The organism is Agrobacterium sp. 22-226-1 (assembly GCF_053522345.1).
The window spans coordinates 1-55,681 of the sequence record NZ_JBNWCP010000021.1 but is presented as its reverse complement, the minus strand read 5'-3'; the positions used below and the strand labels follow the sequence as shown (position 1 = coordinate 55,681).

The 55,681-nt window shown below is 62.8% G+C and carries 53 protein-coding genes and 1 pseudogene (1 of these 54 cut by a window edge); 16 read left to right on the top strand and 38 right to left on the bottom strand.

From position 1 onward, the window contains the following. Positions 1-438, top strand: the 3' portion of a protein-coding gene (locus tag ACQZ5K_RS24510; RefSeq protein ID WP_448741726.1) for an SDR family oxidoreductase. 351 nt of this gene lie to the left of the window's left edge; only the last 438 of its 789 coding nucleotides appear in the window; its start codon lies off the left edge, out of view; it ends in the stop codon at positions 436-438. Between the two features lie 22 nt (positions 439-460). On the opposite strand, the gene ACQZ5K_RS24505 is transcribed toward ACQZ5K_RS24510, so the two are convergent. Next, positions 461-1,438 carry a diguanylate cyclase domain-containing protein gene (locus ACQZ5K_RS24505; protein ID WP_448741725.1) on the bottom strand — a complete coding sequence of 326 codons (978 nt, stop codon included), beginning with the start codon at positions 1,436-1,438 and terminating at the stop codon, positions 461-463. Positions 1,439-1,741: 303 nt separating this feature from the next. Between ACQZ5K_RS24505 and ACQZ5K_RS24500 the strand changes: the two genes are divergently transcribed. From ACQZ5K_RS24500 to ACQZ5K_RS24490, 3 genes are all read left to right on the top strand, one after another. After that, entirely contained in the window at positions 1,742-3,040 is a 1,299-nt protein-coding gene (locus tag ACQZ5K_RS24500) for an Hsp70 family protein (RefSeq protein WP_448741724.1), read from the top strand. A gap of 43 nt (positions 3,041-3,083) precedes the next feature. Beyond that, a complete protein-coding gene (locus ACQZ5K_RS24495) occupies positions 3,084-3,983 on the top strand; it encodes a uracil-DNA glycosylase (protein ID WP_448741723.1) in 900 nt (299 codons plus the stop codon). Between the two features lie 151 nt (positions 3,984-4,134). Further along, a complete protein-coding gene (locus ACQZ5K_RS24490; RefSeq protein ID WP_003509784.1) occupies positions 4,135-4,326 on the top strand; it encodes a hypothetical protein in 192 nt (63 codons plus the stop codon). 296 nt (positions 4,327-4,622) lie between these two features. Here the strand turns inward: ACQZ5K_RS24490 and ACQZ5K_RS24485 are convergent, their stop codons facing one another. After that, on the bottom strand, positions 4,623-5,558 hold the full coding sequence (locus tag ACQZ5K_RS24485) for a DMT family transporter (protein ID WP_080817349.1): 936 nt from the start codon (positions 5,556-5,558) through the stop codon (positions 4,623-4,625). Between the two features lie 440 nt (positions 5,559-5,998). Here ACQZ5K_RS24485 and pepN point away from each other — a divergent pair, with 440 nt between their 5' ends. From pepN to ACQZ5K_RS24470, 3 genes are all read left to right on the top strand, one after another. Beyond that, positions 5,999-8,647: an aminopeptidase N gene (gene pepN / locus ACQZ5K_RS24480; RefSeq protein ID WP_448741722.1), complete on the top strand. Its 2,649-nt coding sequence runs from the start codon at positions 5,999-6,001 to the stop codon at positions 8,645-8,647. Positions 8,648-8,779: 132 nt separating this feature from the next. Beyond that, the gene (locus ACQZ5K_RS24475; RefSeq protein WP_448741721.1) at positions 8,780-9,100 is read left to right on the top strand and encodes a carboxymuconolactone decarboxylase family protein; all 321 of its coding nucleotides are present in this window, start codon (positions 8,780-8,782) and stop codon (positions 9,098-9,100) included. A 237-nt stretch (positions 9,101-9,337) separates the two neighbouring features. Then, positions 9,338-11,674 (top strand): PAS domain-containing sensor histidine kinase, encoded by a 2,337-nt coding sequence (locus tag ACQZ5K_RS24470; RefSeq protein ID WP_142778930.1) that lies wholly within the window; start codon positions 9,338-9,340, stop codon positions 11,672-11,674. 215 nt (positions 11,675-11,889) lie between these two features. Here ACQZ5K_RS24470 and ACQZ5K_RS24465 read toward each other — a convergent pair whose 3' ends face one another. After that, a complete protein-coding gene (locus ACQZ5K_RS24465) occupies positions 11,890-14,859 on the bottom strand; it encodes a bifunctional [glutamine synthetase] adenylyltransferase/[glutamine synthetase]-adenylyl-L-tyrosine phosphorylase (RefSeq protein WP_448741720.1) in 2,970 nt (989 codons plus the stop codon). Positions 14,860-15,146: 287 nt separating this feature from the next. On the opposite strand from ACQZ5K_RS24465, the gene ACQZ5K_RS24460 reads away from it, so the two are divergent. Beyond that, positions 15,147-16,010 (top strand): MipA/OmpV family protein, encoded by an 864-nt coding sequence (locus ACQZ5K_RS24460; RefSeq protein ID WP_448741719.1) that lies wholly within the window; start codon positions 15,147-15,149, stop codon positions 16,008-16,010. 130 nt (positions 16,011-16,140) lie between these two features. On the opposite strand, the gene ACQZ5K_RS24455 is transcribed toward ACQZ5K_RS24460, so the two are convergent. The 18 genes and pseudogenes from ACQZ5K_RS24455 to ACQZ5K_RS24370 all read right to left on the bottom strand — a co-directional run bounded on the left by ACQZ5K_RS24455 (position 16,141) and on the right by ACQZ5K_RS24370 (position 35,044). Further along, on the bottom strand, positions 16,141-16,566 hold the full coding sequence (locus tag ACQZ5K_RS24455) for a thiol-disulfide oxidoreductase DCC family protein (RefSeq protein ID WP_448741718.1): 426 nt from the start codon (positions 16,564-16,566) through the stop codon (positions 16,141-16,143). 169 nt (positions 16,567-16,735) lie between these two features. Then, positions 16,736-18,145 carry a sensor histidine kinase gene (locus ACQZ5K_RS24450; RefSeq protein WP_448741735.1) on the bottom strand — a complete coding sequence of 470 codons (1,410 nt, stop codon included), beginning with the start codon at positions 18,143-18,145 and terminating at the stop codon, positions 16,736-16,738. Positions 18,146-18,154: 9 nt separating this feature from the next. Beyond that, complete coding sequence (locus tag ACQZ5K_RS24445; RefSeq protein ID WP_031233368.1) at positions 18,155-18,913, bottom strand: response regulator transcription factor; 759 nt, start codon at positions 18,911-18,913, stop codon at positions 18,155-18,157. A gap of 310 nt (positions 18,914-19,223) precedes the next feature. Then, complete coding sequence (locus tag ACQZ5K_RS24440) at positions 19,224-20,792, bottom strand: Do family serine endopeptidase (RefSeq protein WP_448741717.1); 1,569 nt, start codon at positions 20,790-20,792, stop codon at positions 19,224-19,226. A gap of 153 nt (positions 20,793-20,945) precedes the next feature. Further along, positions 20,946-21,410 carry a cytochrome c-type biogenesis protein gene (locus ACQZ5K_RS24435; RefSeq protein WP_448741716.1) on the bottom strand — a complete coding sequence of 155 codons (465 nt, stop codon included), beginning with the start codon at positions 21,408-21,410 and terminating at the stop codon, positions 20,946-20,948. 125 nt (positions 21,411-21,535) lie between these two features. Next, the gene (locus ACQZ5K_RS24430) at positions 21,536-23,527 is read right to left on the bottom strand and encodes a heme lyase CcmF/NrfE family subunit (protein WP_020808641.1); all 1,992 of its coding nucleotides are present in this window, start codon (positions 23,525-23,527) and stop codon (positions 21,536-21,538) included. After that, positions 23,524-24,036, bottom strand: coding sequence for a cytochrome c maturation protein CcmE (gene ccmE / locus ACQZ5K_RS24425; protein WP_003521234.1), 513 nt, complete (start codon positions 24,034-24,036; stop codon positions 23,524-23,526). Before ccmE ends, ACQZ5K_RS24430 begins: the two co-directional genes overlap by 4 nt. After that, positions 24,033-25,196 carry a c-type cytochrome biogenesis protein CcmI gene (ccmI, locus tag ACQZ5K_RS24420; protein WP_448741715.1) on the bottom strand — a complete coding sequence of 388 codons (1,164 nt, stop codon included), beginning with the start codon at positions 25,194-25,196 and terminating at the stop codon, positions 24,033-24,035. The genes ccmE and ccmI overlap by 4 nt, the downstream gene beginning before the upstream one ends. Before the next feature lie 161 nt (positions 25,197-25,357). Continuing rightward, positions 25,358-25,786: a hypothetical protein gene (locus ACQZ5K_RS24415; RefSeq protein ID WP_080818775.1), complete on the bottom strand. Its 429-nt coding sequence runs from the start codon at positions 25,784-25,786 to the stop codon at positions 25,358-25,360. A gap of 105 nt (positions 25,787-25,891) precedes the next feature. Then, complete coding sequence (locus ACQZ5K_RS24410; RefSeq protein WP_003521230.1) at positions 25,892-27,292, bottom strand: sensor histidine kinase; 1,401 nt, start codon at positions 27,290-27,292, stop codon at positions 25,892-25,894. Beyond that, positions 27,282-27,953: a response regulator transcription factor gene (locus ACQZ5K_RS24405; RefSeq protein WP_003509815.1), complete on the bottom strand. Its 672-nt coding sequence runs from the start codon at positions 27,951-27,953 to the stop codon at positions 27,282-27,284. The genes ACQZ5K_RS24410 and ACQZ5K_RS24405 overlap by 11 nt, the downstream gene beginning before the upstream one ends. Before the next feature lie 94 nt (positions 27,954-28,047). Further along, the gene (locus ACQZ5K_RS24400; RefSeq protein WP_003497070.1) at positions 28,048-28,302 is read right to left on the bottom strand and encodes a hypothetical protein; all 255 of its coding nucleotides are present in this window, start codon (positions 28,300-28,302) and stop codon (positions 28,048-28,050) included. A gap of 137 nt (positions 28,303-28,439) precedes the next feature. After that, positions 28,440-28,646 carry a hypothetical protein gene (locus ACQZ5K_RS24395; RefSeq protein WP_035262738.1) on the bottom strand — a complete coding sequence of 69 codons (207 nt, stop codon included), beginning with the start codon at positions 28,644-28,646 and terminating at the stop codon, positions 28,440-28,442. A gap of 34 nt (positions 28,647-28,680) precedes the next feature. After that, positions 28,681-32,440, bottom strand: a pseudogene (locus tag ACQZ5K_RS24390) (baseplate multidomain protein megatron). 15 nt (positions 32,441-32,455) lie between these two features. Beyond that, a complete protein-coding gene (locus tag ACQZ5K_RS24385) occupies positions 32,456-32,890 on the bottom strand; it encodes a C40 family peptidase (protein ID WP_448741714.1) in 435 nt (144 codons plus the stop codon). Next, the gene (locus tag ACQZ5K_RS24380; protein WP_448741713.1) at positions 32,887-33,771 is read right to left on the bottom strand and encodes a DUF2163 domain-containing protein; all 885 of its coding nucleotides are present in this window, start codon (positions 33,769-33,771) and stop codon (positions 32,887-32,889) included. Before ACQZ5K_RS24380 ends, ACQZ5K_RS24385 begins: the two co-directional genes overlap by 4 nt. Further along, entirely contained in the window at positions 33,768-34,406 is a 639-nt protein-coding gene (locus tag ACQZ5K_RS24375; RefSeq protein ID WP_448741712.1) for a phage distal tail protein, Rcc01695 family, read from the bottom strand. The genes ACQZ5K_RS24380 and ACQZ5K_RS24375 overlap by 4 nt, the downstream gene beginning before the upstream one ends. 56 nt (positions 34,407-34,462) lie before the next feature. Then, positions 34,463-35,044, bottom strand: coding sequence for a phage tail tape measure protein (locus ACQZ5K_RS24370; RefSeq protein ID WP_448741711.1), 582 nt, complete (start codon positions 35,042-35,044; stop codon positions 34,463-34,465). A 111-nt stretch (positions 35,045-35,155) separates the two neighbouring features. Here ACQZ5K_RS24370 and ACQZ5K_RS24365 point away from each other — a divergent pair, with 111 nt between their 5' ends. Both ACQZ5K_RS24365 and ACQZ5K_RS24360 read left to right on the top strand, forming a co-directional pair. Next, a complete protein-coding gene (locus ACQZ5K_RS24365; protein WP_031233366.1) occupies positions 35,156-35,383 on the top strand; it encodes a DUF4160 domain-containing protein in 228 nt (75 codons plus the stop codon). Continuing rightward, a complete protein-coding gene (locus tag ACQZ5K_RS24360; protein WP_020808630.1) occupies positions 35,376-35,780 on the top strand; it encodes a DUF2442 domain-containing protein in 405 nt (134 codons plus the stop codon). The genes ACQZ5K_RS24365 and ACQZ5K_RS24360 overlap by 8 nt, the downstream gene beginning before the upstream one ends. 5 nt (positions 35,781-35,785) lie before the next feature. On the opposite strand, the gene ACQZ5K_RS24355 is transcribed toward ACQZ5K_RS24360, so the two are convergent. From ACQZ5K_RS24355 to ACQZ5K_RS24345, 3 genes are read right to left on the bottom strand one after another with little or no spacing between them, the layout of a single operon-like run. Further along, complete coding sequence (locus tag ACQZ5K_RS24355; protein WP_448741710.1) at positions 35,786-35,995, bottom strand: rcc01693 family protein; 210 nt, start codon at positions 35,993-35,995, stop codon at positions 35,786-35,788. Continuing rightward, positions 35,992-36,351 (bottom strand): gene transfer agent family protein, encoded by a 360-nt coding sequence (locus tag ACQZ5K_RS24350; RefSeq protein ID WP_137003136.1) that lies wholly within the window; start codon positions 36,349-36,351, stop codon positions 35,992-35,994. Before ACQZ5K_RS24350 ends, ACQZ5K_RS24355 begins: the two co-directional genes overlap by 4 nt. After that, positions 36,351-36,758, bottom strand: a complete 408-nt coding sequence (locus ACQZ5K_RS24345; protein WP_269830680.1) for a phage major tail protein, TP901-1 family — start codon at positions 36,756-36,758, stop codon at positions 36,351-36,353. The genes ACQZ5K_RS24350 and ACQZ5K_RS24345 overlap by 1 nt, the downstream gene beginning before the upstream one ends. A 90-nt stretch (positions 36,759-36,848) precedes the next feature. Between ACQZ5K_RS24345 and ACQZ5K_RS24340 the strand changes: the two genes are divergently transcribed. Continuing rightward, complete coding sequence (locus ACQZ5K_RS24340) at positions 36,849-38,048, top strand: MFS transporter (protein WP_448741709.1); 1,200 nt, start codon at positions 36,849-36,851, stop codon at positions 38,046-38,048. A gap of 7 nt (positions 38,049-38,055) precedes the next feature. Here ACQZ5K_RS24340 and ACQZ5K_RS24335 read toward each other — a convergent pair whose 3' ends face one another. The 11 genes from ACQZ5K_RS24335 to ACQZ5K_RS24285 all read right to left on the bottom strand — a co-directional run bounded on the left by ACQZ5K_RS24335 (position 38,056) and on the right by ACQZ5K_RS24285 (position 46,622). Beyond that, entirely contained in the window at positions 38,056-38,451 is a 396-nt protein-coding gene (locus ACQZ5K_RS24335) for a DUF3168 domain-containing protein (RefSeq protein ID WP_338810175.1), read from the bottom strand. Continuing rightward, positions 38,448-38,783 (bottom strand): phage head closure protein, encoded by a 336-nt coding sequence (locus ACQZ5K_RS24330; protein ID WP_448741708.1) that lies wholly within the window; start codon positions 38,781-38,783, stop codon positions 38,448-38,450. The genes ACQZ5K_RS24335 and ACQZ5K_RS24330 overlap by 4 nt, the downstream gene beginning before the upstream one ends. A gap of 3 nt (positions 38,784-38,786) precedes the next feature. After that, positions 38,787-39,356 (bottom strand): head-tail connector protein, encoded by a 570-nt coding sequence (locus ACQZ5K_RS24325; protein WP_448741707.1) that lies wholly within the window; start codon positions 39,354-39,356, stop codon positions 38,787-38,789. A 189-nt stretch (positions 39,357-39,545) separates the two neighbouring features. Further along, on the bottom strand, positions 39,546-40,814 hold the full coding sequence (locus ACQZ5K_RS24320) for a phage major capsid protein (protein WP_448741706.1): 1,269 nt from the start codon (positions 40,812-40,814) through the stop codon (positions 39,546-39,548). A gap of 30 nt (positions 40,815-40,844) precedes the next feature. Then, positions 40,845-41,417 (bottom strand): HK97 family phage prohead protease, encoded by a 573-nt coding sequence (locus ACQZ5K_RS24315; protein ID WP_080852454.1) that lies wholly within the window; start codon positions 41,415-41,417, stop codon positions 40,845-40,847. A gap of 28 nt (positions 41,418-41,445) precedes the next feature. Beyond that, positions 41,446-41,766 (bottom strand): DUF6107 family protein, encoded by a 321-nt coding sequence (locus tag ACQZ5K_RS24310; protein WP_020808622.1) that lies wholly within the window; start codon positions 41,764-41,766, stop codon positions 41,446-41,448. Between the two features lie 195 nt (positions 41,767-41,961). After that, positions 41,962-43,128: a phage portal protein gene (locus ACQZ5K_RS24305; protein WP_078054266.1), complete on the bottom strand. Its 1,167-nt coding sequence runs from the start codon at positions 43,126-43,128 to the stop codon at positions 41,962-41,964. A 255-nt stretch (positions 43,129-43,383) separates the two neighbouring features. Continuing rightward, a complete protein-coding gene (locus ACQZ5K_RS24300) occupies positions 43,384-43,692 on the bottom strand; it encodes a Dabb family protein (protein ID WP_003522330.1) in 309 nt (102 codons plus the stop codon). A 58-nt stretch (positions 43,693-43,750) separates the two neighbouring features. Further along, positions 43,751-44,389: a hypothetical protein gene (locus ACQZ5K_RS24295; protein ID WP_448741705.1), complete on the bottom strand. Its 639-nt coding sequence runs from the start codon at positions 44,387-44,389 to the stop codon at positions 43,751-43,753. 449 nt (positions 44,390-44,838) lie between these two features. Further along, on the bottom strand, positions 44,839-46,098 hold the full coding sequence (locus ACQZ5K_RS24290) for a DNA-packaging protein (RefSeq protein ID WP_448741704.1): 1,260 nt from the start codon (positions 46,096-46,098) through the stop codon (positions 44,839-44,841). After that, entirely contained in the window at positions 46,095-46,622 is a 528-nt protein-coding gene (locus ACQZ5K_RS24285) for a hypothetical protein (protein ID WP_448741703.1), read from the bottom strand. The genes ACQZ5K_RS24290 and ACQZ5K_RS24285 overlap by 4 nt, the downstream gene beginning before the upstream one ends. A 252-nt stretch (positions 46,623-46,874) precedes the next feature. On the opposite strand from ACQZ5K_RS24285, the gene ACQZ5K_RS24280 reads away from it, so the two are divergent. After that, positions 46,875-48,515 (top strand): alpha/beta hydrolase, encoded by a 1,641-nt coding sequence (locus ACQZ5K_RS24280; RefSeq protein WP_448741734.1) that lies wholly within the window; start codon positions 46,875-46,877, stop codon positions 48,513-48,515. A gap of 23 nt (positions 48,516-48,538) precedes the next feature. On the opposite strand, the gene ACQZ5K_RS24275 is transcribed toward ACQZ5K_RS24280, so the two are convergent. Further along, a complete protein-coding gene (locus ACQZ5K_RS24275) occupies positions 48,539-49,378 on the bottom strand; it encodes an SDR family oxidoreductase (RefSeq protein ID WP_448741702.1) in 840 nt (279 codons plus the stop codon). 142 nt (positions 49,379-49,520) lie between these two features. On the opposite strand from ACQZ5K_RS24275, the gene ACQZ5K_RS24270 reads away from it, so the two are divergent. Beyond that, the gene (locus ACQZ5K_RS24270) at positions 49,521-49,889 is read left to right on the top strand and encodes a winged helix-turn-helix transcriptional regulator (protein WP_003509204.1); all 369 of its coding nucleotides are present in this window, start codon (positions 49,521-49,523) and stop codon (positions 49,887-49,889) included. Between the two features lie 203 nt (positions 49,890-50,092). Here the strand turns inward: ACQZ5K_RS24270 and ACQZ5K_RS24265 are convergent, their stop codons facing one another. Continuing rightward, positions 50,093-50,524 carry an Lrp/AsnC family transcriptional regulator gene (locus ACQZ5K_RS24265; RefSeq protein WP_003522324.1) on the bottom strand — a complete coding sequence of 144 codons (432 nt, stop codon included), beginning with the start codon at positions 50,522-50,524 and terminating at the stop codon, positions 50,093-50,095. A 144-nt stretch (positions 50,525-50,668) separates the two neighbouring features. Between ACQZ5K_RS24265 and ACQZ5K_RS24260 the strand changes: the two genes are divergently transcribed. Continuing rightward, positions 50,669-51,769 (top strand): saccharopine dehydrogenase family protein, encoded by a 1,101-nt coding sequence (locus tag ACQZ5K_RS24260; RefSeq protein ID WP_425647641.1) that lies wholly within the window; start codon positions 50,669-50,671, stop codon positions 51,767-51,769. Between the two features lie 155 nt (positions 51,770-51,924). Here the strand turns inward: ACQZ5K_RS24260 and ACQZ5K_RS24255 are convergent, their stop codons facing one another. Next, positions 51,925-53,385 carry a protein adenylyltransferase SelO gene (locus tag ACQZ5K_RS24255; protein WP_448741733.1) on the bottom strand — a complete coding sequence of 487 codons (1,461 nt, stop codon included), beginning with the start codon at positions 53,383-53,385 and terminating at the stop codon, positions 51,925-51,927. 167 nt (positions 53,386-53,552) lie between these two features. Here ACQZ5K_RS24255 and ACQZ5K_RS24250 point away from each other — a divergent pair, with 167 nt between their 5' ends. Together ACQZ5K_RS24250 and ACQZ5K_RS24245 are read left to right on the top strand one after the other, a co-directional pair. Further along, positions 53,553-55,268 carry a glycoside hydrolase family 32 protein gene (locus ACQZ5K_RS24250; RefSeq protein WP_448741701.1) on the top strand — a complete coding sequence of 572 codons (1,716 nt, stop codon included), beginning with the start codon at positions 53,553-53,555 and terminating at the stop codon, positions 55,266-55,268. A 68-nt stretch (positions 55,269-55,336) separates the two neighbouring features. Continuing rightward, positions 55,337-55,510, top strand: a complete 174-nt coding sequence (locus ACQZ5K_RS24245; protein ID WP_080707308.1) for a hypothetical protein — start codon at positions 55,337-55,339, stop codon at positions 55,508-55,510. Positions 55,511-55,681: the final 171 nt, after the last annotated feature.

Genomic DNA, 55,681 nt, shown 5'->3' with positions numbered 1-55,681 from the left:
ATGCGCGTCATCACGCTTACCAACGCACTGCTGCCGCAGATGAAGGAACAGGGTTTCGGCCGCATCCTGACTGTCGCTTCCTCCGGCGTGTTCGAGCCGATCGCCAATCTGGCGCTGTCCAATACGCTGCGCGGCGCACTGGTCGGCTGGAGCAAGACGCTGTCCTCCGAAGTGGCCTCCTTCGGCATCACATCCAACCTGCTGCTGCCCGGCCGTATCCATACCGACCGCATCGATGAACTCGATGGCGCCAACGCCAAGCGTCTGGGCAAAAGCGTCGAGGAAATTCGCGAGGCTTCCGTCAAGAGCATTCCGGCCGGTCGTCTCGGTACGGTGGAGGAATTCGCCGCCGCCGGCGCTTTCCTCTGCTCGGTGCCGGCAAGCTACATCACCGGCACGATGCTGCGGGTGGATGGCGGCGCGGCGAAATCCAACTAAGGCCACAGAGCTACGAATCCCGTCAGGAAGCCGCTCCGTAAATCACGTAGCGGTTCCGGCCGGTATTCTTGGCTTCGTAGAGGGCGGTGTCGGCGCGGCGCAGGACATCGCTCGCGCTCTCGCCCGGATTTGCAAAGGCAATTCCCGCCGAGCAGCTATATCGGAAACCGGGCATGTCTGCGAGCGGTGACGCCTGCGCCAGTGATGACAGCAATTTCTGCATGATGCTTTCCGCGCTCAAAACGCGCGAACCGCCGAGCATCAGCAGGAACTCCTCGCCGCCGATCCGCCCGACGAGATCGTCGCGGGCGACTGCTGCGGAGAGCCGGGCGGCGAAGTCTTTCAGGACCAGATCGCCGCTGGCATGGCCAAAGCGGTCGTTCACCGACTTGAAGTGGTCGATATCGATGATGATGACGGCGAGCGCCTCGGCCTTGTTGGGGCCAAGCCGGTGATTGAGAATATCCATGACATAGCGGCGGTTGCCGAGACCGGTCAGCTCGTCGCTCAGGGCGGATTTCAGCGCCCTGTCCCGCTCCTGGCGAAGATCGCGCAGTTCAACGCCGAGTTCGGAAATATCGGTGACGACGCACAGCATCCAGCCACCCGGCAGCGTCGTCTCGGTCGTCAGCATCCAGCGCCCGTCATTGAGGCCGGTCTCGATGGTGCGGAAGGGCAGCTTGCCGCGCCTCGTTCTCGCGGAGCGCAGCCATAGTTCGAAATCGGAGGTCTCGATGGCCGTGCCGGCGGAGTTGCGGTAACCGCTGCGCATGAGCTCGACCCATGTTGGAAATTCATCCGGGCCGAGGCCGAGCGCCGCGCGGAATGCTGTATTGGCGAAACGCAGTTCATCGCCGCCGTCGAAAAGCGCATAACCCTGCTGAGACGCCTCCATCAGGTCCATGAGATGGCGGTTGAAGCTGTCCGCATCGCCGCGAACGCGGGCGTTTCGCGCCGGCGACACGTCTTCGAGGGTGGAACGGGCCGGCTTTCGGGACATCGGGGCTCCGTCTGCAAACGCGACAAATACAAAAATAAATCTGCTCTTTAACGCTATAGCTCAGCCTTATACTCGCTTTATGCGAAAAAATATTTAATGCGGGCGGCAAGGCTGCCTTCCACCCACGGCGATTACTTCATCCGAATTTCACAATAAACCCGGGTGCGGGTGCTTGCCATTCCGTCAGCCCTGTGCAATCAACCGCCCTCCTCTGACATCGGGGTGCCAAAGGCATCCCTTATTTTTACGCCGGGCCGCCTTTCAGGCCGGGCGGGTGTTTCTATCGGCGACAAGGATATGGCGATGACGCAAAAGCGGGCTCTCGGCCTCGATTTCGGCACGACCAACACGGTCATGGCTCTTTCCGACACGGGCGGCGCCAGCCGTTCCATGCGCTTCACCAGCAGCGCGGGCACGGATGACAGCATGCGCACGGCGCTCTCCTTCATTAAGGATGCCGGCCTTGGTGCGGCCGCCCTGCATGTGGAAGCCGGCCATGCCGCCATCCGGCAATTCATCGACAATGCCGGCGACTGCCGTTTCCTGCAATCGATCAAGACATTCGCGGCCTCGCCGCTGTTTCAGGGCACGCTGATCTTCGCCAAGCGCCAGAGCTTCGAGGATCTGATGGACGTGTTCCTGCGCAAGCTGAAGACCTATGCGGGCGAGGAATGGCCGGGGGACGTCTCCACCGTCATCGCCGGCCGGCCGGTGCGTTTCGCCGGCAGCAATCCGGATGAAACGCTGGCGCTCGCCCGTTACAACGAGGCGCTCACCCGCGCCGGTTTCCCGGAAATCCACTATGTCTACGAGCCGGTGGCAGCCGCCTATTATTTCGCCCAGAGCCTGAAGAAGGACGCCAATGTGCTGGTGGCGGATTTCGGCGGCGGCACGACGGACTATTCGCTGATCCGTTTCGAGACCCATGCCGGCAAGCTTTCCGCCACCCCCATCGGCCATTCCGGCGTCGGCGTGGCTGGCGATCATTTCGACTTCCGCATGATCGACAATCTGGTCTCGCCGGAAATCGGCAAGGGCAGCAAGTTCAAGAGCTTCGACAAGGTGCTGGACGTGCCCTCCGGTTATTATGTGAATTTCGGCCGCTGGAACCAGCTGTCGATCTTCAAGACCTCGAAGGAATTCACCGACCTCAAATCGCTGGTGCGCTCGGCGCTGGAGCCGGAAAAACTCGAACTCTTCATCGATCTGGTCGAACATGACGAGGGTTATCCGCTCTATCAGGCGATTTCCGCCACCAAGATGGCACTCTCCTCGGCGGAAGAAGCGGAATTCAACTTCGCACCATTGGGCAAGGCCGGCCGCAAGATGGTGAAGCGCAGCGATTTCAACAACTGGATCGCCGAAGACCTCGCCAAGATAGAAGAAGCGCTCGACGAGGTTCTGGAAAAGACGAAAGTCGCGCCCGAAGCCATCGACAAGGTGTTCCTGACCGGCGGCACCTCCTTCGTGCCGGCGGTTCGGGAGCTTTTCACCCGCCGTTTCGACGCAGACCGCATCGAAAGCGGCGGCGAGTTGCTCTCGATTGCCCATGGTCTGGCCATGATCGGCGAAAGCGGCGACATTCAGCGCTGGACAGTGTGATTTGCGGGTTCCCCGGGGGGGGAACATGGAGTAATTTCCGCCCATGATCGCCGCTCACGACCTCTCCCCGGCCGAACTCGCCGCCCTCCTGCATTTCCATGCGGATGCGGGCGTGGACTGGCTGCTGGAAGAGACCCCGGTCGACCGTTTCGCCGAATTTGCCGCCGCCCGCCCGGCCCGATCCGCGCCTGCGCAGGAGGCCGCAGCAGCTTCACGCCAGATGGAAAGGCCGGCGGACCGCCGTGCCGATGCGCCTCAGCGGCAGGCGGCGACGCGCAACGCCCCGGCGCGCGGCGCACCGGCGGCCCCCGCCATTCAGCAGAATGTCGCCATGCCGGACGAGCAGGCCGTGGCGGCGGCGCGTTTCGCGGCCGAAAGCGCGCGGTCGCTTGCCGAGCTGAAAACCGCGCTCGACGGTTTCAGCGGCTGCAACCTCAAGAACAGCGCGCGCAACACGATTTTTACCGAAGGCGACCCCGCTTCCGCCATTATGGTCATCGGCCCGATGCCGGATGCCGATGACGACCGCGAAGGCCTGCCCTTCGCCGGCAAGACCGGGCTGTTGCTCGACCGCATGCTGGCGGCCATCGGGCTTGAGCGCAGTACCATCATGCTCGGCAATGTCGTGCCCTGGCGGCCGCCGGGCAACCGCCCGCCGACTCAGGCCGAAATGGATATCTGCCGCCCCTTTATCGAGCGTCAGATCGCCTTGGCGGAGCCGAAACACCTGTTGCTTCTCGGCAACTTTACCGCACGTTTCTTCTTTGGCGGCACCGGCACGATCCATACGCTGCGCGGACAGTGGCGTGATGTCGCAGCCGGACACCTGATTTTGCCGGCTTTGGCCAGCCTGCATCCGCAGGAACTTTTGAATGCGCCTGCCAGCAAGTCATTGGCATGGCAGGATTTATTGGCTTTTCAGGCAAAGATTGCCGAAGGCTGACTGCCTTATTCTTGCTCAATGTAAATGAATTATGAAAAAAGCCATGCACAATGCGCATAACAGCGGCGCATTTGCTCAGCTTGCCGAATCCATGCTGCGCTGCGATATAGGCCTCATGTCTTGGGAGGAATAGGTTTAAGGAACCAAGGCAATGACCACTCGCTTCCGTCCGGTACATTCCGGCTTTGAAACGCTCCGCCTGGCAGGCCTCGGCCCTCGCTCCAGTCAGGGCTACCATCGTTTTGGCGCAGCCGCAAACGAACAGATGACCGCACGCGCTGCCATGCAGCAGGTCCGCGTGACGCGTCCCTCGGCAGTCTTCGCGGATTTCCGCGAGCGCTGAGAAGCACTCAGGCCAGTCTAGCGCTGGTCCACAGATATGATTGCGCGCTGGCGTCTTTCTTCGGGAAGGCGCCTTTTGCTTTTGTGGATATTTCCGGGAGCGGGCCGCATAACGATGGACCGCGCCAAACACTCCGACGTCATCCTCGGGCCTGTCCCGAGGATCTGCAACGGATCGATTTTGGTGGCGTGTTTAGATCCTTGGGACAAGCCCAAGGATGACGCGGGAGAATATCTGCCCTCGTCATTAACTTCGGGGAATACGACGCAAGCATACCGTGTTAGTGGCAACATCCCTCACCCCTGCGGCGTCGAGGCCTTGCGGGCCGCCCGTCTTGCCAGGCCCAGCTGATGCTCGCGAAAGATGATGAAGATGCCGGCGAGGATAACGATCGCCGTGCCGATCAGCATCGTCATCGTGGGAATATCTCCGAACAGAATGTAAGAGACCGCGATGCCGAAGATGATGGAGCTGTATTCGAAGGGCGCGATGACGGAGACTTCGGCGTGCCGATAACTCTCCGTCAGGAAGATTTGCGCAACCCCGCCGCAGATGCCGCTCGTGATCAGCAGCATGGCCTGCGTCATGCTCAGCGCGCTCCAGCCGAAAGGCACGCTGACGAGCGACAGCAGCGTGGCGGTGAGCGAAAAATAGAGCACGATGGTCGGCGTCTTTTCCGTCTCCACCAGTTGCCGCACCTGGATCATCGCCAGACCGCCGAGCGCCGCACCGCACAATACGGCAATGGCCCCCAGCCCCTCGCCCGCGGCAAAACCGCCTTCCCTCAGAAGCGTCATCTTCGGCCAGAGAATCACCAGCACGCCCGTCATGCCGACGAAGACCGCGCTCCAGCGATAGATGCGCACCTTTTCATGCAGGATGACGGCGGCAAAAACGACCGCGAGAAGCGGCGAGGCATAACCGATGGCGATGAATTCCGGCAGCGGCAGCATGGTCAGCCCGTAAAAGCCGCAGGCCATGGACAGGATGCCCAGAAACCCGCGCTTGAAATGGCCGAAAAGATTATTGGTGTGCAGGGCGCTCGTCAGCGCATGCAGCCACGCGAGATAGACCACAATCGGTAGAATGGCGAAAGCGGAGCGGAAGAAGGTGATCTGGCCGGCAGGCACATCGCCTGCGGCCTTGATACAGGTCTGCATGACAAGAAAAAAGCCGACCGAAATCAGCTTCAGGCTAATCCCGCGAAAGGGATTCATCGGTTCGGCGTTCATTGGCAACTACTCATGTCGGCTGCGCAAACACGCCATCGGGAGATTTTTCATGCGGGGAGGACGACGCAGGGGAATTGGATTTATGCAAGGCTAGAGCATTCCTCCGGCGCTTTACAACAAAAAATGTGATTTACCCGTGAATTCCGTCGATTTGGGGAGGGATTGTTTTCGCGGCTGCGGAAATGATGCAAACCAAAAGCGACGCGCGCTAAAATTTGAAGAAAATAAAATATAATTTCAGCAATCGTTCAACATTTGCTGCCATGGTCCACAGGTCCGGCGGCGGGAGGATTATCTGCATGGCCGGCAAAGCCTTCCATGGCGGGACAGAACGTCCTCCGACGCGCACATGAACGTGACGAATATTCTACCCATTTTACATCCGGGCCTTATGACGACATGATGCCGGGAAGACCACGCAAAGTTATTCAGGGACAGTCATGCGAACAGACACGGGCCAGATCGTTCACCTGGCAGATTACCGCCCCACCGATTTCGTTCTGGAGCGGGTGGATCTCACCTTCGAACTCGACCCCAAGAATACCAAGGTCGAAGCCCGTCTGATCTTTCACCGGCGCGAAGGTGCTGAGCGGCAGGCGCCGCTGGTTCTCGATGGCGACGAGCTGAAGCTTTCCAGCCTGCTGCTCGACCAGGTGGAGCTTCCCGCCGGTCAATATGAGGCAACGCCGGAGAGCCTGACCATCCGCGACCTGCCGGCGGAGGCGCCCTTCGAAATCTGCGTCACCAATTACATCAATCCGCAGGTCAATACGCAGCTAATGGGGCTTTACCGCACCAATGGCGTTTATTGCACCCAATGCGAGGCGGAAGGTTTCCGCCGCATCACCTATTTCCCCGACCGCCCGGATGTTCTGGCGCCCTATACGGTGACGATCATCGCGGCGAAGGAAGGCAATCCCCTGCTGCTCTCGAATGGCAATTTCCTCGGCGGCGGCAATTACGATGAAGGCCGTCACTTTGCGGCATGGTTCGATCCGCATCCGAAGCCCAGCTATCTCTTCGCACTCGTCGCCGGCGATCTCGGCGTGGTCGAAGACACATTCACCACCATGTCCGGCCGTGACGTGGCGCTGAAGATTTATGTCGAGCACGGCAAGGAGCCGCGCGCGGCCTATGCCATGGACGCGCTGAAGCGTTCAATGAAATGGGACGAAGAGCGCTTCGGCCGCGAATACGACCTCGATATCTTCATGATCGTCGCCGTATCGGATTTCAACATGGGCGCGATGGAGAACAAGGGTCTCAACGTCTTCAACGACAAATTCGTGCTGGCCGACCCGGAGACCGCCTCCGATGCGGATTACGCCAATATCGAGCGCATCATCGCGCATGAATATTTCCACAACTGGACCGGCAACCGCATCACCTGCCGCGACTGGTTCCAGCTGTGCCTGAAGGAAGGCCTGACGGTCTATCGCGATCAGGAATTTTCCGCCGACATGCGCTCACGGCCGGTCAAGCGCATCGCCGATGTGCGTCACCTGAAATCGGAGCAGTTTCCCGAGGATTCCGGCCCGCTGGCACACCCGCCGCGCCCCGATACCTATCGCGAAATCAACAATTTCTACACGACGACCGTTTATGAAAAGGGCGCCGAAGTCACCCGCATGATCGCCACGATCCTCGGTGCGGACGACTTCAAGAAGGGCATGGACCTCTATTTCGAGCGCCATGACGGCGAAGCCGCCACCGTCGAGGATTTCGTCAAGAGCTTCGCGGACGCCAGCGGCCGTGACCTTTCGCAGTTTTCGCTGTGGTACACCGAGGCGGGCACGCCGCTCGTCTCCGTCTCCTCGGCTTATGATGCGGGCAAGTCCACATTCAAACTTACTCTGGAACAGACGACCGCGCCGACACCCGGCCAGCCGGTGAAACAGCCGCGTCATATTCCGCTGTCGCTGGCGCTGATCCTCGATAACGGCCAGATCGCCGAACCGCAGGCCGTCGAAGGCGGCGACTATCGCGACGGCGTGCTGCACCTGACCGAACGCAACCAGACCTTCTCCTTCTCCGGCATTTCCTCGCGGCCGGTGCTGTCGATCAATCGCAGCTTCTCGGCGCCGATCAATCTGGATTTCGAGCAGAATGCGGCCGATCTGGTACAGATCGCCCGACATGAGACGGATATGTTCGCCCGCTTCCAGGCGCTGACCGATCTTGCCCTGCCGGCGCTGATTGCCGCCACCAGGGCGGTGCAGAGTGGCAAGGACGTTCAAACGGATGCGGAGCTGACCGCAACGCTTATCGAAATCATCGGCAACGACGCACTTGAGCCGGCCTTCCGGGCGCAGGCACTGGCCTTGCCGAGCGAAACGGATATCGCCCGTGAAATGGGCGGCGACAACGATCCGGACGCCATCCACAAGGCGCGCAACGCCACCATCAAGGCCATTGCGACGGCCGGGCTCGAAACGCTACGGCGGCTTGCCGACAGCACGGCTGACGGCGAGGCCTATAGCCCGGATGCGGCAAGCGCTGGACGCCGTTCGCTGCGTAACGGTGCGCTGACCTTCCTTGCCTTTGCCGAGGAAACGCCGGCCCGCGCGGCGAAGGCCTTTACTGAGGCCACCAACATGACCGATCTGGCGCATGCGCTCAGCGTGCTGACCCAGCGTTTCCCGGAAAGCACGGAAACAAAGGAAGCGCTTGCCGCCTTCGAAACGCGTTTTGCCGACAATGCGCTGGTACTCGACAAGTGGTTCTCGCTGCAGGCCGCCATACCCGGCGACGGTGCGCTCGACCGGATCAAGGCGCTGATGAAATCGAAACATTTCATCGCCACCAACCCGAACCGGGTACGCTCGCTCGTCGGCACGCTTGCCTTTGCCAACCCCACCGGCTTCCACCGTGCCGATGGCGCCGCCTACCGGTTCCTGGCGGAACAGATCATCGCCATCGACAAGCGCAATCCGCAGCTTGCCGCCCGCATTCTCACATCCATGCGCTCCTGGCGGTCGCTGGAGGCAAGCCGCGCCGAACACGCCAAGGCGGCGCTTTCGACGATCGCCGACGCCAAGGGGCTGTCGACGGATGTAAGCGATATCGTCGGGCGCATCCTGAAGGGCTGACCGCCCCACGCCAAAACTCCGGACAATGCCGATACGCCGTCTTGATCGCCATCAAGGCGGCGTATCGCGTTGCGCGACATGATGGTTCGCGAGAGGCCGGGAACGGCTGAAGAGACCGGAAAGGAATTTCAGATGACGGACATGTCCAAGACCAGCGCTTCGTTTCAGCGCTTCATGACCGATGCTCCGGCCCACAAGGCGGCATGGTTTCAGGCCGTGCAGGGTCTAGGGGCGGCGTCCACGCTCGATGTGAAAACGCAGAGCCTGATCTATATCGGCATTCTTGCCGCCCTGCGTCTGGAAAGCGGTCTCGCCTTTCACGTGATGGAAGCCAAGGTGCGGGGCGCAAGCCGTGACGATATCATCAGCGCGGTGCTGACCGGTCTTCCGGCGGCGGGCAATGGCGTGATCAGCGCGCTTGGCCCGGCTCTCGAGGCCTTCGACGGAGGCTGACGCCTGTTCCAGCGGCGTTCCGCAAAGACCGGATCAGATTGCCGGCTCACTGATTTCGTTCATAATTCCCGCCTTCGCCAAAGCGGAAACAGACCGTCCCGAAAAAATACGGAGTCGGTTCAAGGGGTTAAAATTCTTTTAACTTTTGCCTCTGGACACGGCGAATCGCATTTGATTCACTAGTCATATTCGAGCGGCGGCGCTTCGAATCACTGGGGACATCTTGAAGGCGGGACAATGACGAACGTGCGGCGGGCGACTGCGGGCGATGAGCGGCCGTATGCCAAATTTTCTGATCTTGCGGCCTGGGGCGAAAGGCTTTCCAGCGACCTGATGGGTTTGATGAATGGCTCCGACCGCCCGATGCCGCAGGTCGAGACCCTGCTGAAACGTCTCATTCCCATTCTCATCCTCGCCTTTCTCGTCGTCGTCGCGGCCTCGCGCATGCTGGGCATCGTTGCCGAATATAGCCGCATGGAAGAGGCCGCCCGCCATTCCACGGCGCTGACGGCGCTGACGGCCAAGGCGGCCCTTCTCAACAACGATACCGTCTTCACCGCGCAGGATCGTGCCCGCGCCGAAGCGAACCTCGTCGCGGCGCTGCCGTCGGGCAGCCTTGCCGACGGCACCATGGTGCTTCTTTCGGGCAGCAATGGCCGCATTTTCGCCGGCGCCGGCAAGGAAGCGATGCTTTATATCGGCACGTCGCTGCCGGCTTTGCTTCCGGAAATCGCCATCGTGCAGCGTTTCCCCGGCGCACCCGGCACCATCGAGACCAATATTGACGGCCAGCAGCACTATGCGACGATGATCCCCTTCGGCGACGATGGCGCGATGGTGATCGCAGCCCGCTCGCTGCAGCCGATCCGTTCTTTCTGGCGCAGCGAAATCGCCATGAACGTGACGCTGTTTGCCGGCATCTCCTCGATCCTGCTGGTCGTGCTCTATGCCTATTACATGCAGGTGAAGCGCGCCCGCGACGCCGACGATATCTTCGCCGAATCCAACCTGCGGGTTGAGACCGCGCTGTCTCGCGGCCGCTGCGGGTTGTGGGATTTCGATCTTTCCACCCGGCGCATGTTCTGGTCCGGTTCGCTCTACGAAATTCTCGGGCTGCCGCCGAAGGCCGCACCACTCTCCTTCTCCGACGCCGCCCGCATGATGCATTCCGAAGACGGCAATCTCTATGAGCTTGCCCGCGCCGTCGGCTGCGGCAACCTGCGCCAGATCGATCAGATTTTCCGCATGCGCCATGCCAAGGGCCATTATGTCTGGCTGCGCGCCCGCGCCCAGGTCATCCGCACCAATAACGGCCCGCGCGTCATCGGCATCGCCATGGATGTGACCGAACAGCACCGCCTTGCGCAACGCTACGCCGAGGCCGACCAGCGCCTTGCCGACGCCATTGAATCCACCTCGGAAGCCTTCGTGCTGTGGGACAAGAACGACCGTCTGGTGATGTGCAACACCCATTACCAGAAGGCCTATGGCCTGCCGGACAGCGTGCTGGTGGCAGGCACGGAAAAAAGCACCGTCTATGCCGCAGCCGCCCGCCCCGTCGTTGAACGTCGCGTTGCCGATCCGGACCAGTCCGGCCTGTCGCGCACCACGGAAGTGCAGCTTGCCGATGACCGCTGGCTGCAGATCAACGAGCGCCGCACCCGCGATGGCGGCCTCGTCGCTGTCGGCACCGATATCACCCTTCTGAAACGTCATCAGGAGCGCCTGCGCGATTCAGAACGCCGGCTGATGGCCACCATCGGCGATCTCTCCGCCTCGCAGCACAAGCTGGAGCGGCAGAAGACCGAGCTTTCCGACGCCAACGCCAATTATCTCGCCGAAAAAGAGCGTGCGCAGGCCGCCAACCGGGCGAAATCCGAATTCCTTGCCAATATGAGCCACGAGCTGCGCACGCCGCTCAACGCCATCCTCGGCTTTTCCGACATCCTGCAGAATGAGATGTTCGGGCCGGTCGGCTCGCCGAAATATTCCGAATATGCCCGCGATATTCACGATAGCGGCAAACACCTGCTCAACGTCATCAACGATATTCTCGACATGTCGAAGATCGAGGCGGGCCATATGCGCATCAACCGTGAGACCATCGATCTCGCGCCGCTGATCGAGGAGACCCTGCGCCTGACGGCCATTCAGGCCGAACAGAAGAACATCACCGTGCAGCAGAAGGTTTGCGCCGGGTTGACCATGCAGGGCGACCGCCGCGCCATGAAGCAGATCATGCTCAACCTGCTTTCCAACGCCGTGAAATTCACCGGCGATGGCGGCCGCATCGCGCTGCGCACCCATGTGCATCAGGCCGCGATGATCCTCACCATCGCAGACACGGGCATCGGCATTCCCGCCCAGGCGCTCAACAAGATCGGCCAGCCTTTCGAACAGGTGCAGAGCCAATATGCCAAAAGCCAGGGCGGCTCCGGCCTCGGGCTTGCGATTTCCCGCTCGCTCGTCAAGCTGCATGGCGGCACAATGAAAATCCGCTCGTGTGAGGGCCGTGGCACGGTGGTGACGATCATCATTCCGCATGCGGCGGGGTGCTGCGGGACGGTGCATTGAGGTGGCGTCGGACGCGCCGACTGTCTTGCAATAAGTAAATGTCGAGTGCGCGATACCCCCCTCTGCCCTGCCGGGCATCTCCCCCTCAAGGGGGGAGATCAGCTAGACGGATGCTCCCCGCCAAATTCGCAACGTTTGAGATGATCGCGCCGTTGCCGCATATCGATCTCCCCCCTTGAGGGGGAGATGCCCGGCAGGGCAGAGGGGGTGAAACCTCACCCACCATTCTTCACCGTCCCCACAAACGCCTTCCGCACCGCTTTCGCCAGCCGCTTCACCTCTCCCTCCAGTGTGGGAATGTCAGGGCAATCCCCCGCCCGGCAAACGAGATCGGTGAGGCCCGCCGGCGCTTCCTTCGGGTTGAAGGCGCCATCGATGCACAGCCGCACGATCTGCGATATTTCAGTGTAGAGCCCCATCGCCGCCATGCAGTCATCAAAAGCCTGCGGCTCCATCACCGGGGCAGCGAGCGCCTGCAGCGCCTCGGCCGTGTTGCGCCCCGGTTCATGCGCGGCAAGCCCCTTCACCGGCCCCACCAGCGCCAGATATTGGGCGATGAATTCGAGGTCGATCAGCCCGCCATTGATGAGCTTGAAGTCCCAGTTGTTTTCCGGCGGCTTTTCCTGCTCGATCAGGCTACGCATCTCCAGCACATCGGCCGAGACCTTGGCCACATCGCGCTTCTGCGACAGGATGGAAGCGATGATGCGCCGCGCATCCTCCATCAGCGAGGCATCGCCGCAGATCAGGCGGGCGCGCGACAGCGCCATGTGTTCCCAGGTCCAGGCTTCCTCGCGCTGGTATTTCTCGAAGGCGGAAATGCGTGTCGCCACCGGGCCCTTATTGCCCGAGGGGCGAAGCCGCATGTCCACCTCGTAAAGCACGCCCTCTGCCGTCGGTGCGGAAAGCGCCGCAATCAGCCTTTGCGTGACGCGGGTGAAATAACGCACCACATCGAGCGGCTTTGCGCCGGTCGATTCATGGGCGGCATCGTCATAATCGTAAAGCAGGATAAGATCGACATCCGAACCGGCCGTCAGCTCGAAGGAGCCGAGCTTGCCCATGCCCATGACAGCCACGCGCCCGCCGGGATAGGGCCCATGTGCCGCCTCCATCTCCGCCAGAACCGCATTCAGCGCCGCCTCGATCACCAGATCGGCAAGATGGGTGAAGGCGCGGGCGGCGACCTCGCCACGGATCGCGCCGGTCAGGAGCCGCACGCCGATCAGGAAGCGCTGTTCGGCGGCAAAAATGCGCAGCCGGTCGAGAATATCCTCATAATGCCGGGCATTGGAGAGAAAGCTTCCCATACGATGGGCGAGATAGTCGCGCGTCGGCACGTCGCTCATCAATGCCGGGTCAAGCATGCCGTCGAAGACATGCGGACGGGCGGCGATGATTTCGGCAAGGCGCGGTGCGGACGACATGATCGTCACCAGAAGGTCGAGCAGCGCCGGGTTGTTGCCGAGCAGCGAAAAGAGCTGGATGCCGGCAGGCAGGCCGGAGAGGAAATTGTCGAAACGCAGCAGCGCCTCATCGGCCCGCTTGCTTTCACCGAAGGCCCTGAGCAGATCCGGTGTCAGCTCCGTCAACCGCTCGCGCGCCTCCACCGATTGCGTCGCCCGGTAACGGCCATTGTGCCAGGTGCGGATGACGCGGGAAATATCCTCCGGCCGTTCGAAGCCGAGGGCGGAGAGCGTCTTTAACGTATCGGGATCGTCCTTCTGGCCGGTGAAAACCAGATTGCCGGCCTCGCCTGACAGCTTCACCTCCTGCTCGAACAGCGCCGAATAACGCCGCTCCACCAGCCGCAGCACCTGTTCCAGCTTTTCCGAAAAGGCCTTGGTGTCCTCAAAACCGAGCATGAAGGCGATGCGCTTCAGTTCGGCTTCGGTGTCGGGCAGCACATGGGTCTGCTCGTCGCGCACCATCTGGATGCGGTGCTCCACCTCACGCAGGAACCAATAGGCGTCCGTCAGGCTGTCACGCGTTTCGGCGTCGATCCATTTCGCCTCGGTCAGCGCCGCAAGCGCCTCCTGCGTTGCGCGCACCCTGAGCGCCGGCATACGGCCGCCGGCGATAAGTTGCTGTGTCTGCGCGAAGAACTCGATCTCGCGGATGCCGCCGCGCCCGAGCTTGACATTGTGGCCCTTCACGGCAATGGCACCGTGGCCCTTATGGGCATGGATCTGCCGCTTGATGGAATGAATATCGGCAATCGCCGCATAATCGAGATATTTGCGGAAGATGAAGGGCGTCAGCTCGCGCAGGAAATTCTCACCCGCCTTGATATCGCCGGCCACCGGCCGCGCCTTGATATAGGCGGCACGTTCCCAGTTCTGGCCCCTGCCCTCATAATAAAGCAGCGCCGCCTCCACGGGGATGGCGAGCGGCGTCGAGCCGGGATCGGGGCGCAGCCGCAGATCGGTGCGGAAAACGTAACCATCGGCCGTGCGCTCCTGCATGATGCGGACCAGACGGCGTATCATCCGGCCGAAATTCTCCGTCGCATCATAGGGATCGTCCATGATGCCGGCGGAGGGTTCGAAGAACACCACGGCGTCGATATCGGAAGAATAGTTCAGTTCGCGCGCGCCGAGCTTGCCCATGCCGAGCACGATGAGGCCCGACCCGTCGCTGGGGGCTGCAACATTCTTCAGTTTCAGCTTGCCGCTCTCATGGGCGGCGAGCAGCAGGTGATCGATGGCGGCGGAAAGCGATGCATCCGCCATGTCGCTCAGCCAGCGTGTCGTATCGCGCGCGGTGAAGATGCGCGCCAGATCGGCAAGTGCTGCGATGAAAGAGAGCCGCCGTTTGGCTACCCTCAGCCGCGACATCACCTCGTTTTCGCTCGGCACCCCGCCTTCTTCGCCCGGCTTCCAGCAATCGCGCGCCTCATGGACGAGATCCGTCAGCAGCGGCTCGAGTGGTTTCGACATCGCCAGCGACAAAAGCCCCTCATCCGCAGACGCCATGTCACGCAGATAGGGGGACAGCGTGAAGGCCGCGGCGATAAAATCCTTCAGCGGACTTTCCCCGGCAAGCAGCGCGGCCACCGCCGGCTCGCTTTTGCCGATATCCTTCAGCGTCGAAAGAACGGATTTCAGTTCCGTCTGCGTATAGGGGCGGATCACGCCCGGCAGAACCTCGCTCAGCCGCCTTTCGGCGGTTTCCCGTTTCGTCACTGTGTCTCTCCCTCTTCCGACTATCCTCTCGCCGCTCCCCGACATGCGACTTTCAGGACCGGATGCGCCGCACCCGAAACGTCCCTGCCGCCGCACCTCTTAGAATCCTCCCGGCGCATGCATCTGGCGTTGTAACAAATGCAGGCCGCTTTGCGATCATAAAACCGCCGATGGCGATGTTTTCCAAAGCCCCGTACCCCGTAATGTCTCCGCAATTGTGCCGGCGTAGCGTCAGCCTCAACGAAACCCGACTCCCCGGTTTTCCAACGCTCGATGTTGCAACGGATATGATCATGAAACAGATTTTTACAGTGAAATTGCAAAAGAACCTGCGCGCGATGGCCCTTTGCCTGACGACGCTGCCCATGGCGCAGGCCGTCTGCACGCCCGTTTTTGCCGCCGATATCGGCAAATCAGACCGGGTGGCCGATCCGCAGGGCAATTTCGACAATGCCCGCTACAGCAGCTCCAGCGACTGGAAGATCACGCTCGGTGTCGGTGCCGCCTACGCCCCGAAATATGAGGGTTCGGACAAGCTGGAAGCAGGCGCCGTGCCGCTGGTTTCCATCGAGTATGGAGATACGCTGAGCATCGATTTCAGCGGCGTCACCGTCAACCTGCTGAACCACAACGGCTTCAGACTGGGTGTGAAGGGCGGCTGGGAAGCCGGGCGCAAGGAAAAGGACGACAGGAAAAACCTGCGCGGAATGGGCGATATCAAGGCGGCCGGCGTGGTCGGCGGCGTCATCGCCTATGGCGTGGATCCCTTCGAAATCTACGCCAAGGTGGACAAGACCATCGACGGCAGCGAAGGCCTGACCGCGACCATCGGCGCCAGCGTTTCGCACAAGGTCGATCAGTTCATCCTGGGCGCCGACCTCTCCGCCACCTGGGCGGACGACAAGCACATGAAATCCTATTTCGGCGTCACCTCGGCCCAGTCCGCCCGCTCGGGCCTGCGCCGCTTCGACGCGAAATCGGGCTTCAAGCGCGTCGACGCCAGCGCCTCCGTCACTTACCTCCTCACCGAGAACTGGTCGATCACCGGCACGGGCGGCGTCGGCTTCCTGCTGGGCGATGCCAAGGACAGCCCCCTGTCGAAGAAGGATATTCAGCCGTTTGCGATGGTGGGCGTGGCTTACACGTTCTGAACCGTGAGCAGGAGGAATGCGCGGCCACGGATGCGAACTCCGGCACGTCCCCAATGAGGAAAGGCGTCCCTGCCCTCACGCCTCCTCACCCGGTGAAGCGCCGCAAGGCGTTTCACCGGGGCCGCGATGTTTAGAGTATCCTCTCCCGGTACTCCGGCGGCGCTACCCAGCATTCTTCGCGTTTTCCGAACCAGCGGTAGCGATTGCGGGCGACAAAGCGATAAACGGGATCGCGCAGGAAGGCGGGAACGATGCGTAGTACGGTGACCAGCCGCCAGGGCAGGCCCAGCGCTTCATATATGCTCAACACGGCATCGCTGTCCTGCCGCACCCTGCCACCTTCCACGACCAGCATGCTGACCGGATCTTTCGGGTCCATGCCGCAACGTCGGTAAATTTCCGCGCCGATATCGCCCTGCATGGACGCCAGGCGGAAATATCCGGCCCTGTCATGCCGCAGCACAAATTGCGCATTCACGGAGCACAGCACACATTCGGCATCGAACAGAATGATCGGGCCGTGCCCGTCGTCGTTCAAGGGAACCGTAGCTGCCACCCGTCACACATCCTTTCGTCCATCGCACACGGTTTCCGAACAGAGCCATTGCAATCAAACGGACTATTCTTCAGATCATCTTGCAATACAATGTTGAAAAACAGTCATTTTCCGGATGGCGAAGACTTTGCGCACAAATCCCGGTGAACGGCATCGTCAGCCGCGATGCCTAAGCCTTCGAGACCGGAAACACCATCGAAACGGTTAGCCCCGGGCAGGCGGCATTCGTGGCATCCGTGTCCGACAGCGTCAGCGATCCGCCATGCAGCTCCATCACGGCCTCCACCAGCGACAGGCCGAGCCCGGTTCCGGGTTTCGAGCGGCTTTCATCCAGCCTGACGAAGCGTTTCAGCACCTCACCGCGTTTGTCGGCGGGAATGCCGGGGCCGTTATCGGCGACGGAGAGCACGATGGCCTCTGGTTCCCTTACCAGACGCACAACGAGTTTTTTATCGCCTTCGCCCTCGCAGGCATATTTCATGGCGTTGTCGATGAGGTTGGAGAGCGCCTGGCCAATCAGCTCGCGGTTGCCCTTCACCGAAAGGTCAGCCTCTATTTCGGCCTCCAGCACAAGCCCGGCATCCTCGGCCACCGGCTCGTAGAGTTCGGCGCTGTCGGCGGCAATTGCCGAGACGTCCACATCGGTCATTTCGGCGGCGATCGAACCTGCCTCGACGCGGGAAATCATCAGCAGCGCGTTGAAGGTGCGGATAAGCTGGTCGGATTCGGCGATGATGCCTTCAAGTGCTGCGCGCCGTTTCGTCTCGTCATTGTCGTCAAGCGCTGCGGCCGCCTTGTTGCGCAGCCGCGTCAGCGGCGTCTTCAGATCATGGGCGATATTGTCAGAGACCTGCCGCAGGCCTTCATTCAGCTTTTCGATGCGGCCGAGCATGGCGTTGAGCGAGCCGGACAGGCGGTCGAATTCGTCGCCGGAGCGGCCCTGCGGCAGGCGCTGCGAAAGGTCGCCCGCCATGATCTTCTTGGTCGCCGCCGACATGCGGTCGATGCGTTTCAGCGCGTTGCGGCCGATGCCGAACCAGATGAGCAGCGCGCCGCCGCCCATGATGGCGAGCGCCACCATCAGCGCGTTGCGCACCAGCGCCCGGAACTTGGTGGGTTCGCCGAGGTCGCGCCCAATCAGGATGCGCAGGCCATTGTCGAGCATGAAAACATTGGCGGTGGCCAGATGCTGCACGCTGTCGCCGCTTTCGGAGTAACGCTCGTAACGGAAAGGAAAACCGGTCCAGCCTTCCTTGTCGAAAACGCCCGGCTGCACCGAAGCGACGTTGCCGGCAAGGATTTCGCCATTCGGCCCGGCGATGACGTAAAGGCTCGCCCCCGGCTGGCGGGCGCGGCGTTCCATCATCCGCAGCAGCGGGTTGATGCCGCCGCGATTATAGATGCGCTGCACATCCGAGACTTCCTGCAAGACGGCATCGCGCGTCTGCTGGTTCAGCAGCCGTTCGGAAAGGGCGGTGACATAAAAGACCAGGAAGGCGGCGCAGAGCGCAAACAGCAGAATATAGAGCGCCGAAAGGCGCACCGCTGTCGACCGAAATACTATTCTGAGGCGGGCCATTTTCGCCAATCAGCCCTCGTCCTTCATCATGTAGCCAGCACCGCGAATGGTCTTCAACAGCGGCTTCTCGAAGTCCTTCTCGATCTTCGAGCGCAGGCGCGAGACATGCACGTCGATGACATTGGTCTGCGGGTCGAAATGATAGTCCCAGACGTTTTCGAGAAGCATGGTGCGGGTTACGACCTGACCGGCATTCTTCATCAGATATTCGAGCAGGCGGAATTCGCGCGGCTGCAGCAGGATTTCCTTGCCGTTGCGGCGGACATCGTGGGAGAGCCGGTCGAGTTCGAGATCGCCGACCCGGTAGATCATGTCCTGCTCGGGTTTGCCCTTGCGGCGGCCCAGCACCTCGATACGGGCGAGCAATTCGGAAAAGGCATAGGGTTTCGGCAGATAATCGTCGCCGCCGGCGCGCAGGCCAGTGACGCGGTCATCCACCTGCCCCAGCGCGGAAAGGATCAGAACCGGCGTCTCGATGCCGCGGCGGCGCAGCTCGCTGATGACGGAAAGCCCGTCGCGGCGCGGCAACATACGGTCGATCACCATCACGTCGTAAGCGTTCTCGCACCCCATGAAAAGGCCGCTCTCACCGTCGCTCGCATGGTCGGCGACGATCCCGGCTTCGCGGAACGCCTTGGTCATATAGGCCGCAGCCTCGAGGTCGTCTTCAATGACAAGAATCTTCATGTGCGGGACAATAGCGCCCTCGCCCTTTTCCGCACAACCGGAAACAGATGCGACAGACATTTCCTGAACCTTGTTTTCCATGAGGTTTCCTCCGAAGACCTGGTCTCTGGCACCTTTGCGCTTCAAGACGGAGCGAGCGCCCAGGGACCGGGCGAGTGCGGCTGGGTTTCTTCTCCCCGCCGGGGAGAAGGTGGCCCGAAGGGTCGGATGAGGGGGCAAGCGTGCAGTCTATCGCTACCCTTGCCCCCTCATCCCGCTGCCGCGACTTCTCCCCCACGGGGAGAAGAAACAGGTGGCGCGCTCGTTCCATATGTTCTGTCCCGTCCTACAGGCGAGACACATTCCTTGGCGACGCCGGCTCCCGAAAGAACCGGCATCGCCTTTCAACCTATCAACCCTGGTCGATATCCAGAGCGATGAAGCGGCTGCCATCGTCCGTCTGGATCTGGAACAGCGCCTTGGAGCGTCCGTCCTTCTTGGCCTGTTCGAGGATCTTCTCGATATCGGCGGCGGAAGCGACCTGCTGGTTGTTGACCGAGGTGATCTTCTCACCCGTCTTCAGGCCACGGGCAGCGGCATCGCTGTCGGGGTCGACATCGGTGATGGCAAGGCCATTGCCGTCATCGGCGGGCGCAACCGTCAGGCCGAGGCTGGAGAGCACCTTCTCGCTGGAGGACTGGCCGCCCTTGTCGTCGTTCTGGCTCGGTGTCGCCTTGGAAGCATCGTCGCTGGCGAGATCGCCGAGCGTTACCGTGACAGGCTGCGACTTGCCGCCGCGCCACAGCGAGATTTCAACCTTGGTGTTGGGCGCCATGCCGCCGATGCGGCGCGACAGGTCGCGGGCATCCTTGACGGGCTCGCCATTGACGGCGGTGATGATGTCGCCCTGCTTGATGCCGGCCTTGTCGCCCGGCGAGCCGGACTGCGGCGAAACGACGAGCGCGCCGCTGGCTTCGGAAAGGCCGAGCGATTCGGCGATATCCTTGCTGACCGGCTGGATCTGCACGCCGAGCCAGCCGCGTTCGACCTTGCCGTCCTTCTGCAGGTCGGCGATCACGTCCTTGGCGACCGATGCCGGAATGGCGAAGGCGATGCCGACATTGCCGCCGGAGGGCGAGAAGATGGCGGTGTTGATGCCGACGACTTCGCCGTTGAGGTTGAAGGCGGGACCGCCCGAGTTACCGCGGTTCACGGCGGCGTCGATCTGCAGGTAGTCGTCATAGGGGCCGGAACCGATATCGCGGCCGCGGGCCGAGATAATGCCGGATGTCACCGTACCGCCGAGGCCGAAGGGGTTGCCGACGGCGACGACCCAGTCACCAACGCGGATCTTGCTGTCATCGGCGAACTGGACATAGGTGAACTTGCGATTCACATCGACCTTCAGCAGTGCCAGATCGGTGCGCGGATCGCGGCCGACGAGCTTGGCGTCGAGTTCGGTGCCGTCATTCATCACGATCGTATAGGCGGAGCCGTCATCGACGACGTGGTTGTTGGTGACGATGTAACCGTCTTCGGAAATGAAGAAGCCGGAGCCCTGAGCGACGGGGCGCAGCGGACCCTTGCCGTCACGGTGGCGGTTCGGGCCACGGTCGGAGCGATCCTGGTTGGGGCCGCCGAATTCCTTGAAGAAGCGCTTCAGCGGATGGTCGTCCGGCAGCTGGTCGAGGCCACGGCCGCCGAAATTGAAGGAGAAATTGCTGCTATCATCGGAAGCGGGCTGCACGTTGGACTGCACGCGAACGGAGACGACGGCAGGCGACACCGCATCGACCACATTGGCGAAGCTCGGAACCTGCGGCGCAGTCACCTCGACGGGGGCGGCAAACGAATGGAGGATCGGTGCGGCGATGCCGGTGGAAAGCATCAGCGCCGCAAGGCCGCCAACGGTCGTGGCCTTCAAAGCCGTCTTCAGCGAGGCCGTCTTCAGCGAGAAATGGCCGTTTTGCGAATGAGACATGGTGTACCTTCTTTCTTCATTCAGACTGGAGCCCGTTTGACCGGGGAAGCGGTGGATGATGAAGATATAGGAGGCGACACCTTACGGCGAAGTGTCTGACGAATGAAAAATCCGTAATGTTGAAAAAGAACCGGGGAGAAAAATGAGAACCGGTTATTTTTCAATGAGATTGCGAATTCGTTCTTCTTCGTCCGCACTCAGTTTCTGCGGCTGTTCCTGGCTTGCGCGGCGGCGCGAAAACACGAAGACGGCGAAAATTCCCGCAAGGGTGAGACCGATGGGCGCGCCCCACAAAAGCACGGTGCGCAGGCTGAGGCGCGGTTTCAGGAGCACGAACTCGCCGTAACGCGACACGACATAATCGATGACGGCCTTGTCGCTGTCGCCCTCGACCAGCCGTTCGCGCACCAGAACGCGCAGGTCACGCGCCAACTCGGCATTGCTGTCGTCGATGGACTGGTTCTGGCAGACCATGCAGCGGAGCTGAGACGTGAGGTTGCGGGCGCGCTGCTCCAGCACGGGGTCTTTGAGGACTTCATCCGGGTTGAAGGCGAAGGCCGGCCATGACGCAAACATGAGGACGAGAAGGAGCGTGAGCCCCGCCACAACCTCCCTCATTCCTGTGCTCGTCACAGGAATCCAGCCAGCCCTAGTCCTTGGGCTGAAAAAACTCTTTCGCCACGCAGACGCTTGTCGGCTGGATTCCTGTGACAGGCACAGGAATGAGGAAGAGAACGCAGATATCATTCCGCCGCCTCCGGCATTGCAGCCCGCACCGGTTTCGCCTTGCGGTTCGGCGCACCCACCCGCAAACGCCTGTCCGAGAGCGAGATGAAACCGCCCGCCATCATGAACAGCGTGCCGCCCCAGATGCACAGGATGAAGGGTTTCCACCAGATGCGCACCACCATGCCGCCATCGGCCATGGGGTCACCCAGCGAGACATAAAGCTGGCTGAGGCCGAAGGTCAGGATGCCGGCTTCCGTCGTCGGCATGCGGCGTGCGGTATAGAGCCGCTTGGACGACCAGACATCGGCCACCTCCACCCCCGCCTTGCGCACGGTGAAATGGCCGCGATCCTCGGTGAAATTCGGGCCGACGGCGTGGCGGACGCCATCGAAGGTCAGGCTGTAACCGCCCGCTTCCGCCGCCATGCCCTCTTTCATTTCCAGGACCGTCTCGGTCTCGAAAGTGGTGACGATGACGATGCCGAGTACGGTGATGCCAAGCCCCATATGCGCCAGCGCCGTGCCGAAGGCCGAACGCGGCAGGCCCTTCAGGCGACGAAACGCGATACCGAAGGCGAGCTTGCCGAAATTGGCGCGATACCAGAGATCGGCGAAAGCGCCGAAGATCAGCCAGAAACCGGCGGCGATGCCGAGTGCGGCCAGCACCGGACCGCCATTTTCGATGTACCAGAGCGTCAGCCCGGCAAGGGCCGCAAGCGCTGCCGCCACATAAAGCCGCTGGAAGGCCCCGAGAAGATCGCCGCGCTTCCAGGCGAGCATCGGGCCAAACGGCGTGACGATCAGGATCGGGATCATCAGCAGGCCGAACGTAAGATTGAAGAAAGGCGCACCGACCGAGATTTTTTCGCCCGTCAGCGTTTCCAGAATGAGCGGGTAAAGCGTGCCGATCAGCACGGTCGCGGTCGAGACCGTCAGGATGAGGTTGTTGAGGACAAGCGACCCTTCGCGCGAAATCGGCGCAAACAGGCCGCCGGCCTTGAGCGACGGCGCGCGCCAGGCAAAGAGCGCGAAGGCGCCGCCGATGAAGACGGTCAGGATGCCGAGAATGAAGATGCCGCGGCTCGGATCGGTGGCGAAAGCATGCACCGAGGTGAGCACGCCGGAGCGGACGAGGAAGGTGCCGAGCAGCGACAGCGAAAAGGTCATGATCGCCAGAAGCACGGTCCAGATCTTCAGCGCCTCGCGCTTTTCCATGACGAGCGCCGAATGCAGAAGTGCTGTTCCAGCCAGCCACGGCATGAAGGAGGCGTTCTCCACCGGATCCCAGAACCACCAGCCGCCCCAGCCGAGTTCATAATAGGCCCAGTAGGAGCCCATGGAGATGCCGGCAGTCAAGAAGGTCCAAGCGGCGAGTGTCCATGGCCGCACCCACCGCGCCCAGGCGGCGTCGATGCGTCCTTCCAGCAGCGCCGCAACGGCAAAGGAGAAGCAGACGGAAAAGCCGACATAACCGAGATAAAGCAGCGGCGGATGGATGGCGAGGCCGAAATCCTGAAGAATGGGATTGAGGTCCTGCCCCTCGGCGGGCACCGGCTCCAGCCGCAGGAACGGGTTGGAGGTGAGCAGGATGAACAGCAGGAAGGCGACCGAAATCCATGCCTGCACCGCAAGCACATTGGCTTTGAGCGTTTCCGGCAGGTTGCGGCCGAAGGCGGCGACGAGCGCGCTGAAAAACACAAGGATGAGCAGCCACAGCAGCATGGAGCCTTCGTGGTTGCCCCAAACGCCGGTCAGCTTGTAGATCATCGGCATCAGCGAATGGGAGTTTTCCCAGACATTGCGCACGGAAAAATCCGAGACGGCATAGGCCCGCGTCAGCGCCGCGAAGGAGAAGGCGACCAGCAGGAACATCAGGACCGAGCCGAGCGAGGCGACATCCATCAGCGCCCGGTCGTTGCGGCGCGCGCCGATGACCGGCAGCGTCGAGACGATCAGCCCCACACCGAGCGCCAGAACCAGAACATAATGGCCGATCTCGTTGATCATCTGGTCGCTCCGGTCTTGTCGGAAGAAGTTGCGCTGGCCGCTGGCGTTGCGGCGGCTGGTTCTTCGCCTTCCCCCGCATGCTGCCACAGGCCCTTGTCCTTCAGCCGGTCGGCCACTTCCTTCGGCATGTAGTTCTCGTCGTGCTTGGCCAGCACGCTGTCGGCAACGAAGCCGTGGGTCGCGGCATCGAACATGCCTTCGGTAACCACGCCCTGCCCTTCGCGGAAAAGATCGGGCAGGATGCCGGTATAGCTGACCGGCACGTTCGCTTCACCGTCGGTCACCGTGAAGCTCACCGTGCGGCCCTCGCCGCGCTTGATCGAGCCTTCCGCCACCAGCCCGCCGAGACGGATGCGGGTGCCGGGGTTGACGGGCGTTTTCTCCAGGTCGGCCGGCATGTAGAAATAGGCAATGGACTGGCCGAAGGCGAACATGACCAGCAGCACGGCTGCAACGATGAAGCTCATGCCGCCGCCGATGATCGCCAGGCGTTTCTGTTTGCGGGTCATTGCGTCACTCCCTGCGGCGCGGCATCCTGCTGCCCGTTCATGCGGATCGGTCCGGCGGAAACGCCCAGTTCCTTTGCCAGCGCCAGAAGCTGCCTGCCCTGCTCGCCCTCCGGCGGGAAGGCCTTCAGCCCCGCCCGCAGCGCTTCTCCGGCCTTGGCTTCGTCCTTCAGCACGGAATAGGCACGGACAAGCCGCATCCACCCTTCGAAATCGGCCGGGTTTTCCTTCAGCTTGGCGTCGAGGCTCGCCACCATACCCTCGATCATCGCCTGCCGGTCCGTCGCCGTCATGTCTTTTGCCGCCGCCATGTCCTCAGCGGTCGGGCCGGGTGCGGCAGGGGTCGCCGCGCCGCCGGTCCGGGCGATATGTTCGCGCACCAGCGGCAGCCACGGCGCGCCGGCCGGTGCATCGGCCGCCAGCGCGGTGAAGGCAGCGCGCGCTTCCTCGGCCTTGCCGGCCTGTTCCAGCGACAGCGCCAGATAAAAGCGGGCGCGCGGATTGCCGGGCTTCAGCTCTTCTGCCTCAGCAAAAGCAGCACGTGCGGCCTCGATGACGATGCCGTCATTGCCGGCCACCAGCGTTTCGCCAAGGCCCGTCAGCCGTTCCGGGCTCGGTCCCAGAATACGAAGCGCGTTGCGATAGGCAAGCTCGGCATCGCCAAGCCGCAATGTCTTGAAATAGATCGGTGCGAGAATATCCCAGCCGGCGCCGTCCTCCGGGTTCTGCGCCAGATGCCGTTCCGCCCGGGCGACCAGCAGGTTCATGTCGTTGCCGGGCTTTTCAAGACGCGCCTCGAGCGGCATGTCCGGCACCTCCGGACTGCCGTTCCAGATGTAAAGACAGAGACCGAGCGCGGGCAGCAGAACGGTAATGAGGCTGGCGGCGAGATTGTGCCGGCGCGGCCGGGTTTCTTTGCCGGATTGCTCCTCCGCTTCGGCGGCGGCGAGAAGCCGGCGGCCGATTTCGGCGCGGGCATAATCCGCCTCGGTGTCGCCGATGAGGCCGGCGGCGCGTTCGCGGTCCAGTTCGGCCAGCTGATCGCGATAAACGGCGACCTCACCCTCGCGGCGCGTCTGCGGCGCTTCGGTCTTCCGCATCAGCGGGTACATCAGGACGATGGCGACAGCCGCCGTCAATATCGCAACGACAATCCAGAACATAAGGCTCAATTACTCGAATGCGCGGCACATGGAAACATGAAGCGCGGGGATGACGTGAATTTGAGACATCACGCCGCACCGCAGGCCATCTCCCGGCTGCACCGCCATGCCTCTTCTTGTCATCGCAAAAGGTCCGTGACCTTGATTTACGTCAAACTATTTCAAGTCAGCGGCGACCAGCTTCCATCGGCATTGCGGCAGGCTGCGCCGCGCGCCCTGGTTTCGCGTCCGTCGACGGTCAGGGTGTGCGAATATTGCCGGCAATTCTGGTTGCCGACCTGGTAGGGCGCATTGGCGACCACCTGCCCCTTGGCGTCATCGCCGGTCCACGACACAGGCGTGCCGACGGGGGCCGTTTCCAGCGCCTTATATTCGGCTTCCAGCGCCTTGGTCTGGTCACCCCTGTCGAGCTGCACGCCGCTTCTCCCGACAATGCCGCCTTCCAGATTGGCAAGGAACGGCGTCGAAGGCTGCGATGAACGGCCGAACAGGCCGCCGCCCGCCGGGCGGGTGCCCGTGGTGGTGCAGGCGCTCAGCATCGATACGCACAGGATCGAGAGAAGTGCCGGGCGTGACACCAGCGAACGCATTGTCACGGAGCGGCAGCCATCATACACGTCAACCAAACCCTGTCCTCTTTCCTACCGCATTGCACCCAATATAGTGCCATTGAATTTCTTGCCTTTTTTCTTGCCTCACGCAAGCTCTTTCGAAAGGCCCGGCAAAATCAGATCGGCTTTCAGGCCGCCGATGGCGCTGCGCGACAGCGAAAACCGGCCATGGTACTCTGACACCACCTCGGAAACGATCGATAATCCGAGGCCCGTGCCCGGCCGGCTCTCGTCCAGCCGCCGCCCGCGCTTCATCGCTTCGCTGATCTGTTCCGGCTCAAGCCCCGGCCCGTCGTCCTCCACCGTCAGCTCCACCCAGGAGCGACGGGCGATTTCCGCATCGGAGGATGGGTGCGTGCCGGTCGCAAGCGTGATGACCACGCGCGTCTGCGCAAAACGCGCGGCATTTTCGAGAAGATTGCCGACGACCTCTTCCAGATCCTGCTGCTCCATGCCGAGTACCGCACCGGGTTGCTCGAAATTCAGCACGAACTGCTTGTCGGGGTTCAGGCGGCGCATCACGCGCACCAGCCGTTCCAGCGCCGGTTCCGCTTCCACGCGGGCAAGGATCGAGCCGCGCTGGGCGGCGATGCGGGCGCGGGAGAGATAGGATTGCACCTGCGCCTGCATGGCGTCCGCCTGCGCCCGCACCAGATCGCCATGCTGCGGCTCCAGCGTGCGGGCCTCGTTCAGAAGAACGGCGATCGGCGTCTTCAGCGAATGCGCGAGATTGCCGACCTGCATGCGGGCGCGCTCCACGAGGCGGCGATTGCTGTCGATCAGCGCATTGACCTCATTGGCGAGCGGCTGGATTTCACGCGGGAATTCGCCTTCGAGGCTTTCCGCCTCCCCGCCCCTGATCTTGCCGAGCGCGACGCGAGCCTGATCGAGCGGTCGCAGACTGTAGAGAATGGCAAGACCGTTGACGACGAGACTGCCGACACCGAAAACGGCGAGCGCCAGATAAAGGCTGTTGGAGAAATCGCGCACATCGTCTTCCACGACGTTCAGATTGCCGGAGACACGGAAACGCGCCGCGCGCCCCTCGCCATCCAGCACCACTTCGGTTTCCGCCACGCGCACCTGATTGCCGGCCTCGTCGGTGACTGCATAAAAGCGCTCATAGCGGTTGTCGAAGGGCGCATCGAGAATGCTCGGCACCGGCAGGGTGGAGACGCCGAGCGACGACGACACCAGCGGCGCGGTCTGGAAATTGCCGAGCGGCTCGACAACCCAGTACCAGCCGGTATCGGGCTGCGAAAAGCGCAGATCGCCGAGCTGCGGGCTGCCCGCCAGCGTGTTCTCGTTGGAAATCGTCACGGAATTGATGACGTTATAAAGCTGCGCCCTCAGAAGATCGGTGAAGCTGCGCTCCACCCCCTGCCGGTAAAGCGTCGAGATCACGACGGCGATCACCACCAGCGCCAGCACCGACCAGAGCGAGGCGAGCAGCAGAACGCGGGCGGTGAGAGAATTACTTCGCATCTGCCGGCGCTTGCATCCGGTAACCGAGACCACGGATCGTCTCGATCAGATCAACCCCGAGCTTCTTGCGCAAACGGCCGACAAACACCTCGATGGTGTTGGAATCGCGGTCGAAATCCTGATCGTACATATGTTCGACCAGCTCCGTGCGCGAGACGACCTCGCCCATGTGGTGCATCAGATAGGACAGCAGCCGGAACTCGTGCGAGGTGAGCTTCAGCGTCGTGCCGTTGACGGTCGCCTTGGAAGACTTGGTGTCGAGCCGGACCGGGCCGCACACCAGTTCGGAAGAAGCATGGCCGGCGGCGCGGCGGATGAGCGCGCGCACGCGGGCAAGCACTTCTTCCACATGGAAAGGCTTCGTCACATAGTCATCTGCACCGGCGTCGATGCCGGCAACCTTGTCGCTCCAGCGGTCGCGGGCGGTGAGGATGAGCACCGGCATGGCCTTGCCGGCCGCACGCCATTTTTCAACGACGGTGATGCCGTCGAGCTGCGGCAGGCCGATATCGAGGACGATGGCGTCATAGGGTTCGGTATCGCCGAGATAATGGCCTTCCTCGCCGTCGAATGCCTGATCGACGACATAACCGGCTTCTTTCAGCGCATCGGTCAGCTGACGATTGAGATTGGCATCGTCCTCAACAACGAGAATACGCATTGTCCGCCCTTTCCTGTATCCCGGCCCGCAGGCGCGTCGCCGGTCATGCTAAATGTGTCGGATTGTTTTCCGATATTTCGGCGATGCGGGCAAGCTACATCGGCACGCGCATCGTCACCTTGCGCGGGCGTTCGCCATTGCCCTGGACGAGAACGGTGACGACACAGGACTGACCGTCACCGGAAGGATAGACCGAAAGCAGCTGACCGCCGGTTTCGCGCACGACGCGGGCGACGGCTGCGCCGCAATCGCTCGCCGCCAGAATGTAATGGCCCTGCAGATCAGCCTCGGGCGCCGTGAAACCGGAAAGCCCGGCTGCAAGCGTCGCGATGATGAGAGGTGATGCCATTCTACAAACTTCCAAAAAACCGGGTGCGTCTCGAACCGTATTGTGACCGAATATGTAGCGCAAAGCGTCTGAATGGCAAATGAATGCCGCCCCCGCCGCATGGGCGCAAGGCGGGAACGGCGTGGTCGCGGGCGCTGTCAGCGAATGGCGCTGGTCGCGGAAAGGCGGCCGTAAAGTGCGACCAGACCGCCGATTCCGCCCGCAACGGTCACCAGCCCGTCCGCAAGTTCTCCTTGCAGACCGGCGGGCAGATCGAGGCCGGCGATGCTGAAAAGCGGTGCGAAAACCGCGACCAGGGCGCCCCAGATCGTGCGCGATTGATACCATGCTTTGGTACTGTCCATAGTCTCATCCTTTGCGTTGTTTTTCAGGCACATGTCAGATCGGGAGGGTGGCCTCGGCCACCACGCCCGAGGGCACCGCGCGGCCGAGCATTCGGACACGCACGGAAATGTGATCCCGCAATGCCGGGAAATCTGTGAGTTCGTCTGCGGCAGGGTAAAACCAGAAGGGTTGCGAAACCTCCGCCATGCGCCGCACGGTCTCGCCGTCCAGCACCTCGATGCGATAAAGCTCGAAGGGCTCGTCCAGCGGGATGTCGCTCGCATCCCAGCCGTCGGCCTCCGCCCGGCTCGGCGGCAAGATGCACCGGCGCGAGCGGTGTCAGCGCCCGCAGGCCGCCCTCGAAGGCAAAAGGACCGCTCGGCGCGCCCGCCATTCCGGCGGCTTCCGCGATCCAGTTCAGGCGTCGCCCGCGCTCGCTCGTGGCAAGACCGAGCGGCTGCACCGCCGCATCCAGCACCACCACCGGCGCACCTTTTGGCGCGCCTGCGGCGAGCGCGTCTTCCGTGCCGGCCAGTCCCCGCAGAAGAGAGGAGAGCCGCCAGCGCGAGGGTGCGATTTCCTCGGCCTTTGCGAAAGCGACGATCTCCCAAACGCCGTTCGCCGCCTTGATGGCGAGACGGTTCTCGCCATTCAGCACCGAAAGCTCCCCGGCCGACGATACCTCGCCGAAGGGCAGATCGATGAGGATTGTGTTTTTCCGGTCGAAACGGCCGGAAGGGCCCGATGTCAGCGGCATTGCCAGCGCGCCGATCATCGCCGGGCGGTCCAGCAGCACGCGCTGCCGGTAACCTTCCCTGCCCGGCGACGCGGAAATGATGATTGGCCGCCAGGGCTTTGCAAGCGCCGCAATCCGCGCCGAATCCTCCGGCGCGGTGCCGTCATGGTAGGGCAGATCGAGAAACAGCACCTCGGGCGCGAAACCTTCGGCTCCGCTTGTCCCGCTGCTGCGCCGTTCCTCAGCGCCGCCGGCAAAGACCGGAAAGACCGCGGAAAAGGCCCGCGCCTCCACCTGCCGCACCGCGCCGTCCTCGATCCGGCTGACCAGAAACCGCCCTGCCGGCGCCTGCGGAAAAGCCCCTTCCGGCAGGCGGATACAATCACCCGGTTCAAGCGCGATATCGCAAGGCGGCAGAGCAAAGCGCAGGCTGCGCCGCGCCTGCCGGTTGTCGCGCAACAGCGCCTCGACGGCGGCTTCCGCCGTTTCCGCAGGCAGGGCGGCGTTAAGATCGAGCCGCATCATCCGGCTGCCGGCATTGTCGATGCGGCGGGACCGTACACTTGCCTGCTCGTAATCCAGCGTGGGGTTGAAGGACGTCAGCACGGCTTCAGCCGCGAAATCGCTGTCATGGCCGCGATTTTCTGACCAGAGCGGCTCATCCTCCAGATCGGCCAGCACGGCAATATCCCGCACCGGCAAGACCGTCGTATTGCGGGAGCGGAAGCGCAGGGTTCCGCCATCTTCCGTCACGTCCACCTGAAACGCCGCCATCAGCGGCTCCAAGAGGTTGCGGGCCGAGGTCACGTCGCCCTGCACATAACCTCCCAGATCGCCGCTGACGGCGGAAACGTCGAAGTCTGAAAAGCCGTGATCGGTGAGGATGGCGGCGATGGCATCGGCGAGCGTTGCCGTGCCCAGCCTCCCGTTCAGCCAGTGGCCGGTGCGCCAGTTGCCGCCATCGCTCCATGCCGCGCCATTCTGCGGAAAGGCAGGGAAAGGCCGCGCATCCCAGGTCCACAGATAGACCCGGTTTGCATCGACCATCGCCGCATCGCCCTTTCCCCAATGGTCGAGATGCGCCTCCAGAAACCGTCGCTGCTGGCTGTCGGCGCGGTTGCGGCGGGAAAAATAGGGAAAGGAGTTTTCCGCCGATTTCGGATCGGGAAAGACATTGGGGCGCGTCGCGCTCTTGTCCACCGCCGGGCAGCCGAGTTCGGTAAACCAGATGGGCTTCGAGCGCGGCGCCCATGCCGTCGGCGTTGTTTTCTCCACACCCCGCACCCGGTCGTAGTGGAGGTTTCCCCACCAGTTGAGCAAGTCCTTGTAACGGAACACCCACGGCTTGCCCTTCAGCCCGTCGGTAATCGGCGTGCGCCGCCGCGCGGCGCGGTCCGCATCGCTGGCATAATACCAGTCGAACCCCTCTCCCGCCGTAATAGTGCGGCGGAAGGCGCTCACATCGTCCGGGCCGGTCATGCCGTCAGGATTGCCGTTTGCGGCATCCCCGTCGCGCCAGTCGGAAAGCGGCATGTAATTGTCGATGCCGATGGCGTCGATATTCGGGCTCGCCCAGAGCGGATCGAGATGGAAGAACACGTCGCCCGAACCGTCCGCCGGCTGATGGCCGAAATATTCGCTCCAGTCCGCCGCATAGGTCAGCTTCACCGCCGGCGCCAATATCGCCCGCACATCGCCAACCAGCCGCACCAGTTCCTCGACAAAGGGAAAAGCATCATTCTCGTCTCTCAGCGCCGTCAGCCCGCGCAGCTCCGAGCCGATCAGGAAAGCATCCACCCCGCCAGCCCGGGCCGCCAGCGCCGCATAGTGCAGCACCATGCGACGATAGCCTTCGTCACGGTTGCAGAAGGCGGAAACCTGCGCCCTTGCGCCCGCGCTGCGATCCGCAGAACCGGCCCTGCCGGGTGCGGGAAAGCAGGTGATGCGCCCGCGCCAGGCATAGGCGTCCTGTTCGCTTTTGCCGTAGGGGTCCGGCAGACCATTGCCGATGGGAACATCCATCATCACGAAGGGGTAAAGGCACACCCGAAGGCCGCGCGCCCTGAGATCGGCTATCGCCTGCAACACACTTTCGTCGTTCGGCGTGCCGCCATAGGCCGGGCCGCCGTCATGATGGCTGACAGGATGCGCCTCATCGCGTGACATGCCGGCGACGGACCATGGCATGGTTTCCCCATCCCGGCCGGCCACTTCCACGCCCGGCAGAATGCGGCATTCCCCCGCCCGCATATCCGTGCCGAACCAGCTCACCACCAGCGCCACGCTCTCAAGATTGGGGCACAGATCCAGCAACTCGTCGATCGCAGCACCCCAGTCGGTCGAAGCGGTCAGGCCGTTGCGGTTCATGACGCGGCTTTGGCCGATCCCCGTTCTTTCGGAAACCTGCGCGGTGGCGTAACCATGTTCCGTTGCCCCCGGAATGACGGTGATGGCGCGGATGGATTTTTCCAGCCGGCCGACCGGCCGCACCACTTCGAACTGCATGAGCGGAATGCGGTTGCCGAAGCCGTCGAGCGGCAGGCGTTCGAACACCACATAGGCCAGTCCGCGAAAGGCCGGCGCATTGCCCGCCCCCTGCTTCGCCTCGATCAGGGGATCGGGCAATTGCGTCTCGCTGCCGGGATAAAAGCGCATCTCCACGGCACTCAGGTCCAGCTCCCGCCCATCGGCCCAGACGCGCCGCACCCTTGCCGCCTCGCCTTCGCACAGGCCGATGGCAAAGCTGGCGAAATACCGAAAGGTCTCCACTTTGGGGCCGCGATTGCCCTTGCCGCCGCGCCGCTCCACCTCCACGCTTTCTTCGAAACGCGTCGCCCAGATCAGCGTGCCGCCGATCCGAGCTGCCCCGTAAAGCCGGTTGATCGCCGCTCCCTCATCCGCCCCCGGAATGCGCGCGGTCGAGAGCCGCGCGCCCGTTACCGTCCGCCCGTTCGAAAGCAGCGTGCGGTCGATGGCATTGCCCGCCAGCGCCCCAGCCGCCCGGCCGATCACCGCGCCCAAAGGACCGAAAATGCCGCCGAGTGCCGCGCCCGCCGCCTGAAAAACGATTGTCGCCATGCTTGCCTCGAAAAATCAGGGATCAGGAAAACGGAAGACGCCGGCGATGCGCCGCCGCCAGCCGGGCACCAGCGCCGAACGCACCACCGCCGCCTGTTCATAGGCATGGATGAAATGCTGCGGACCGGCGAGAATGCCCAGATGCTTTGCCGCCGCATCGGCCCGCCAGCGGAACAGCAGCAGGTCTCCCGACCTTGCCTCTTCCAGGCTCGCCACCGCCGGAAAATGGCGTTTTGCGGCCGCCATCAGCCGGTCCTCGCCGCCGCGTTCGGCCCAATCGGGCGCATAGGGCGGCGGCAATTCCGGTTCGTGGCCGTAAAGGTCGCGCCAGATGCCGCGAATGAGGCCGAGGCAATCGCAGCCGACGCCCTTCAACGAGGCCTGATGCCGATAGGGCGTGCCGATCCAGCCTTCGGCGAGCGCCCGCACTCTTTCGCCGGGATCGCTCATGAAAACAGCGCCCCGCCGTCATGGCTCTCGCCGCCCGCCGCATAGGAATAGGCGAAATCCGCCCCCGGTAGATGCGGAAAGCCCCGGAAATTCAGATGATTGGCGAATTTCGCCCGGCAGGTGGAAAAACTCTTGTCGCAGCCGGCGGTGACGGAAAACGTATCTCCCGGCAAAGGCGGCTGTTCCGGCAGCAGCCAGAAGGACAGAAGCACCCCGCCGTCACGCCGCTCCTGCCCGTCGAGATCAAACCCCTTGCCGGCGAGCGAGCCGGTCAGAAAACGCAGCTTTCCCCGACTGAAAAAACCATCGGCAAAGGCATCGATCCCGGAGACGAGCAGGCCGCCCGAGGCATCCACCGCCGCCACGCTGCCATGCCCGGTAAAGCGGGCCGGATCGACACCGCAACGCCTGTCGCCAAGGGCGGCGTCGCAGCGCCGCCCATAGACCCTGCCCTGCGGCTGGCCGAGGCGATGGGCAAGGCTGCGCAGCTCGGCGCGAAACGCCCCGCCGGCCCGCGTCACCTCGCCAATCTCTCGCCTGTTCAGCAGCACATGCTGGTCAGGCGCCTGCCAGTTGACGAGGAAAAGCTCCACCCTCGCCCCATCGAAACGTCCGGCGGCCACATCGTCCTCCGCAATCGCCTCGCTCGAAAAACCGCCCGCCACCTCCCCGGCGCCGGCACCCAGTCCCGTTTCGCCGTCGTTATCGCTCGCAGCGAAACCGCTGGCGGCGAGGTAGGACAGACCACCGAGTGATATCGCCTCGTCATGATCGGTAAAACCGATCACCGCACCGTCCCTCAGTGTCACCTTCCAGCAATGGCATGTGGTCGTCGCATCTTGCCCGAGATGCCCGGCAAAGGCGGCGGGAATGGTTTTCATGGCAGGATTTCCATCAGTGGAATGGAGGGAATACGGCCCGCCTCGAAAGCGGTCAGGTTCACGTCGATACGGTCGATCCCGAAGCGGACCGGCACGTCGAATTCGAAACCGGCGCGGATCGCGGCGCCGGCGGGCGGCACCCGCCCCGCACGGAACACGATCATGCCGGTTACATGATCGACCGCCACATCAGCCGCTTCGACCTTCACCCCCTCGACCGAAACCATGACCGAGCCTTCGACCGGTTTCTCGATCCGCCGCACGAAGGAGCCGCCGGCATCGGCATAGGTCTTCCGCAACTGAAAACCCGCTGTCACGCCGTCGCCGGTGCCGATCCTCTGATCGGTCGCGGCGGGCTTCTCCCCCGGCGGGCAGGATTTGAAATCCACCGGATCGCGAAAACGAAAGCCGTAAAGTTCGCCGCGCCGCGCCTCGAAAAAGGCGAGCACCTCATAAAGATCGGCGATGGAGCGGATACCGGATCCGGCGTCATAGCTGCGTCTGGCGTTTCTCCAGCGCTGATTGCGACTTTCGCGGCCATTGGACAGGTTGACGATGTCCGTCCGCCTAACCGGCCCGCCGCTCACTCCGAGCGCGAGCCGCAGCGGAAACCGCACTTCATGAAATGCCGCCATGTCGTTGTTCCTGGATTCTTTTCGGTGGTCTTGAAACGTGGGAGGACGCGCGTGCGTCACAATCCGCGCTGGCCGCGCCCGACGCTGCGCGCCAGCATGGCCGCGATCTGGCCTTCGCTTTTCCGAAAGCTCGCAGCATCCGTCGCCGTCACGTTAAAAACGATCTGCGCCCCGCCGCCGCCGGACGGCGCGGCAACGCCGAGAGCGCCATCCGAACCGCGCTTCAGCGGCAGGATCGCTTCCGCCCCCGCCTCGCCCATCAGGCCAAGCCCGCCGCCCATCGGAAAAAAGGCGGGGCTGGAAACGACGCCGCCATCGGCAAAAGGCGTGATGCCGCGTCCCGGCACACCGCCATCGGCAAAAGCGAACAGCGAACCGCCGCCGTTCAACAGCCCGCTGACGGCATTGCCGATCATGCCCTCCAGCGGTTTCAGACCGGCCGAAAGTGCGATGCCGGACAGCCGCTGCCCCACCCCGCGCAACACATCGTCCAGCCCTTTGCCGCCCGCCGTCGCCGCCTGCAGGGCCGAGGTCAGGGCCGCACCGAACCGCTCGGACCGGCGCTCGAGATCGCCCATCACCTCGGACAGCGCCTCCACCTCTTCCCGGTTCTCCGCCATCGATCCTTCGCCCGCCATCGCGCTTGCCTTTCTGATTCAACTGGGGAATGCATGGTGCTGAAACAGCTCTCAAAACCGCTGCTTCAACCCACACTCTTTTAAAACCCAACTTCTTGGGTTATGGTTCTCATGGTCACGGTTCTCCGCCAGCATGGCATGCGTTTTGTCATCTACACGGCCGATCACGAGCCGCCGCATGCTCATGTTTATGGAGAGGGTGAAGCCCGTATCGACATTGTCAGCCTCGTCGTTCTCACACAGGGCGGCATGTCGGACCGGGATGTGCGGCGCGCCGTCGCCGTCATCGAGGAAAACCGGAAGCTGTTTATGGAAACCTGGAGACGATATCATGGTTGAGGTCAGCGATGCCGAACTCGCCGCCGCCAAGGAACGCTGGCAAAAAGAGCGCGCCGAGCGCCCCATTCCGGTTTCCGTGCGTTTCGAAACGGCCTCTGCCCGTGTCATCGTCGATTTCGCCAACGGCGCCTGCTTCATGTTTCCCGCGCGAGCGCTCGAAGGCTTGCAGGACGCGACCGCCGAACAGCTTGCGGATGTCGAACTGCTCGGCGAGACGGGTCTGCATTGGGAAACCCTCGATGTCGACTATACGATCAGCGGCCTGATGAACGGTATTTTCGGCAGCCGCACATTCATGGAAACGCAGCGCAAGGGCGGGCAATCCCGCTCTCCGGCCAAGACGGCAGCCAGTCGCGCGAACGGCGCGAAGGGCGGCCGTCCACGAAAAATGCCCTGACGCCGTCACCCATCCGGAAAACGCCGCATCATCGCCTCCATCGCCTGACGGTCGGGGCCGAGGAGAACGGCGTTGCCGCCCGTCATCGCGAAGAATTCCCGCGGGGTCAGCCGCCAGAAGGTTTCTGAGGAGAGCCGCAGCAGGCAGAAGCCGGCATGGATCGCCGCCTCCCAGGGGAACGGGCGCGGCGTCGCTTCGCCTGCTGCGGCGCTCAAGGGTCCGGTGGTGTCTCGCCTTTCAGGCCGCCGAAGGTCGCGGTCAGAAGATCGGCGACGATGGCGGCATGGCCGGCAATGCCGCCTTCCACCGTGGCGGCGGCCACATCCTCATCGGAAAAGACATTACCCGCACCGCGCAGGCCCGCGCCGATCACCCTTACCATGTCGACCGCCTTCATGCGGCCGCTCGCGAAACGTTCGGCGAGCGCGGTGAGGTCGTCGGCTGCAAAGGCGGTTTCGAGTTCGGCCAAGGCCCCGAGCGTCAGGCAGAGAACGCGCCTTTCGCCGTCGATCAGCGCCTCGATCTCGCCGCGATGGCGGTTCGCCCGCCCGTAACGCAGACGCTCAGCCATCACAGCGCTCCGAATGTGAGAAGACCGGCCGATTCCAGCGCGATCTCGAATTGCACCTCGCCATCGTGACGGCCGGAATATTCGAGCGCCACGATCTGGAACGGCCCGGTAACGATGCCGAAACCGGGAATGACGATCTGCCAGCCGGGAATGCTGCCCGCAAAAAATGCGCCGCGCACCAGCGCATCGCTCGCCTGATCCTTGAAGATGCCGGAGGCCGTGAGCGATGCCCGCTGCACGCCGACGCCGGCAAGAAGCTCCCGCCAGCGCCCCGCACTTTCGGCATCTGTCACATCGACCGCCTGGGCATTGAAGGCCAGCCGCTTTGTCCTCAGCCCCGCGACGGTTGCGTAGGAACCGGCATTGTCGATCTTCAGCAGCAGGTCCTTGCCCTTCTGCGCCACCATGTTGTTTCCTTTCGTCTCGATTGCTGTTGCGGGGCTGCGAAGGGCCTGCTACCAAAAGCATTCCTGCACCTCGCACCCCGCGATCTCACCATGTCCGACGCTACCCCCCTGACGTCTCGCGCGCGCCTTATCGGCGTGCTTGCGGTCGGGCAGATCGTGAGTTGGGGTAGCGGTTTCGATATGCTGGCCGTCCTCGGGCCACGGATCGGCAAGGAACTGGCCATCACCAACGGCGTGGTTTTCGCCGGCCTCACGATCATGATGACCATCAGCGCCCTGTGCGGCCCGCTGCTTGGAAGAATGCTGATGCGCCACGGCGCGGCGCCGATGCTGGCGGCCGGTTCGGTATTCTTCGCGGCCGGCTTTGCCATGCTCGCCTTTGCGGGCGGGGCGATGAGCTATCTCTTCGGCTGGGCCGTGATGGGTTTTGCCGCCACCTGCGGCCTGACGACGGCGGCCCATGCGGCCGTGGTGGAACGTGTGGGCGCGGAAAGCGGCCGGCTGCTGACGCTGCTGATGCTGTTCACCGGGCTTTCGGCGGCGGTTTTCCTGCCGGTCACCACCATTGCCGATCAGCATCTCGGCTGGCGCGGCACGCTTGCCGCCTATGCCTGTCTGCAAATCTTCATCCTGCTGCCGCTCTATCTTTTCGTGCTTCCCGGCCGGCCGGCCCGAAAAGAGGCAAAGCCGAAAGAAGAGACGGCGATGTCGCCCTCACCGGTCGATACGCGGCGCGCCTTCGTGCTGCTGGCCGCCATGACGACGATCAGCGCGTTTACGACCTTCGGCCTCTCACCGCTCCTGCCGCTGCTTCTGGTTCAGGCCGGCGCGACGCAATCGCTTGCGGTGCAACTGGCATCGGCACGCAGCGTCCTTGCGATTACGGCGCGCGGGCTGGATTTCCTGCTCGGGAAGCGCGGGAATCCCTTCCTCACCGCCATGATCGGCTTCTGTCTGCTGCTCTTTTCCCTGCTGCTGTTGCTCGTTTTTGCTCCGGCCATGCCTGCCTTCATCGGTTTCATCGTTTTCTTCGGCTTTGGCGCCGGCGTGCTCACCGTCAGCCGGGCCGTGTTGCCGCTGGCTGTGTTTTCGCCGGAAGAATATGGGCTTCAGGCCGCGCGCATCTCCCTGCCGCAGAACCTCGCCATTGCCGTGGCGCCGGTCATTTTCACCCTGGCGCTGGATCGCGGCGGCGTATCCGCCATGCTCACCATCGCCTCCGTGCTGATCGGCATTTCGTTTCTGCTGCTGATCGTTCTGTGGAAAACCGTGCGCAGGCAGGGCTCCTGAAACGGCGCTACTCCGTCACCGCCCTGAAACGCATCTCCGCGATGAAATTCCGTGTCTTCGCCTCGCGCCGCGAGCGGCTGGAAAGAAGATGCAGATTGACGAGAGAGACGCCGGCAATCGGCAGCGCGGCATCATCGAGCAGGATCTTCACCCGGTCGACGATTTCGCCGGCGCCCCTGCGGCCATTGGCATCGCTCCATATCTGCAGCGACAGGAAATGCTCCTCGGCTCTTTCCGTCGCCGTCGAATAGTCCCGGCTTTCGAGATCATCGATAACGATGCACGGCAGAAGCGCGCGCGGCAGAAGCCGGTCGACGATGCCGCCGGGGATAAGCGCCGTTAGCGCCGCATCGCTGCCGAGCCTTGCGAAAATTGCCTGCAGAAGCAGATTTGCGGCGCTCATCGGCTCTCCTCCTCGCAGCGGCAGACGATGAAGCGACGCGTCTCATCCGGGTCCATCACCGCCCGGATCGCCAGAATGCGGCGGCCCTTGCGAAAGCGCATGCCGGCGGCGATGTCGCCGCGGTAAGCCAGCCAGACGCGATGGGTGATCGTCACGCCCTCGGCCGAGGCGCGTTCATGCGACGCCTCCGAAACGGGTTCGATCGCAGCCCAGAGCGACCGCAGGAAATTCCAGCTTTCGGCAGCACCGCCCTGCCCGTCCGACGTTTCGGTCCGCACGTCCAGTTCCAGCCGCGCCGTCAACTTGCCGGGATCGAGAAAAACAAGGTTCATCTCTCAAAGCCCCAGACGGCAGAAGGGCGCCACCAGCCGCTCGTAACCTGCGGGAATGGCGGCGGGCTGGTTTTCCGGGGCGACCGCGCCGCGAAAGGCGAACATCTGCGCCACATGCATCAGCATGGCGCGTTTCAGCGTGTCGGGCACATCCGTTCCCGCTTCGCCGTAGCCGGCAATGAAATCGATCTCGATGCCGTTCATCGCCCGTCCAGGGCCCGGCGGATCGCGCAGCCACAGCCTTGCGGGACGCGCCGCGCCATCGAGCAATTTTTCCCCGGCGGTGATATCCGCCGAGCGCCCCTCACCGTCAAAAACCAGTATAGTTTCGATGGCTTGCACCGGTGTCCTGGCAATCGGAATCACGCCGTTCTCAGGCCACCGGTCGAGATAAAGCCGCCAGGTCTGACGGATGAGGCAAAGCCCGGTCGTACGTTCCAGATGCTCGCGGGCGGTGCGGATGAGCGCGGCAAGAAGCGCGTCCTCATCGCCGCCATCAAGTCGCAGATGCGCCTTCACCTCGGCAAGCGTCAGCGGCTCCGCCTGCGGCGGATGAATGAGGGCATAGGTCATGGGGTCTCCGGAAGAAAGGTAGTCGCATTAGCGAGCGGGCGCCGCTTGTTTCTTCTCCCCGAGGGGGAGAAGTCCGCGGCAACGGGATAAGGGGCAAGGGTAGATGTGTTCGGAGAGCTTGCCCCCTCATCTGCCCCTTCGGGGCATCTTCTCCCCGACGGGGAGAAGAAAGGGCCGCAAGGTCTGCGGTCAATTCACCCCAAATTTCACCAGCTTGATCGCCTCGAAATTCTGCACGCCGCCGCCCACGCGTTTGGTGGTGTAGAACAGCACGTAGGGTTTGGCCGAATAGGGATCGCGCAGGATGCGCACCCCGGTACGGTCGACGACGAGGTAACCGGCGCGGAAATCGCCAAAGGCGATGGCGAAGCTGTTGGCCGCCACATTCGGCATGTCCTCCGCCTCCGTCACCGGAAATCCCATCAGCGAGGCCGGCTGGCCGGCGGCGGCGGGCGGGTGCCACAGATAGGCGCCGCTGGTATCCTTGAAGCGGCGCAGCGCCCCTTGCGTCTTGCGGTTCATCAGGAAGGTTCCGTTCTGGCGGTGGCCGGCCTTCAGCGCATAAACGGCATCGAGCAGTACATCCATCGGCCCGGCCGAAGCGAAACCGGCCGAAACGCCAGTCGCGACATAACCGATATTGCCCCAGCTCCAGCCATCATTGGCGACGGCGGCATAGGAGAGGAAACCCCTGGGTTTGTTGACGCCATCGCCGGCGATGAAGGCGGCGGCCTCCTGTTCGGCAAAGGCAATGTCCACTTCGGAGGCGATCCAGGCTTCGATATCGACTGCCGCATCATCCAGCAGGCCCTGTGTCGCCGCCGGCATGGCGTAAAGCTCCATGGTCGGGAAGGAAAGCTCGGCGAGCTGCGGCGTTGCCGTTTGCGGACGCGCCGCCGTTTCGGAAACCCAGCCGGTCGTCATGCCGCCGGGCGAGAAGGGCTTCTTCAGCACGGCGGCGGAAACCTGCCGCACGGTCGCCAGCGCACGGATCGGCGAAATCGCCGTCATGCGCCGGCCGATCTCGCCATCCGTCTCGTTCGGCAGCAGAAAACCGCCATCGGCCCCGGTCGAACCGGCAAAGGCCTTGGCCTCCAGATCGCGCAGCGCGCCCTCCTCGCCGCGACGGATATAGGCCTCGAAAGCGGCCTTGTGCTCTTCGGCATCCTGGGAAAGCGCGTCCTTGCGGCCAAGCGCGGGGCGCGCTTTCTTGAGCGCCAGATCGTCCATGATCCGGCGGTTGTCGTCGAGCGCCCTGTCGATGCGGTCGAGCTTGTCGCGGGTCACGACATCAGAGCCCATCTTGCGCTCGATATCGGCAAGCCGCTGGTCGTTGGTCTCGCGAAAGGCGTCGAAGGCCTCCATGAACTCATCGAAGGCGGCCGTCATCGTATCGGGCACGGCCTTCACCTGCGGCGCGACGGTCATCGGGGCCGGTTTCGTCATCTGGTCTGTCATGTCGTTTCCTTGTTGGTGATTGTCCGGAAGTCAGCGTTTGGGTGTCGTGTCGAACAGCGCGCGGGCGGCGCGGCGCATGGTGCGCACCAGCTCGGTCTCGCGGTCGCGGAAGAAGCGGGCATGCTTGACATCGGAAACGCGCGCCGAAGGCAGCATCGGGAAGGTCACGACCGAGATTTCCCAGAGGTCGGCCTCCAGGATGCGCCGGACCCCCTGGCTCGCCGCCTTGCCGGAACGCACCGTTCGGAATCCGATGGACAGCCCGTCCAGCGCCCCGGTCTTCATCAGCGAATGCACCTCGCGGGAGCGGGCGACGCCGGGGGCGAGAACGCCCTCGACATAAAGGCCGCGCTCGTCCTCGCGGATGGTGCGCCAGGCGCCGATGGGCTCGGCCGGATCGTGCTGGTAGAGCATGCGGATGCCGGCTGCGCCCCGCTCCTCGATGGAGCGGCGGAAAGCGCCGCGCTCGATGACATCCTGACCGAGATCGACCTCGCCGAAAACGCTGGCATAACCGGAAAAGGTGCCGTCGCTGGCAATGCCGCGCAGTTCCAGATTGGCGAATTTGCGCGTGGCGGGACGCGGCCCGCGATAAACGTGCATGGAAAACTCCTGCGATGTGAAGGAAGTGTCAGGCGCGCGGGCGCGCACCGTAACGGTCGGCGATGCGCACCAGCACGCCCAGCCCCCACCACGCGCCCATGCTGGCGGCGGCGGAACCCGCCACCATGATTTCCCGGCCCGAAAGCGCGCCGGCGATATCGAGCTGCTGCACGATCCACAGGCCGATAGGCCCGCCGAAGATCATGCCGCAGGAAACGCCGGTGATGAAACGGCTCGCGGCCTCGCGTTTGCTTTTCGGCAGGAGATAAACGAGCGATACACCCGCGCCCGCCACGGCGCCGGTGATGCGGGCGGCCCAGATGCCGGCCTCATTGGCGAATTCAGACATGGGTAATCATTCCGTTCTAGGATGTGGTTATCGGGCGGACGCGCCGCGTCGCACGCAGGCGCTTTTTACGCGCCTGCGCCGGGTGATTTTGCGAATCTTCGGAATCGCTTGGGCGGAAGAGCTCACAGGGAGATTCCGCTTCTTCAGAAAATGATTGAACGGGAAACCGGGGTTTCGATCCCGCCGGGGCGGCGATCAATAACCGACGGCTTCGCGCTTTTCCTCGTCGCTCAGGAACGAGGCCGCGCCGATGCGTGCCCAGAGCGCATCCCGCTCGCCGGCAAGCCCGGCGATCCGGTCGAGATCGGGTTCGAGCCTCAGCCCAGAGCCGAAGACCGGAGAAAGCCAGCCGCAGAGCCTCGCCGCCGTGCGATAAACGAGCGGCAGGACGGTCAGGCGATAAAAGGCGCGGTTCGCCTCCTGGTAGTTAGCATAGGTATTGTCGCCGGGAATGCCGATCAGCATCGGCGGCACCCCGAGCGAAAGCGCGATATCGCGCGCCGCCCCATTGCGGGCCTCGAGAAAATCCATGTCGCGCGGCGAAAGACCCATGGCCTTCCAGTCGAGCCCGCCTTCCAGCAGCAAAGGCCGGCCGGCATTCATCGCCCCCTGATAGCCTTCCTCCAACTCACGCTTCAACCGCTCATATTGTTCGGTGGAGAGATTGCCGCCCTCCTTCGGCTGGTAGACCAGCGCGCCGGAGGGCCGGGCGGAATTGTCGAGCAGGCGCTTGTTCCACTGGCTGGCGGCATTGTGCAGATCGAGCGCGGCCCCTGCGGAGGCGAGCGGCGCAAAACCCGCCCGGTCATCCAGCGGATGGAAAAGTTTCAAATGTAGCAGCCCCAGCCCGTCGCGCTCGGCGGCGATGCGCCGGGAGGCGCGGCCCTCGGCGCGGTAATCATAGGCCACCGGCCAGCCATCCGGCCCTTCGACGATGCTGACCCGGTCGGGCCGCAGAAGATGCAGCTCGCGCAGCCGCCCGCCCACCATCAGCGGCTCGATATAGGCATTTCCGGCGAGCATGAGGTGACCATAAAGCGCCTCGAAGAAATCCGGCCCGCCCATATGGGCGCCCGGTTTTAAAAGCAGTGCCAGGAGCGGATGATCGGCGAGTTCCTCTTCGCCATCATAAAGCAGCCAGCTGACGGAAGCCGAGGTCTCCGCCACCATGCGGGCGGCCCGGTGCGCCACCGGGTTCTTCATGAAGCCCTCACGGGCAAGTGCGGCATAGGACCGGCCCGACCAGAAAGCCTGTCCGCCCTGCACGGCAACCGCCATGAAGCCATCGGCCATTTTCCGGCTTTCAGGCACGGCTCTGCCATCCGCCGGGCGCAGCCACGGCAGGGAAAAGGGAAATCGCATGGAGTTGTCCTTGTTTTGATGGCGGCTCAGGCCCCGATGCCCTCATCCCTGTGCCTGTCACAGGGATCCAGCCAGCCCAAGTCCTTGGGCTGAAAAGACTCTTCTCGCCGCGCAGACGCGCGTCTACTGGATTCCTGTGACGAGCACAGGAATGAGGGTACAGGGGCTTCAGCCCTACGACGAAGGAAAGGCTTCCCCCCGTTCTCAGCGGACTACGTGCGGATGCACGTCACTTTCGCAGCCGAAACCGGACGTTTACCGGATCGGCGCTTTCACCGCCGTATCGCTGTCGAAATCGGCGGCAACGCGGGTCTCGCGCAGCGGCTTTACCGTGCGGGTCGAAAGATCATAAGCGGGATCGGCCTTGTAAGCGGCGAGCGCCGCCTCGTTTTCGAACTCGCCATAGACGATGAAATCGACCGAATTGCCCCATTGGTCCTTCTTCACGTTCTCGCCGATTTCCAGCTTCAGCGAATGCGGTATCGCGGTGAGGCCGGAAAGCCCCCTGCGCACGGCGTCGCGGTTTTCCTCGGGAACGGTGAAAAAGACGATATGGCGGATCACGGTGTCACCTGTCATGCAGAATTCGGAGGCAGCCTTTTCGGCACCGGGTAACGGGTTATCATCTGGCCCGCCCGGGTTCAATCCGCGCCGCGACAAGCGCGTGATGAAATGCGCGTCCGTAACCGCCCACCAGCCGCGCCCGGTCGCTGCCATTGATGATGGCGCGGGCGCCATCCCAATCCTCGCGCCTGTCGCTGAAGAAATCGGAGAGCCTGCGGCCGGTAAAACCGCCGCCCGCCATGCCGTGGATCAGGATCGCGGTGGCCACCTCCGCCTCCATGGCCCGTTCCGGCCGTTCGAGGAGATCGACGCCGGTCAGCGCCGACATGGCCTCGTAATTGCGCCGATGCGTCAGTTGCACGAAACCGCGCCCCAGCCAGCTCTTACCCTCCGTATCCGGCCGCCAATAGGGCTTGCTTACCATGGGCAGCCTGCCCGCCGCAAAGGCGCGGTCGAGCCTTGCCATCGCCTCGGTATCGCTTGCCGCCAATGTCTCGCGCACGGGCTGCATGGTCGCCGCCGTCTCGTGAAAGGCCGTCGCCAGCATATAGGCGAGCCAGCGCGGATCGCCGCCCGGCATCGACTTTTCAAATCCTCCCAGCATCGTTTTCGTGCCGGCAAGCTGGGCCGCGCGCAGGCGACCGCCGAAAATGGAAATCCGCGCCGACGCGAAGAATCGCGCCTCGTCATAGGCCATGATGGCTCCTGAAAATGATGGGCGATGCGACGCCCGGTTTTTCCACATGCAGGCGGCCGGAACTAAATCGATTTGAAAAAACCTTAATCGATTTTAATCCGCGCCCCGGGGTTTTGGGGTAAAAAATTCCTTGAATTTCGGAACCTTAGCGCGCTAACTCCATTCACCGCGCAATCCCGCAGCGTTAACCATTCAAGGAGGAATGCCACCATGACAGCGACAATCCCCCAGACCGTTTATGACCGTCTCGAAAACGAGTGGCGCCAGATGCGTGAAACCGGCTCCCAGCCGAAACCGGCGCAATCCCCGAAGAAATAATATCCGTCAGACGCCCGAAAATGGGCGTTGACGATGCCTCACTTTTCTTCTCCCCGGCGGGGAGAAGAAACCGGGGGCATCCGCTCGACGGGTAATTGGCTCTCCTTCGCGGGAGCCAATAATCAGCCAACTCACATCCCCCGCACTTTCGGTTCACTCACCACCATCGTCGTCAGCGCCGTGATCGCCCAGACGAGCGCATCCAGCCTGTCCGGCGAACGCCCGGAGGATAGGCCGTCAGGCCCGAAATCCGTCATCTGGTCTTCCAGCTTTTTAAACCGCGCGGCGTGGCGCACCCTGCCCTGTTCGTAGAGTGCGGCAACCGGCTCGGCGCGGGTGAATTTGCCGCGGCTTGCCCGCACCAGTGTCAGCGGCAGGTTGGCGTCGATGCTCTGCAGCATGGCGCGCACCATCTCTCCGCCCTGATTGACCTCGGCCACCACCCGGTCAGCCTCGTGGCGGCGAAAGGCGGCGACCACGGCGCGTGCCCAGCCGGCCGGCGTTTCGCCTTCCACCGAACAATCCGCCAGCACGTTAAGCCGCCCGGACATGCCGAGCCCCGCCACGACAATGCCGCAGCAGGAATGTTCACCAACGCCGGCGGGCGGGTCTACCGCCACCACGATGCGCGCCAGCGGCTCATGCGCCGCTTCTATGATCGCTTCCAGATCGGCGCGTTTCCACAGCGCGCCTTCGCGCTCGTCGATCAATTCACCGCCGATTTCCTGACGCCCCAGCCGCGTGCCGCCGTAACGGTCCTGCATGGCTTTGAGAAAACCGGGCGAGAGATTGCGCGCATTCATGGCCGTCGGCATCCGCGCCACCCGCGTCGAGGGATCGGCGAGAAGCGCCTTTAAAAGCGGAATGGGCCGTGGCGTGGTGGTCACCAGTTGCCGGGGCGTTTCACCCAGACGCAGGCCGAATTGCAGCATGTCCCAGGTTTCCTGCGGATATTTCCATTTGCCCAGCTCATCCGCCCAGGCCATGTGGAATTGCGGGCCACGCAGGCTTTCCGGGTCTTCCGAAGAAAACACCTGCGCCATCGCGCCATTCGGCCAGAGGAGCCGCCGGCGCGATACCTCGAAGGCGGGACGATGGCGGCGGGCGATGCGGCAGATGCCGGAAATGCCGTCGATCATCACCTCGCGGGCGTCGCCCAGCGTTTCTGCCACGAGCGCGATGCGCAAATCCGACTGCTTGCCGGCAGACGCGACACGATGCACCCATTCCGCCCCGGCCCGCGTCTTGCCGGAACCGCGCCCGCCGATCAGCAGCCATGTCCGCCAGTCGCCCTCTGGCGGTTGCTGCGGCAGGTTGCCGATGAAACGCCAGTCGCGCAGGAGGTTGAAGACCTGCGCCGGGAGATGGGGTCCGGTCGACATATCCGTCATGTGTCGGCTTCTGTGGAGGGGCTGCGGGCCGGATCGGCCTCCATCTTCGCGCGGCATTTCTGTTCAGCCAGTTCGTCGATGCGGTTGAGGAAATGCGCCACCGCCGCTTCGTAATCCCCGGCCTCGGTTTCGTCTTCGCTGAAAAGAGCTTCCCTTTCTTCCGCCAGCACCCGTTGCAGGGCGTCGATCCGCTCCAGCGTGCGCACGATCAGCGAAAGCTGGTCCGTCGCAGCCTTCACATCGGCACGCGCCAGCTTGCCCGAAGCGTCCTCCGCCGTCGCCAGAAAGGCGGCTTCGCTCGCCTGGCGGAGATTGCGGTACAGGCAGAACTGCTCGCGCATCTCCTCCGTCAGCTCGTTCAGCAATTGCCGCAGGCTGCCATTGCGCGCCGCATCTTCGGCAGCCAGCCTGTCGGCCCGCGACTTCGTCTCCGGCGCGGCTTCCGGCATGTCCTCAGCCGCATAGGCGGGCGTTTCCGGCCAGACGCCGTAGAGCGCCGGATCGCAATTGCTGGACATTGTCATGGGATTGGCCTGCGAGAGAAGGATCAGTCAATGAGGAGCGCGAGCAAGGTGTAAAACACCTTGTCAGCCGCAAATCTCCGACCGTAGCCAAACACTATCAAACCACCGTCACGCTGTAAAGGATTATTTTCCTATTTTCATGACTTTTATCCTGCCCGCAGGATTTGCACCCTCGTCCGTCACATATTACACTCAGCATCAGGCGGTGAGCACAAGGGGCGAGTCAAGTTGGTGAAACAATGGGTTGAGCGGTTGTTTGCAGGTCTTTCGGCAACCGGCATCGTCTTCGGCACTATCCTGTTCTGCGCTTCGCTCACGCCCTCGCTCCTGCCGCGTACCTGGCTGATGCAGGGGGTGCTATGCGGCTTTTCTTTCGCCATCGGTTATCTGATCGGTGTCGCTTTGCACGCCATCTGGGCCTATCTGGAGCTGCCCGAACCCTCCCGCCACAACGCGCGCGGCGTTCGTTTTCTCATCGCGCTCGCCGCCGCCATCACGGCCATCGCGTTTTTATGGCAGGCGAAGGACTGGCAGAATTCCATCCGCGTTTTGATGGAGCTCGATCCGCTGCCCAGCGCCCACCCCACCAAGACCGGCGGCCTTGCGGTGCTGGTCGCCGCCATCCTCATCGGCGCCGGCCGGCTGTTCCAGCTTATCCGCCGGTTCTTTGCCGCGCGCAGCCGCCATTTCCTGCCGCGCCGCCTTGCCAATGTGCTTGGCATCGCGGTGGCAATCATCCTGTCATGGATGCTGCTCAATGGGCTTATCTTCGATATCGGCCTCAGATTTGCCGATTCCTCGCTGAAACAGGTGGATGCGCTGATCGAACCCGATGTCCCGCGCCCGTCAGATGCGCTCAAGACCGGCAGCAGCGCCTCGCTGATGACATGGGAATCGCTCGGCCGACGCGGGCGTGAATTCGTCGCCGAAGGCCCGGCGGCCACAGAGATATCCGCCTTCACCCATCGCTCGGCAAAGGAGCCGCTCAGGGTCTATGCGGGCCTCAACTCGGCGTCAACGCCGGAAGAAAGAGCGGCCTTGGCGCTGGAGGAGCTGAAACGGGTCGGCGGTTTCGAGCGCAAGGTGCTTCTGGTGGTCATTCCCACCGGCACCGGCTGGATCGACCCGGAAGCGCTCGATACGGTCGAATATCTGCATGACGGCGATATCGCCAGCGTCGCCGTGCAATATTCCTATCTCTCGAGCTGGATCGCGCTGCTAACGGAGCCGGATTACGGTGTCGAGACGGCACGCGCCCTGTTCGAGGCCGTCTACGGTTACTGGACCACGCTGCCGAAGGAAACGCGGCCGAAGCTTTACCTGCATGGCCTCAGCCTCGGTTCACTCAACTCACAGAAATCCTCGGATCTCTACGATGTGCTCTCCGATCCGTTCCAGGGTGCGCTGTGGAGCGGTCCGCCCTTTTCCAGCCCGACATGGCGCATGGCCACCAATGGCCGGGTGAAGGGCACGCCGGAATGGCTGCCGCGCTTCCGCGATTCCTCCGTCATCCGCTTCGCCAACCAGTATACGACCGCGCATATGCCCGATGCGAAATGGGGGCCGATGCGGATCGTCTATCTGCAATATGCCAGCGACCCGATCACCTTCTTCGAGGCCGCCTCGCTTTACCGGCGGCCGCAATGGATGGCGCATCACGGGCCTGACGTTTCGACATCCTTCCGCTGGTTCCCGGTCGTCACCCTGCTGCAGCTCGGCCTCGATGTCGCCGCCGCCACCACCGCGCCCATCGGTTATGGCCATGTCTATGCGCCGGAACATTATATCGATGCATGGACGGAAGTAACTGCGCCAAGCGGCTGGAACCCCGAGGAGATCCAGCGGCTGAAGATGTTCTTCAAGGCCCGCCGCGGCTCCACCGATCCGGCGTGAGCGCGGCAGGCTCGCCTGGAGCCTCAGCCCTTCAGCCGGTCCAGATTGTCGGCCATATAGGTCTCCAGTGAACGCGGCGCATGGCCGGTCAGCGTTTCGACATCGCCGGTCACCAGTGCTGTCCAGCCTTCGCGCACGGGATAGAAGATCGAGGCGAGGAACGAGGCATAGTCCTGCGGCACGCCCGCACCGGTGAGAATGCCGATGAAGACCTCATCCGAAACGGCGGCGTAAGAAACCGGCTTGCCGATCGCCTGCGATATCAGCGCGGCCGCTTCGCCGTAACCTAGGGCTTTCGGACCCGTCAGATTGAAAGCCTTGCCATTAAAGGCGTCAGAGGTCAGGGCGGCGGCAGCGCTGTCGGCGATGTCGCGCACGTCGATAAAGCTCGACTTGCCCTCGCCGGCCGGCACGGCGATCTGGCCGTGTTCGATGCCCGCCTTCCAGTAGCTGTGGAAATTATCGGCAAACCAGTTGGGGCGCAGGATGACGTAAGGCGTACCCGAAGCGATGATCTTCAGCTCGATCTGGCGATAGGGAATGGAATCGTCGGCATCGACGCCAAGGACGCTGAGGAACACGATCTTCACCTTGCGGCGCGAGGCCTCCTCGACAACAGGGATCAGCGCGTCGATGGCATCCAGACGCCCACCCGCCAGGATGAGGAACAGACGGTCAACACCATCGAAGGCATCCGCATAGGTCGATGCGTCGGTATAATCGAAACGCACCCCTTCCGCGCCGTCCGTGGCCTTGCCGCTGCGGGAGGCGGCCTTCACGCTTTCGCCCTTCGAAAGCAGCGTTTTCACCAGCGGCGTGCCGATGGTGCCGGTGGAACCGATTACGAGTATCTTGCCTGTCATCTCAAATCTCCGTAGTATCTAATGGAAACCATGTTTCAAAAACACAGGTACTGCGTTTGCGAAATCATGAAAAGAGAGCACTTTTCGGTTATCTGGTTTCCTTTCGGAAACCGGCATGGCCCTGAAACGACGGAACAAACCCATGGAACGCATCTATGACGTCTATGAAGACCGCTGCCCCACCCGCATGGTGCTGGACAGGATTGCCGACAAATGGGCGCTGCTGATCCTCGACCGGTTGCGGGTGGAAGCGGTGCGCTTCAACCTGCTGCGCCGGGAGATCAAGGGCATTTCGCAAAAAGTCCTGTCGCAGACGCTGAAGAAGCTCGAGCGCGACGGGCTGATTTCGAGGCAGGTGTTCCCGACCGTGCCGGTGACGGTCGAATATTCGCTGACGCCGCTGGGGCGGACGCTGACCGACACGGTGGCGGCGCTTGCCCATTGGGCGGAGGGAAATATCGACGCGGTGATGGCGGCGCAGAGGGCTTATGATGAGCGGGCGGTGGTTTAGGGTAAGCTCACCGTCTTTAACACCTCCCTCATTCCTGTGCTTGTCACAGGAATCCAGCCGACGCGCGTCTGCGCGGCGGAAAGACTCCTCTCAGCCCAAGGACTTGGGCTGGCTGGATCCCTGTGACAAGCACAGGGATGAGGGAAGAAGAGAGTATCACGCGCACCCACCGGCCTTTGCGCCCACCGCACGCCCCAAGTCCCCTACCGCGAAATCCGCGTCGACAGAATGATCGACGACAGCGTGCGCTCCACGCCGTCAAGCGCGCCGATGCGGTCGATCAACCGGTCGAGATCGAGGATCGAAGGCGCGGCCAGAATGGCGATGAGGTCGAAGGTGCCGCTCACCGAATGCAGCGTCGTCACCTCCTTGATGGCGGCGAGCGCCGCCGTCACGCCGGGCAGCGCCTTCGGCCCGATGGTGATCAGCACATGGGCGCGCACCAGCCCGGAAAGATAGCTTTCCGAAAGCCTGAGGCCATAACCCGCGATCACGCCGTCCGCTTCCAGCCGCTCGATTCGGGCCTGCACCGTGGTGCGCGAAAGGCCGAGCTTGCGCGCCAGTTCCGCCACCGGCATGCGGGCATTTTCGGAAAGCAGGGCAAGCAGCGCCCGGTCCTTGTCGGCAATCGTCATAGTGACCAATCCTATCGTCTTATTGCCTAATATTAACCCGCTATCCGCACATAGTGAAGCTGCGAATCGTCAATAAAAACTGGCATTCTGTTTTTGAAGCGCATCCGCGCTGACACATTTGCATTCACTGCGGGGAACAAAAACATGAAAAACATTGTCGTCATCGGCGCGGGCAATATCGGTTCGGCCATCGCCTGGATGCTGGCGGCCACCGGCGATTATCGCATCACCGTCGCAGACCGTTCGGCCGATCAGCTGGCCAATGTGCCGGCGCATGAACGGGTCGATACCGAAATCGTCGACATCACCGACCGTCCCGCTCTGGAAGCACTGCTGAAAGGCAAATTCGCCGTGCTTTCCGCCGCCCCCTTCCACCTGACGGCGGGCATTGCCGAAGCGGCCGTTACCGTCGGCACGCATTATCTCGATCTGACCGAAGACGTCGAATCCACCCGCAAGGTCAAGGCTTTGGCGGAAACGGCCGAGACGGCGCTCATCCCGCAATGCGGCCTCGCCCCCGGCTTCATCTCCATCGTCGCTGCCGATCTTGCCGCCAAGTTCGACAAGCTGGACAGCGTGCGCATGCGCGTCGGCGCTCTACCGCAATATCCGTCCAATGCGCTCAACTACAACCTTACCTGGAGCACGGACGGGCTGATCAACGAATATATCGAGCCCTGCGAAGCGATCGTTGAAGGCCGCCTTACCGCCGTTCCGGCTCTGGAAGAGCGCGAGGAATTTTCGCTCGACGGCGTTACCTATGAGGCCTTCAACACGTCAGGCGGTCTCGGCACTTTGTGCGCCACGCTGGAAGGCAAGGTGCGGACGATGAATTACCGCACCATCCGTTATCCCGGCCATGTGGCGATCATGAAGGCGCTGTTGAACGATCTCAACCTGCGCAATCGCCGCGATGTGCTGAAAGACCTGTTCGAAAACGCCCTGCCCGGCACCATGCAGGATGTGGTCATCGTCTTCGTCACCGTCTGCGGCACCCGCAACGGCCGGTTCCTGCAGGAAACCTATGCCAACAAGGTCTATGCCGGCCCGGTTTCCGGCCGCATGATGAGCGCCATCCAGATCACCACCGCCGCCGGCATCTGCACGGTTCTCGATCTGCTCGCCGAAGGCGCCCTGCCGCAGAAGGGCTTCGTGCGCCAGGAGGAGGTGGCCCTGCCGAAGTTCCTCGAAAACCGGTTCGGCCACTATTATGGCGCACATGAGCCGCTGGCGCGGGTTGGGTGAGAGAACATCTCCTCCCATTCCTCCGTCATACCGGCCTCGAGCCGGTATCCAGCCAGCCCAAGTCCTTGGGCTGAAAAGGCTTCTCTCGCCGCGCAGGCGCGCGGCGGCTGGATGCCGAATCAAGTCCGGCATGACGGCGAGGATTGACGAACCCGTTACGTCCCGCAAAAGGTCCTGAACACCCGCTCATGGCTCATCGGCGGCTGCATATAGACGAAATTGTCCGGCCGCTCCTCAAAAGGCGTGGCGATTGCTCTCAGCATGGCGTGAAAGGGCTCGAAATCCCCCTCTTCCACCGCCGCTTCGATCAGTTCCTCGATGCGGTGGTTGCGCGGGATGATGGCGGGATTGACGGAGAGCATCGCCGCTGATCGTTCGGAATCAGAAATCCCCTCGCGACCGGCTCTTTCCCGCCAGCGCGCCAGAAATTCGTCCGCCCCCGCAATATCGATGAACATGCCGCGGAATGGCTCGGCGTCGCCATTGGCCGCATGGGAAAGACGCCGGAAGGTCAGCGTATAATCCGCTTCCGATGCCTGCATTAGCGCCAGCAGCGCCTGCACCAGATCCATATCGCCCTCTTCCTCGGTCGTCAGGCCAAGCTTTTCGCGCATGCCGGTAAGCCAGCGTTGGGGAAAGGCGGCGGCGAAATCGGCGAGAACGGCATTGGCGAGCTCGGCGGCTTTTTCCACTTGCGGATCGAGCAGCGGCAGCAGGCATTCCGCCAGCCTTGCGATGTTCCATTGCGCGATGCCCGGCTGGTTGTTGAAGGCATAACGGCCCTGCGCATCGATGGAGGAAAAGACCTTGTTCGGGTGATATTCGTCAAGGAAGGCGCAGGGGCCGAAATCGATGGTTTCGCCGGAGACCGCCATATTGTCAGTATTCATCACGCCATGGATGAAGCCCACCATCATCCAACGGGCGATGAGGTCGCATTGCCTCTCGGCGATGCCGCGCAGCAAGGCGAGGTAAGGATTATCAGCGCCTTTCGCCTCGGGATAATGACGGTCGATCACATAGTCCGCGAGGTTTCTGATCGCCTCGTCATCCTCGCGCGCCGCGAAGAACTGAAACGTGCCGACACGGATATGGCTTGCCGCCACGCGGGTGAAAACACCGCCCGGCAGACCGACTTCGCGCTGCACCCTTTCGCCGGAAAGGACAGCCGCCAGCGCCCGCGTGGCGGGGATGCCGAGCGCAAACATCGCCTCCGAGACGATATATTCGCGCAGCACCGGGCCAAGGGCCGCGCGCCCGTCGCCCCTGCGCGAAAACGGCGTCGGGCCGGAGCCCTTGAGCTGGATATCGCGGCGCTTGCCGTTCCTGTCGATCACCTCACCCAGCAGAATGGCGCGGCCATCGCCGAGCTGCGGCACGAAACCGCCGAACTGATGGCCGGCATAGGCCATGGCCAGCGGCTCGGCCCCCTGCGGCACGACATTGCCGGAAAAGATCGCCGCCAGCCTTTCATCGTCAAGGCCGGCCACATCGAGGAGGAGTTCATCAGCCAGCCCACGATTGAAGGCGATGAGCCGCGGCGCCTTCACCGGCGTCGGCAGCACGGCGGCGCTGAACCGTTCCGGCAGGCGGGCATAGGAATTGTCGAATTTCATCACGGGTAAACTCCCTGCTTTGCCCCTATATGGGGCCGGAAGGCCGCGGATGCGAGCGATAAATGCCGTACCGCCTCATCGCCTCATTCAATTTTGCGCAATGAACTTTCCCGCGCCATCATCGTTCCTATGCTTGACCCGCAGAATGCCGAAGGAAAGGAAAAGCAATGACCGTCGTTGAAGCCGTAGCCGAGCCGGAAAGCGCCATCCGCACCATTCATACCGATCTGCCCGTCAACGCCACCTTCCATGTCTGGCTGAAGGCGAAGAAAGACGCCGAGCCCGGTGCCGTCTCCTTTTCCAATCAGAATGGAAAATTCGCTGAGGTTTCAAGCGTCAACACGGAAGAGTTCGGTTTTCGAATCTATCAGGTTTTCGGCGGCGGCCATGTGGAGCTGAGTTACGACACGGTCACGACCGCAGTTTCCGTCATCTACTGGTTCACGGCGTCGGATGTGCTCGAAACCGGCATCACCGTCGTCCATACCAAGCCGGACAATGCCGCACCCGAACTTCCCGGCAGCTATCACTTCCGCCCGCCCTTCGGCTGGATGAACGACCCGAACGGTTTCGGTCGTTTCGAGGGGCGACCGCATCTGTTCTATCAGCATTATTCGCACGGGCTTCGTTGGAACACCATGCATTGGGGCCATGCCGTCTCGTCAGATTATCTGCGCTGGCGGCACCTGCCGATCTTCCTTTTCCCTTCCGAGGATCTGACGACGCGGCCGGACAAGCGCGGCGGCGCTTATTCCGGTTCCACAATTCCGCTGGTTGAAGGAACGGGCATCCGCGTCTTCTTCACCGAGCAGGTGCAGGATCGCATTCCCGAACAGCAGATACAGCTCACCGCCACCTCCTCCGATCTCATCATGGCCGGGCAGGCGGAGGTTATTCTCGGCACTCGTCCGGACGGACAGGGGCTGACGCCGGATTTCCGCGACCCCTATGTTTTCCGCGGCCCTGACGGCCTGTGGAAAATGGTGCTCGGCAGCCAGAGCGACGGCGGCGGCGTCATCCTGCTTTACGAGACGCTGGACCCCACCGCCGCATCGGGCTGGACCTATGTGGGCAAGCTGTGGGTGGAAACGCGTTATAAAACCACGGCCATCGAATGCCCATGCCTGCTGCCGCTCGATGGACCTGCCAATGCCCGCTCCACCCGCTGGGTGTTGATTTATGGGCTGATGCATTCGGAGGACCCGGAAACCGGCCGCAAGAACCTCACCATGGCCGATGTCGGCTGGTTCGACGGCAAGGTCTTCACCAAGGAATCCGGGCAGGAGCTGGATTTCGGCACCGACAATTACGCCTTCCAGGCCTTTCTGGATGGCGACAGCATTATCGGCATCGGCTGGCTGGCCAATTGGGCGGATGCCAATCCGGAGATCGATTTCCCCACCTCCATGACGCTGCCGCGCCGGATTCACTATGCAAACGGCGAGCTTCTGACCCCGCCCATAGGCGCGGCGGAAAGCCTGCGCAGCCACATTCTCGACCGCACGCGGCTGGCCGCCGGCGAACGCGTTACCTTCATCAATGGGGCGGTGGAAATATTGTTCGAGCTTGCCTCACCCGGCGCGCCCTTCGAACTGGTGCTCGATCATCCGGCGGTCAGGCTGGGCGTCGTTTCCGATGAAACGGGCCTGTGGATCCGCCACGAGGACGGGCGTGACGGCCCCTCGCCGCATTATATCGCCAAGGGAGCGAAGGCATCCCGCATCCGCATCTTTCTCGATTACGGCTCCATCGAAGTCTTCGCCAATCGCGGCCGATATGTGGGCACCAAGCGCCTCGAAGGTTTCGAACCGGTACGCTCGGCGCTGCTGAAGGCCGCCCCCGGCGCGGTGGTACATGCCACCAGCTGGGCGCTGAAACCGTGAGGAACTTTTTGGCGGATCGGGCGGTTGATAGACCGAAACCGCCCATTCCACGGATAAGGAGAAACGGCATGACCAAAATCCGCGACACCAGCGATCCGATCCTGTTTCCGACCGAAGCCAATGAAAACAAGGCCGAGAAAAAACGCGCCGGCAAGGGCATCGTCATCATCATCGGCGCAATCGCGATCATGGCCTTCGTCGTCTATCTGGCGGCGATCACCATCGCCACCACTCAGTCCTGACGGCGGCGGAAGAGCCGCCTTTCGCTTTGTCGCATTTCCGGACGGAAAACCGGGTTCCACTTTTCCTGGAAATGCTCTAGGCTGAATCGACATTCACCGCATCCATATGATGGCTGCGGCGATTTGTATGAAGCTTAGGAAGTGTGTTGCGCGCCTGTCAAATCGAGTTGC

Excerpts from the sequence above, each read along its gene's own strand:
- ACQZ5K_RS24490 (WP_003509784.1), top strand. The coding sequence starts at position 4,135 with ATGACCACTCGCTTCCGTCCGGTACATTCCGGCTTTGAAACGCTCCGC.
- ACQZ5K_RS24405 (WP_003509815.1), bottom strand. The coding sequence starts at position 27,953 with ATGCGTATTCTCGTTGTTGAGGACGATGCCAATCTCAATCGTCAGCTG.
- ACQZ5K_RS24485 (WP_080817349.1), bottom strand. The coding sequence starts at position 5,558 with ATGAACGCCGAACCGATGAATCCCTTTCGCGGGATTAGCCTGAAGCTG.
- ACQZ5K_RS24475 (WP_448741721.1), top strand. The coding sequence starts at position 8,780 with ATGACGGACATGTCCAAGACCAGCGCTTCGTTTCAGCGCTTCATGACC.
- ccmE (WP_003521234.1), bottom strand. The coding sequence starts at position 24,036 with ATGACCCGCAAACAGAAACGCCTGGCGATCATCGGCGGCGGCATGAGC.
- ccmI (WP_448741715.1), bottom strand. The coding sequence starts at position 25,196 with ATGTTCTGGATTGTCGTTGCGATATTGACGGCGGCTGTCGCCATCGTC.
- ACQZ5K_RS24320 (WP_448741706.1), bottom strand. The coding sequence starts at position 40,814 with ATGACAGACCAGATGACGAAACCGGCCCCGATGACCGTCGCGCCGCAG.
- ACQZ5K_RS24395 (WP_035262738.1), bottom strand. The coding sequence starts at position 28,646 with ATGGACAGTACCAAAGCATGGTATCAATCGCGCACGATCTGGGGCGCC.
- ACQZ5K_RS24350 (WP_137003136.1), bottom strand. The coding sequence starts at position 36,351 with ATGGCTGAGCGTCTGCGTTACGGGCGGGCGAACCGCCATCGCGGCGAG.
- ACQZ5K_RS24375 (WP_448741712.1), bottom strand. The coding sequence starts at position 34,406 with ATGGCGGCATTTCATGAAGTGCGGTTTCCGCTGCGGCTCGCGCTCGGA.
- ACQZ5K_RS24345 (WP_269830680.1), bottom strand. The coding sequence starts at position 36,758 with ATGGTGGCGCAGAAGGGCAAGGACCTGCTGCTGAAGATCGACAATGCC.
- ACQZ5K_RS24460 (WP_448741719.1), top strand. The coding sequence starts at position 15,147 with ATGATCATGAAACAGATTTTTACAGTGAAATTGCAAAAGAACCTGCGC.
- ACQZ5K_RS24450 (WP_448741735.1), bottom strand. The coding sequence starts at position 18,145 with ATGGCCCGCCTCAGAATAGTATTTCGGTCGACAGCGGTGCGCCTTTCG.
- ACQZ5K_RS24285 (WP_448741703.1), bottom strand. The coding sequence starts at position 46,622 with ATGACAATGTCCAGCAATTGCGATCCGGCGCTCTACGGCGTCTGGCCG.
- ACQZ5K_RS24270 (WP_003509204.1), top strand. The coding sequence starts at position 49,521 with ATGGAACGCATCTATGACGTCTATGAAGACCGCTGCCCCACCCGCATG.
- ACQZ5K_RS24245 (WP_080707308.1), top strand. The coding sequence starts at position 55,337 with ATGACCAAAATCCGCGACACCAGCGATCCGATCCTGTTTCCGACCGAA.
- ACQZ5K_RS24250 (WP_448741701.1), top strand. The coding sequence starts at position 53,553 with ATGACCGTCGTTGAAGCCGTAGCCGAGCCGGAAAGCGCCATCCGCACC.
- ACQZ5K_RS24495 (WP_448741723.1), top strand. The coding sequence starts at position 3,084 with ATGATCGCCGCTCACGACCTCTCCCCGGCCGAACTCGCCGCCCTCCTG.
- ACQZ5K_RS24275 (WP_448741702.1), bottom strand. The coding sequence starts at position 49,378 with ATGACAGGCAAGATACTCGTAATCGGTTCCACCGGCACCATCGGCACG.
- ACQZ5K_RS24330 (WP_448741708.1), bottom strand. The coding sequence starts at position 38,783 with ATGAACCTTGTTTTTCTCGATCCCGGCAAGTTGACGGCGCGGCTGGAA.
- ACQZ5K_RS24370 (WP_448741711.1), bottom strand. The coding sequence starts at position 35,044 with ATGGCGGGCGAAGGATCGATGGCGGAGAACCGGGAAGAGGTGGAGGCG.
- ACQZ5K_RS24385 (WP_448741714.1), bottom strand. The coding sequence starts at position 32,890 with ATGAGCGATCCCGGCGAAAGAGTGCGGGCGCTCGCCGAAGGCTGGATC.
- ACQZ5K_RS24440 (WP_448741717.1), bottom strand. The coding sequence starts at position 20,792 with ATGTCTCATTCGCAAAACGGCCATTTCTCGCTGAAGACGGCCTCGCTG.
- ACQZ5K_RS24415 (WP_080818775.1), bottom strand. The coding sequence starts at position 25,786 with ATGCGTTCGCTGGTGTCACGCCCGGCACTTCTCTCGATCCTGTGCGTA.
- ACQZ5K_RS24360 (WP_020808630.1), top strand. The coding sequence starts at position 35,376 with ATGGTTGAGGTCAGCGATGCCGAACTCGCCGCCGCCAAGGAACGCTGG.
- ACQZ5K_RS24505 (WP_448741725.1), bottom strand. The coding sequence starts at position 1,438 with ATGTCCCGAAAGCCGGCCCGTTCCACCCTCGAAGACGTGTCGCCGGCG.
- ACQZ5K_RS24265 (WP_003522324.1), bottom strand. The coding sequence starts at position 50,524 with ATGACGATTGCCGACAAGGACCGGGCGCTGCTTGCCCTGCTTTCCGAA.
- ACQZ5K_RS24305 (WP_078054266.1), bottom strand. The coding sequence starts at position 43,128 with ATGCGATTTCCCTTTTCCCTGCCGTGGCTGCGCCCGGCGGATGGCAGA.
- ACQZ5K_RS24380 (WP_448741713.1), bottom strand. The coding sequence starts at position 33,771 with ATGAAAACCATTCCCGCCGCCTTTGCCGGGCATCTCGGGCAAGATGCG.
- ACQZ5K_RS24470 (WP_142778930.1), top strand. The coding sequence starts at position 9,338 with ATGACGAACGTGCGGCGGGCGACTGCGGGCGATGAGCGGCCGTATGCC.
- ACQZ5K_RS24365 (WP_031233366.1), top strand. The coding sequence starts at position 35,156 with ATGGTCACGGTTCTCCGCCAGCATGGCATGCGTTTTGTCATCTACACG.
- ACQZ5K_RS24260 (WP_425647641.1), top strand. The coding sequence starts at position 50,669 with ATGAAAAACATTGTCGTCATCGGCGCGGGCAATATCGGTTCGGCCATC.
- ACQZ5K_RS24255 (WP_448741733.1), bottom strand. The coding sequence starts at position 53,385 with ATGAAATTCGACAATTCCTATGCCCGCCTGCCGGAACGGTTCAGCGCC.
- ACQZ5K_RS24445 (WP_031233368.1), bottom strand. The coding sequence starts at position 18,913 with ATGGAAAACAAGGTTCAGGAAATGTCTGTCGCATCTGTTTCCGGTTGT.
- ACQZ5K_RS24310 (WP_020808622.1), bottom strand. The coding sequence starts at position 41,766 with ATGTCTGAATTCGCCAATGAGGCCGGCATCTGGGCCGCCCGCATCACC.
- ACQZ5K_RS24325 (WP_448741707.1), bottom strand. The coding sequence starts at position 39,356 with ATGACCTATGCCCTCATTCATCCGCCGCAGGCGGAGCCGCTGACGCTT.
- ACQZ5K_RS24435 (WP_448741716.1), bottom strand. The coding sequence starts at position 21,410 with ATGAGGGAGGTTGTGGCGGGGCTCACGCTCCTTCTCGTCCTCATGTTT.
- ACQZ5K_RS24400 (WP_003497070.1), bottom strand. The coding sequence starts at position 28,302 with ATGGCATCACCTCTCATCATCGCGACGCTTGCAGCCGGGCTTTCCGGT.
- ACQZ5K_RS24290 (WP_448741704.1), bottom strand. The coding sequence starts at position 46,098 with ATGACGGATATGTCGACCGGACCCCATCTCCCGGCGCAGGTCTTCAAC.
- ACQZ5K_RS24335 (WP_338810175.1), bottom strand. The coding sequence starts at position 38,451 with ATGAGCGCCGCAAATCTGCTTCTGCAGGCAATTTTCGCAAGGCTCGGC.
- ACQZ5K_RS24430 (WP_020808641.1), bottom strand. The coding sequence starts at position 23,527 with ATGATCAACGAGATCGGCCATTATGTTCTGGTTCTGGCGCTCGGTGTG.
- ACQZ5K_RS24295 (WP_448741705.1), bottom strand. The coding sequence starts at position 44,389 with ATGGCCTATGACGAGGCGCGATTCTTCGCGTCGGCGCGGATTTCCATT.
- pepN (WP_448741722.1), top strand. The coding sequence starts at position 5,999 with ATGCGAACAGACACGGGCCAGATCGTTCACCTGGCAGATTACCGCCCC.
- ACQZ5K_RS24340 (WP_448741709.1), top strand. The coding sequence starts at position 36,849 with ATGTCCGACGCTACCCCCCTGACGTCTCGCGCGCGCCTTATCGGCGTG.
- ACQZ5K_RS24500 (WP_448741724.1), top strand. The coding sequence starts at position 1,742 with ATGACGCAAAAGCGGGCTCTCGGCCTCGATTTCGGCACGACCAACACG.
- ACQZ5K_RS24410 (WP_003521230.1), bottom strand. The coding sequence starts at position 27,292 with ATGCGAAGTAATTCTCTCACCGCCCGCGTTCTGCTGCTCGCCTCGCTC.
- ACQZ5K_RS24315 (WP_080852454.1), bottom strand. The coding sequence starts at position 41,417 with ATGCACGTTTATCGCGGGCCGCGTCCCGCCACGCGCAAATTCGCCAAT.